Source organism: Streptomyces sp. NPDC059740 (assembly GCF_042733155.1).
Classification (GTDB): domain Bacteria; phylum Actinomycetota; class Actinomycetes; order Streptomycetales; family Streptomycetaceae; genus Streptomyces.
Genome location: NZ_JBHWGP010000006.1, coordinates 1 through 47,766, shown reverse-complemented (window position 1 = coordinate 47,766; position 47,766 = coordinate 1). Strand labels below are relative to the sequence as shown.

42 protein-coding genes and 2 tRNA genes are annotated in these 47,766 nt (G+C 69.9%); 11 read left to right on the top strand and 33 right to left on the bottom strand.

Features of this window, described 5'->3' with window-relative positions:
• Positions 1–89: 89 nt before the first annotated feature.
• From ACFV3R_RS09880 to ACFV3R_RS09815, 14 genes are all read right to left on the bottom strand, one after another.
• Complete coding sequence (locus ACFV3R_RS09880; protein ID WP_385578415.1) at positions 90–863, bottom strand: hypothetical protein; 774 nt, start codon at positions 861–863, stop codon at positions 90–92.
• 5 nt (positions 864–868) lie between these two features.
• Entirely contained in the window at positions 869–1,303 is a 435-nt protein-coding gene (locus ACFV3R_RS09875) for a hypothetical protein (protein WP_385578412.1), read from the bottom strand.
• A 56-nt stretch (positions 1,304–1,359) separates the two neighbouring features.
• Entirely contained in the window at positions 1,360–1,860 is a 501-nt protein-coding gene (locus tag ACFV3R_RS09870) for a hypothetical protein (protein ID WP_385578409.1), read from the bottom strand.
• A gap of 241 nt (positions 1,861–2,101) precedes the next feature.
• Positions 2,102–2,530 (bottom strand): hypothetical protein, encoded by a 429-nt coding sequence (locus tag ACFV3R_RS09865; protein ID WP_385578407.1) that lies wholly within the window; start codon positions 2,528–2,530, stop codon positions 2,102–2,104.
• A complete protein-coding gene (locus ACFV3R_RS09860) occupies positions 2,527–3,234 on the bottom strand; it encodes a helix-turn-helix domain-containing protein (protein WP_385578404.1) in 708 nt (235 codons plus the stop codon). The genes ACFV3R_RS09865 and ACFV3R_RS09860 overlap by 4 nt, the downstream gene beginning before the upstream one ends.
• The gene (locus tag ACFV3R_RS09855; protein WP_385578401.1) at positions 3,227–3,685 is read right to left on the bottom strand and encodes a hypothetical protein; all 459 of its coding nucleotides are present in this window, start codon (positions 3,683–3,685) and stop codon (positions 3,227–3,229) included. Before ACFV3R_RS09855 ends, ACFV3R_RS09860 begins: the two co-directional genes overlap by 8 nt.
• Positions 3,686–3,699: 14 nt before the next feature.
• Positions 3,700–5,931, bottom strand: coding sequence for a hypothetical protein (locus ACFV3R_RS09850; RefSeq protein ID WP_385578398.1), 2,232 nt, complete (start codon positions 5,929–5,931; stop codon positions 3,700–3,702).
• Positions 5,931–8,561: a hypothetical protein gene (locus ACFV3R_RS09845; protein ID WP_385578394.1), complete on the bottom strand. Its 2,631-nt coding sequence runs from the start codon at positions 8,559–8,561 to the stop codon at positions 5,931–5,933. Before ACFV3R_RS09845 ends, ACFV3R_RS09850 begins: the two co-directional genes overlap by 1 nt.
• Positions 8,561–8,968: a hypothetical protein gene (locus ACFV3R_RS09840; protein WP_385578391.1), complete on the bottom strand. Its 408-nt coding sequence runs from the start codon at positions 8,966–8,968 to the stop codon at positions 8,561–8,563. The genes ACFV3R_RS09845 and ACFV3R_RS09840 overlap by 1 nt, the downstream gene beginning before the upstream one ends.
• 80 nt (positions 8,969–9,048) lie before the next feature.
• Complete coding sequence (locus ACFV3R_RS09835) at positions 9,049–10,164, bottom strand: DUF4417 domain-containing protein (RefSeq protein ID WP_385578388.1); 1,116 nt, start codon at positions 10,162–10,164, stop codon at positions 9,049–9,051.
• Positions 10,161–11,516, bottom strand: a complete 1,356-nt coding sequence (locus ACFV3R_RS09830) for a ParB N-terminal domain-containing protein (protein WP_385578385.1) — start codon at positions 11,514–11,516, stop codon at positions 10,161–10,163. The genes ACFV3R_RS09835 and ACFV3R_RS09830 overlap by 4 nt, the downstream gene beginning before the upstream one ends.
• A gap of 35 nt (positions 11,517–11,551) precedes the next feature.
• Complete coding sequence (locus tag ACFV3R_RS09825) at positions 11,552–12,568, bottom strand: replication-relaxation family protein (RefSeq protein ID WP_385578382.1); 1,017 nt, start codon at positions 12,566–12,568, stop codon at positions 11,552–11,554.
• Positions 12,565–15,030, bottom strand: a complete 2,466-nt coding sequence (locus ACFV3R_RS09820; protein ID WP_385578379.1) for an ATP/GTP-binding protein — start codon at positions 15,028–15,030, stop codon at positions 12,565–12,567. Before ACFV3R_RS09820 ends, ACFV3R_RS09825 begins: the two co-directional genes overlap by 4 nt.
• Before the next feature lie 21 nt (positions 15,031–15,051).
• Positions 15,052–15,549: a hypothetical protein gene (locus tag ACFV3R_RS09815; RefSeq protein WP_385578376.1), complete on the bottom strand. Its 498-nt coding sequence runs from the start codon at positions 15,547–15,549 to the stop codon at positions 15,052–15,054.
• A gap of 399 nt (positions 15,550–15,948) precedes the next feature.
• On the opposite strand from ACFV3R_RS09815, the gene ACFV3R_RS09810 reads away from it, so the two are divergent.
• Positions 15,949–16,521 (top strand): hypothetical protein, encoded by a 573-nt coding sequence (locus ACFV3R_RS09810; RefSeq protein ID WP_385578373.1) that lies wholly within the window; start codon positions 15,949–15,951, stop codon positions 16,519–16,521.
• A 198-nt stretch (positions 16,522–16,719) separates the two neighbouring features.
• Here the strand turns inward: ACFV3R_RS09810 and ACFV3R_RS09805 are convergent, their stop codons facing one another.
• The 13 genes from ACFV3R_RS09805 to ACFV3R_RS09745 form a co-directional block, all read right to left on the bottom strand.
• Complete coding sequence (locus tag ACFV3R_RS09805; protein WP_385578370.1) at positions 16,720–18,177, bottom strand: peptidoglycan DD-metalloendopeptidase family protein; 1,458 nt, start codon at positions 18,175–18,177, stop codon at positions 16,720–16,722.
• Positions 18,170–18,853 carry a hypothetical protein gene (locus tag ACFV3R_RS09800; RefSeq protein WP_385578367.1) on the bottom strand — a complete coding sequence of 228 codons (684 nt, stop codon included), beginning with the start codon at positions 18,851–18,853 and terminating at the stop codon, positions 18,170–18,172. Before ACFV3R_RS09800 ends, ACFV3R_RS09805 begins: the two co-directional genes overlap by 8 nt.
• A 65-nt stretch (positions 18,854–18,918) precedes the next feature.
• Positions 18,919–21,291: a hypothetical protein gene (locus ACFV3R_RS09795; protein ID WP_385578364.1), complete on the bottom strand. Its 2,373-nt coding sequence runs from the start codon at positions 21,289–21,291 to the stop codon at positions 18,919–18,921.
• Positions 21,288–23,894 (bottom strand): ATP-binding protein, encoded by a 2,607-nt coding sequence (locus tag ACFV3R_RS09790; protein ID WP_385578357.1) that lies wholly within the window; start codon positions 23,892–23,894, stop codon positions 21,288–21,290. Before ACFV3R_RS09790 ends, ACFV3R_RS09795 begins: the two co-directional genes overlap by 4 nt.
• A 39-nt stretch (positions 23,895–23,933) precedes the next feature.
• Positions 23,934–24,512 carry a hypothetical protein gene (locus ACFV3R_RS09785; RefSeq protein WP_385578355.1) on the bottom strand — a complete coding sequence of 193 codons (579 nt, stop codon included), beginning with the start codon at positions 24,510–24,512 and terminating at the stop codon, positions 23,934–23,936.
• Entirely contained in the window at positions 24,509–24,844 is a 336-nt protein-coding gene (locus tag ACFV3R_RS09780; protein WP_364985989.1) for a hypothetical protein, read from the bottom strand. The genes ACFV3R_RS09785 and ACFV3R_RS09780 overlap by 4 nt, the downstream gene beginning before the upstream one ends.
• 20 nt (positions 24,845–24,864) lie before the next feature.
• Positions 24,865–25,983 carry a conjugal transfer protein gene (locus tag ACFV3R_RS09775; RefSeq protein ID WP_385578351.1) on the bottom strand — a complete coding sequence of 373 codons (1,119 nt, stop codon included), beginning with the start codon at positions 25,981–25,983 and terminating at the stop codon, positions 24,865–24,867.
• The gene (locus ACFV3R_RS09770; protein ID WP_385579143.1) at positions 25,980–26,246 is read right to left on the bottom strand and encodes a hypothetical protein; all 267 of its coding nucleotides are present in this window, start codon (positions 26,244–26,246) and stop codon (positions 25,980–25,982) included. The genes ACFV3R_RS09775 and ACFV3R_RS09770 overlap by 4 nt, the downstream gene beginning before the upstream one ends.
• A gap of 192 nt (positions 26,247–26,438) precedes the next feature.
• A complete protein-coding gene (locus tag ACFV3R_RS09765; RefSeq protein ID WP_385578348.1) occupies positions 26,439–27,389 on the bottom strand; it encodes a hypothetical protein in 951 nt (316 codons plus the stop codon).
• 728 nt (positions 27,390–28,117) lie between these two features.
• Positions 28,118–29,377: a group II intron reverse transcriptase/maturase gene (ltrA, locus tag ACFV3R_RS09760; protein WP_385578345.1), complete on the bottom strand. Its 1,260-nt coding sequence runs from the start codon at positions 29,375–29,377 to the stop codon at positions 28,118–28,120.
• A 1,596-nt stretch (positions 29,378–30,973) separates the two neighbouring features.
• On the bottom strand, positions 30,974–32,614 hold the full coding sequence (locus ACFV3R_RS09755; protein WP_385578342.1) for a hypothetical protein: 1,641 nt from the start codon (positions 32,612–32,614) through the stop codon (positions 30,974–30,976).
• A gap of 716 nt (positions 32,615–33,330) precedes the next feature.
• On the bottom strand, positions 33,331–33,468 hold the full coding sequence (locus ACFV3R_RS09750) for a hypothetical protein (RefSeq protein WP_385578340.1): 138 nt from the start codon (positions 33,466–33,468) through the stop codon (positions 33,331–33,333).
• 200 nt (positions 33,469–33,668) lie between these two features.
• Entirely contained in the window at positions 33,669–34,400 is a 732-nt protein-coding gene (locus ACFV3R_RS09745) for a GntR family transcriptional regulator (RefSeq protein ID WP_385579140.1), read from the bottom strand.
• 186 nt (positions 34,401–34,586) lie between these two features.
• Here ACFV3R_RS09745 and ACFV3R_RS09740 point away from each other — a divergent pair, with 186 nt between their 5' ends.
• From ACFV3R_RS09740 to ACFV3R_RS09695, 10 genes are all read left to right on the top strand, one after another.
• A complete protein-coding gene (locus ACFV3R_RS09740; protein ID WP_385579137.1) occupies positions 34,587–35,225 on the top strand; it encodes a WhiB family transcriptional regulator in 639 nt (212 codons plus the stop codon).
• On the top strand, positions 35,222–35,506 hold the full coding sequence (locus tag ACFV3R_RS09735) for a hypothetical protein (protein ID WP_385578337.1): 285 nt from the start codon (positions 35,222–35,224) through the stop codon (positions 35,504–35,506). The genes ACFV3R_RS09740 and ACFV3R_RS09735 overlap by 4 nt, the downstream gene beginning before the upstream one ends.
• Positions 35,503–37,050: a hypothetical protein gene (locus tag ACFV3R_RS09730; protein ID WP_385578334.1), complete on the top strand. Its 1,548-nt coding sequence runs from the start codon at positions 35,503–35,505 to the stop codon at positions 37,048–37,050. The genes ACFV3R_RS09735 and ACFV3R_RS09730 overlap by 4 nt, the downstream gene beginning before the upstream one ends.
• Before the next feature lie 222 nt (positions 37,051–37,272).
• Positions 37,273–38,328 carry a hypothetical protein gene (locus ACFV3R_RS09725; RefSeq protein WP_385578331.1) on the top strand — a complete coding sequence of 352 codons (1,056 nt, stop codon included), beginning with the start codon at positions 37,273–37,275 and terminating at the stop codon, positions 38,326–38,328.
• 32 nt (positions 38,329–38,360) lie between these two features.
• Positions 38,361–38,771 carry a hypothetical protein gene (locus ACFV3R_RS09720; protein WP_385578328.1) on the top strand — a complete coding sequence of 137 codons (411 nt, stop codon included), beginning with the start codon at positions 38,361–38,363 and terminating at the stop codon, positions 38,769–38,771.
• Positions 38,768–39,976, top strand: coding sequence for a hypothetical protein (locus tag ACFV3R_RS09715; protein ID WP_385578325.1), 1,209 nt, complete (start codon positions 38,768–38,770; stop codon positions 39,974–39,976). The genes ACFV3R_RS09720 and ACFV3R_RS09715 overlap by 4 nt, the downstream gene beginning before the upstream one ends.
• A gap of 215 nt (positions 39,977–40,191) precedes the next feature.
• A complete protein-coding gene (locus ACFV3R_RS09710) occupies positions 40,192–40,758 on the top strand; it encodes a hypothetical protein (protein ID WP_385578322.1) in 567 nt (188 codons plus the stop codon).
• Positions 40,759–40,793: 35 nt separating this feature from the next.
• Complete coding sequence (locus ACFV3R_RS09705; protein ID WP_385578319.1) at positions 40,794–41,438, top strand: hypothetical protein; 645 nt, start codon at positions 40,794–40,796, stop codon at positions 41,436–41,438.
• 133 nt (positions 41,439–41,571) lie between these two features.
• On the top strand, positions 41,572–42,315 hold the full coding sequence (locus tag ACFV3R_RS09700; protein ID WP_385578316.1) for a hypothetical protein: 744 nt from the start codon (positions 41,572–41,574) through the stop codon (positions 42,313–42,315).
• Between the two features lie 188 nt (positions 42,316–42,503).
• A complete protein-coding gene (locus ACFV3R_RS09695) occupies positions 42,504–43,487 on the top strand; it encodes a hypothetical protein (protein WP_385578314.1) in 984 nt (327 codons plus the stop codon).
• 902 nt (positions 43,488–44,389) lie between these two features.
• Here the strand turns inward: ACFV3R_RS09695 and ACFV3R_RS09690 are convergent.
• The 6 genes from ACFV3R_RS09690 to ACFV3R_RS09665 all read right to left on the bottom strand — a co-directional run bounded on the left by ACFV3R_RS09690 (position 44,390) and on the right by ACFV3R_RS09665 (position 46,784).
• Positions 44,390–44,554, bottom strand: a complete 165-nt coding sequence (locus ACFV3R_RS09690; RefSeq protein ID WP_385578312.1) for a hypothetical protein — start codon at positions 44,552–44,554, stop codon at positions 44,390–44,392.
• Positions 44,555–44,578: 24 nt separating this feature from the next.
• Entirely contained in the window at positions 44,579–45,112 is a 534-nt protein-coding gene (locus ACFV3R_RS09685; RefSeq protein ID WP_385578309.1) for a hypothetical protein, read from the bottom strand.
• 114 nt (positions 45,113–45,226) lie between these two features.
• Positions 45,227–45,299 (bottom strand) — tRNA-Ile (locus ACFV3R_RS09680).
• 390 nt (positions 45,300–45,689) lie between these two features.
• A tRNA-Arg gene (locus tag ACFV3R_RS09675) sits at positions 45,690–45,766 on the bottom strand.
• A gap of 54 nt (positions 45,767–45,820) precedes the next feature.
• The gene (locus ACFV3R_RS09670) at positions 45,821–46,018 is read right to left on the bottom strand and encodes a hypothetical protein (protein ID WP_385578306.1); all 198 of its coding nucleotides are present in this window, start codon (positions 46,016–46,018) and stop codon (positions 45,821–45,823) included.
• 142 nt (positions 46,019–46,160) lie between these two features.
• Entirely contained in the window at positions 46,161–46,784 is a 624-nt protein-coding gene (locus ACFV3R_RS09665; RefSeq protein ID WP_344314853.1) for a hypothetical protein, read from the bottom strand.
• Positions 46,785–47,766 lie beyond the last annotated feature (982 nt).

The window sequence follows — 47,766 nt, the reverse complement described above, 5'->3', positions numbered from 1 at the left end:
AACTTCTGGGGGGGTTGGTTTTTTTTTATATGTGAGTGGGGGGGGGGCGCTGCGTAACCCCGCCCGCCCCCCACACACGCATCCGGCGATCAGTGAACCAGCGCGAACTGCCGGTTCGCGGCCGACTTCTTCGCCGCCAGCTTCTCGTCCCGCGCACGCTGCAGACTTCCGAAGGTCTCCGTTCCCTGCCGCTTCAGAAGATGAGGGATCCGGTTGGCCGGGATTCCCACGAGCGGCGACTCCCCGAGCACGGAAAGGAGGTCGGACTCTGTCTGATCGGAGTACCCGGCAGCAATCAGAGCTTCGACGTCCGGGAACACGTCCGCATGTCGATCGGCGCCGAGGTCGAGAAGGTGGTCCTCTTTGCCGCCGAGGCTGTAGCACCACAGGAAATTGTCGGGCGCATTGTTTTCGGCGATCCGCTTGAACCGGCTGATCTCCTTGGTATAGCAGTAAAAGGAAACGCCTGGAGAGTTGCCCATGATGCGCAGCCACATCAGGAGGTACTCGTCCGAAAAAAAGTCGCCTGAATCGTGCAGTCGGATCCATTTTCCGGCGTACCGCTTGTGGCTCAGTTCGTCTGTCATCCGCTCCTCGAATTCATCCGGAGAATCCCGGCAGAGGAGGAGGTTGCGGATGTGTGCGGCCCGTACGTTCTTGAATCGATAGGTTCCGACGCGTGCGTAACACAATTGGGCGCAGACCCCGGCCTGAGGGCATACATTGAAATTGCTGCCGTCGGGAAGTTTCACCGCGAAAGCGGGAAGTGTCCAATTGAAGACGCCGATTCGGCGCAAATCCGAATTCTGCGTGAGGAGCCACTTGCGTGGGCTCTTCTTCGGTGTGCTGGTGGCCTCGACCATGGTTGTCACTTCTTCGCTTCCGGGGAGGGTTGGGGCGTGGCGTTGACCCGGCCGGGGCAGCCGGCGTGCGGATGGATGCATGCGTGGATCCCGAGCGCGGTCACGCCGCCTTCCGCCCGCGCGAGGAGCGCGAGACCTTTGGCGATGGCGGTGCGGGCACCGGACTGGTGGCTGCCGCCGTACTGGGCATCGTCGCCGTGCTCGGTGATCAGGTCCGCTGCCCCCTCGCTCATCCGGACGGCTTCCGCGTCACTGATGTGCTGCATCTGTGCGATGAACAGCGGGACCATGAACAGCAGCCAGTCCGTCCAGATGCGTGGTGCCGCGCTTCCGGGAGAGGCGACTACCAGCCCGAAAGGACCGTGTTGCTGCGAGGAGTTGAGAGATTTCATAGCGGGATCTCCGGGGTGGTGCGCGCCGGCGGCGAGTTGCGGCTTCATGCAGGGGCGCCCCCGGCTCGACAGAGCCGGGGGCGCCGCTCGGAGGGCTGACTGGGTCAGTTGCCGCGTGCGGGGCACGTAGGTTCGTGGGCGGAGGAGTAGCGGAATCGCGGGGAGCCGCCGCGGGCGTCGCGTGCCTGGAGGAGGTAGTCGCCCAGATCCTCGAAGCAGTTGATCTCCTGGGTGGGGACTGACTGCCGGCAGTGCGGGCATCGGTCGACGAGGTCGAAGACCAGGCGGCGGCGCTCGTCGTACGTGGCGAGGAAGTTGAGTGCACGGCCCTCGCTCGGGATGGTCAGTACGGCCGCGCGGTAGTACTGGCCGCCCGGTAGAAGTGGGTGGACGCGGTCGTGCTCGGTATGGATGGCGATGGGGCGTCCAAGGGAGCTGAGGCGGAGCACCCGCTCCACCCATGCGAGTACGTCGTCCGACCCGCGATGGAGGCGCGGGTCCGGCTCCACTCGGGCGGGCCTGCCGGTGCGTGCGCGGATCAACGCCGCGGTGATGGCGGCGAGTTCGAGCGGGCTGAGGGCAGGGGTGATTGTTGTGCTCGGCATGGCTTCTCCGGGTTGGGATGGGCGTGGCATCACCGGCGCGGAAGCGCCTGTTTGTGATGCCCGAGCGGGATTCAGTGACCGCTGAAGGCGGTCCTGGACTGGGCGGTGTTCCCGCCTCAGCGATAATTACAGTACATCTTGAAACTGCATCTTGCAATGTATGGGAGACGTGAATCCCGCCCGGCCGCCGCGAAGGGCGGGCCGTCGGTACAAACTTCCGATGGCCCGCCCGCTGCGGCAGCTATGCCACGACGGTCAACTGCCCTACACGGTCCATGAGCTGCTGGGCACGCGCGAACGCCGTCTTCTTGTGTCCGTACGAGGGCACGACCAAGTGCATGGTCTCGTGCGCGAGGGCGCGGTCCGCGTCCTCGCGGGTCTTGACCAGTGCCAGGTTGATGGCCATCAGCGGCACGGCCAACCGGGCACCCTCCGGGCCCAGGTAGACCTGTGCCGCGTAGTGCGCAAAAAACGGCATCCCGGTGACAGAGGCATACGCCTGAAGGTCGACCACCAGATGGAACGGCCGCTGGGAGACGTACGCGAACTGCTTGGCACGCCAGCGCAGCCAGCCCATGTCGACCGGGAGGTCCCGCTCGTGCGGGGGCAGCGGGCTGCGCAGAGCAGCGTGCCGGGCGTCCGTCACGGGGTGTCCCCGGTGCACGGTCACGGCGTCCTCCCCTCGGGCTGGTTCCGGCCGGCCTCTCTCTGCACGGAGCGAGCCAGGTCAAGCAGGGCCTGGGCAGAGACCCCGAAGTGGGCGGCGATGCCCTCCAGCACGATGCCATCGAGGACCGGTGCCGACTCGCCGGCGGCCCGGACACCTGCCGCGTGGGCCTGAACGACCTGGCCCTCATCCACCTCCCACGCGGACGCCAACTTGGCCGCGATGCCGGACTTGAGACTCCGGGTAAGGCCGTTCTCGAGCATGGCGTAGCCGCTGCGCGTCAGACCCGCGACTGCGGCCGCAGCTGCCTGATCCTGCCCGGCGCCGCACCGCAGGTCCTCCATCGTGGTGGCGTGCCCGGGGCGAAGTTCGTCAACCGTGATCGACAACGCGGTCGCGAGCACGGTCAGGGTCCTCCATTCCGGGATGCGCCGGCCGTCCTCGTAAGCGCAGACCAGGGAAGGGGGCATCGTCACGGCACGGCCGAGCTGCTCCTCGGTCATGCCACGGCTTGTGCGGGCGGCGCGGAGCGCGGCTCCGTCGAATCCGCGTACGCCGCGACGTCGTGCTGCCACGCCACTCACCTCCCTGATACGTCGGGCCGGCCCAGGAGCAGGCCGGCGTCTCGTGGTCCGCGGTATCGGAGGCCCATCATGCCAATACGGCTGCCGGCACCCCTGCCGGCGGACGTCGAGGTGCTCACGCATAGCGGCCGTGCCAGGAGTCCGCGTCCAGGCGAGCCAGCGCCGCATCCTCTTCCGGGGTGAGCCTGTTGGTGAAGTCGTCCCACCGGGCCAGCTCCGCAAGCTCGGGCCCGTCCGCAGGCTCCACCCGAGCCTTCTGCCCGTGAACGAGGTCTATCTCGACCGCGTCGTCGACGAGCCGGACGGCCTCCCACCGCAGGGAACGGCGTCGCACGATGCCGAGGTTGAACTGGTACCCGTCCGCGGTGTCCTGGCCGCCGATCAGCGGCCTGATCCATACCGTCTGCTCGTCGTCCTCGAAGCGGTGGTGCCGGGCGAGGGCGGCTCGGAAGGCTTCGCTGCCGTCGTCGAAGACGATCAGGCGCGCACCGGCGTCGATCGCGTCCCCCGTGAGGCTGTGGTGGCCGACGAGGAGGCCCGAGAACCGCTGCTGCCACTGGCTGTCCGATGTCATTGTGCAGTTCCTCATCAGTAGTCGTCGGTCAGGCACAGGACATCCTCGACCGGCTTGCCGCCGAGCTCGGTGATGCCCCGCGAGGCGAAGGACGCCAGGATCATCTTGCGTTCGCCGGCGGACTTGCACACGATCCGGCTGGGCGCCTCGGCGCCGAGGAGGTCGATGCCGTTCCTGAACATCACCTCGTTGCCGTCCCCGCCGAACTTGGCGATCTTCATCGGATCGCGGGTGATCGCGTTCTTGTTGTACTTGTAGTGGTCCGGGTTGATCGCCCCGTAGTGGTCGCTGGAGTAGCCGTAGTAGTCGCTGCGGCGCATGAGCACACTGGGGTCGTCCCAGATCAGAACGCCTCCCCCGTGGTAGGAGTCGCTGGGCTGGACCCGCAAGAACACCGAGTTCGCTCCGCCGGTCATCTTGTCGTCCTGCTCGCTCATGCCCACGCCGCTGCCGATCCCCATGACAGCCCGCTTCTCCGTGGACGCCAGCACACCGGTGCCCAGCAGACTTGCCAGATCACCGCCGCCCAGGCTGTGAGTCAGTGACCGCCCCTTGAAAGCGGACTTGACCTCTTCCTGCTTTCCGGTGACGTCGAAGCGCGACCACGACAGCCACTTCCCGGCGGTCGCGGGAGTCGGCTCGTAGCCGGGGCTCGCCGCAAGTTCGGCGCCGCTGGTGAACCCGGTGGCCTTGGCGACCGCGTCGCGCACCACCTCGACCTTCATCGGCAGAACCTTGTGGGCCGCCTCCAGGTGGATCCGCTTCATCTGCGTCTGCAAGGCGTCGCTGTCCAGCCCCATCAGGGTCTCCATGCGCTGGTGCACGATCTCCTGGACCTGGAGGTCCTGAAGGCCCTGGGCCGTCTCCATGGCCGCCTTCATGCCGGCCGCGTTGCCCAGGCCCTGCGCCTTGATGTTGTTCGACAGATAGGTCCACTCGCCCTCAGCGGCGGTCATGGGCTTGTTCATCAGGTGCAGCTGTTCCAGCCGCTCCACGAGTTCCTTGCCGTGGCCGGCACCGGGCGGCGCGTGGACCTCGAGCTGACCGCGCAGCGAGTATTCCGTGGTGGAGGGGTCGTTCTCCTTGTAGGGCCGGTAGACGGCCTTCCAGCCGTCCCCCATGTCGATCTCGTACTCGGTCCCCTGCGCGTGGCTGCGGGTCACCCCGTCCCATGAGCTCTGCCCGGTGTCCGGGTCCAAGGTGGCCTTGATCCGGCTGGCCTTGCGTACGGTCGCCGCGAGTGTGCCGGGTTCTGGCTCCCCGTCGGGCACCGGAACCTGCTTGGTGACCGTCTTGGTCCCGGTCACCTCGTACGGCGCCATCCAGGGCAGCGGCGTCCCACCGTTGTCGATCTTGTCCTTCACCAGGTCCAGCTGGTCCATGTAGTGCTGGGCCATCGTCTTCTCGTCATCGCTGACCGACGGATCGTTGAGCACCGCGGAGACGGCGTCGACGGCCGCCTGGTGCTTGGCGATCGATGCCTCGGACATGGGCAGGTCGTGCTTCAGCTTGTGCTGCACCGAGCTGACCGCCTTCGCGGTCAGCTCGCCCAGCTTCTTGTCCTTGTCGAGGGCGAGGCGCTCCTTGACCTCTTCCTCGACCTCCACCTCCTCCATGTGTGTGCCGGGAATGCTGAGCGCGTCGAGCAGCTTCTCCTCCGCCTCCTCGGAGACGTGCGTCAGGAGAACCTCCCGCGGACCGTCCGCGGAGTCGTATGCGACGAGCGCGGCCTCGGAGCTGATGAAGTCGTCTCCGCCGACCAGGATCGGTGTGCCCGTCGGCTGCCCGACCGGAGGCTCCGCGGGCACAGGCGTCAGTGGCGGATCGGTCTCCTCCTCGTCCTCCTCCACCTCCTCGGTGAGCAGCTGGGCTTCGTCACCGGGCAGCTCCTCGTTGTTGGTCTGCTCGTCCTGCTCGGGCGCAGGGAGCTCGAGTTCCTCCACCGTGGCCGGTACGTCTTCCTTGGGTGGAGCCTCAGGTCCGAGTACCTGGCCGGCCTCGGTTTCCTTGAGGAGCGTGTCCGCGACGTCCAGGTCCACGCCGTCGGCTGGCTCCGCGGGGGGCTCCGGTGCAGGGATCGGCAGCTCCGGCATCTCGATCTCCGCGCCGCCCGTAGCGCCCGTGAGTCCGGCACCCTCGCCTGCGGCTGGTGCACCGCCGAGCTCGACCGGAGCGGGCGGGCTCTCTGCGAGCGCAGTCGGGCTGACCGCGTAGCTCTGGTGGCTGGACTTCGACCCGGTGCCCATCAGCTACCTCCGTGCTTGAGCGAGGCGCCGGAGGGCAACTTGAGCTGCTTGACGAAGAAGTCGGCGAAGTTCTGACGCAAGGAGTTCTTCCTCTCGACGGCGTGGTCCAGGAACGCGTTGGCGATCTGCTCGTGCGTGACCTGGGACTGGGGGATCTTCAGGGCCTTGGCAGCCCGGCTGCGCATATGCGGGACCCAGGCGACGCCGGACTTGGCCCCTTCGTGCGCGGTGGAGTGCAGGACCGAGCGCAGCTGTGCATCCGGCATGGACTCGAACTTCTTGATCACCGGGTGTGCCGCGGCGGGGTTGATCTTGACGCCCTTGGCGAGGCCGCCGCTGAGGGCGGCCTGGTACAGCTTCTGGTGAACGGGCGTGAAGCCGCCTCCGCCGCTGGGGGCGTAGTCGATCGACAGCTTGTCCTGCCCGAAGTGCTTCCACGCCTGGCCGCGGTCGATCTGCACCAGGCCCCCGGACGGAGTCTCCAGCCAGTTTTCCTGGTGACCGTCGTGCTCGCTGATGTACCAGGAGCCGACGTGGGAGCGGACGATCGCGTCGACTTGGCTCTGCGTCCACTGGCTCGGGCTGGAGGTGAACGGCTTCGCGCCCTGCAGCAGCGGCTGAATGCTGCCGGCCGTCCCGTCCGCCTGCTTGTGGTGGTACACCGGGACCGACGGGACGCCCCCCAGCGACAGCACGTGGGACGCGGCGGCCTCAGTGTGGCCCAAGGCGCCGCCGTGGTTGTGATCGGCCTTGAACAGCCACTTCGAGCCGTCGGGCGCCTCATGCACGGTCTTGGCGTACGTGCCGCCGAGGTTCGACGCCTTGGTGCCGGGCCCGAAGGTCCACCCGGCGACCTCCTTGGCGTCGATGCGCGCCGGCACGTCCTGGCTGGTTGCCTTCGCATGCTGGACCTCGGCCATGAGCGCCTGGATGTTGGCGTTGAACGACCCCGGCTTGGCCGGCTTCGGGGCCTTGGCCGGCTTCGGGGCGGGGGGTGCCGTGGCCTTCCCGGAGGTGGCCGGTCCGCCTGCGGTGCTGCTGGCCGGCAGCTTGCTCGCCAGGGCCTGCACCGCCTCGTCGGAGGCCAACTCGCCGCCAGACTTGGCCTCCGGGGCCGAAGTGGCCGCGGCCTTCGCGGCCTCCTTCTTCGCGGCGCCGGCTGAGACCTTCTCCTTGATCGCCTCCTGGTCGTACTTCGGGTTGAAACTCGCCGCGATGTAGTTCTGCACCTGGGCGCGTGTGGCCTTGTCGGCGTTGTCCATCCCGAGCTCGCCGGCGACGGTGCGCAGATCGGAGAGCTTCTGGCCCTTGGCCCATGCCTTGAAGTCGTTGGTCAGGCCCTCGGGGTTCACGTACTTCGCCGCATCGACGCCCGGGTGCTCAGCGAAGGACTCCTCGCCCGTGAACTGCTGGCTCTTGGCGTACCAGCTGTGGGCGGCGTGCTGCATGTCTTTGAGCTCGCCGGCGTTCTTCGCCCACGCGGCAATCGTCTGCGGCGCCCCGGGTTCGCCCGCGGGCGGAAGGTTCAGCGGCTCTCCGTCACCGGGGGCGAGGGCGGAGTGCGTGGCATAGGCGGCGTCGAGATCCGCCAGCTGCTGCTGCCGTTTGACCGCCAGGTCCTTCAGTCCGGTCGCCTCGCCTTCCGGCGTCGTCGGTCGCATGAGCGTGACGAGCTGGTGCGGAGTGAGGTGCTTCGCCTCTGTCTCGGTCAGGTTCCCGGAAGCGACGGCCTCCTCGACCAGGGGCTTTACGTCGCTGGGCAGCAATTTGTTGTGGGCGAGCGCCTGGTCGACCATGAGCTTGGCGTGGGCCTTCGCCTTGTCGAGGTCCTCGCCGAGCTCGGGGCAGTCCACCGTCGCCACCTTGTGCTCGGCCGCCAGCATGGACTGAAGTGCTTCGCCCTGCTGCCCGCCGGCCGTGTACTTCGCGGCGTGGTTGTAGGTGCCGATGGCACTGGTGAGAGCCGCGCCGGCGGCCTTTGCCTCTTCGGGCGTCGCCGACCACGAACCTCCGCTCGCGGGCGGTTCCGTGCCTTCGAGCTGGTGCAGGTCGGCCAGGGTCATTCCACCGACCGTCTCGCCGGCGAGGAGCTGCTGGTACCGGTCGAGCGCGGCGGCTTGGATCTTCTGCTTGGACGGGATGTCGCCGGGGTACGCCGGGTCGAGCCAGTGGACCAGGGGGTGCTGGCCCTTGCCCGACAGCCCTACCAGAGCCGGGTGTTCGAACCCCTTGGCCTCGGCGATTGTCCGCAGGTCGTCCTCGTCGAGCGAGTTCAGGTAGGCGAGGGTCTGGGCCTTGAGCGCCTTGGTATGCGCCTCGATCTCCTCGTCGGAGGCGCCTGCCTCCTTCAGCTTCTCAATGGCCTCCTGGGCCTGCTCCACCTGGCCGACGAATGCGTCGTACCGCTCCACCGGGTCCTCGGGAACGGCATCTTCGATGTCGATCGCGAAGGGCGGATCGGCGATCTCGCCCATGTTGTTCATGGCCATGAGCAGGTCGGCCTTGGCCTGGATCTCCTCGCCGGACATGGGCTGCTCCGGCGCCTCGGCCACGGCCTGCTCCGGTGCCTCGGCCGTCGCTGTGGGCCCCACCGCGTAGGAGGCGTGGCTGGACTTGCTGCCGGTACCCATCAGGCATCACCCCGGGGCGGCAGCGCGGGGACGACTTCGGCCAGCAGCTCGTCCAGCACGAGGTCGGCGGCGTGGGCCAAGTCGAGTGCGCCGTCGGGGACGGCGGCGGGCTCGACGGCACAGGTGCCGGAGTGCGCGATCCAGCGCTCGACGTCCTGAGCCGTGGTGCTCTCACCTAGACGCTCCCGCCACGGATCGGCAGTGTCGTAGACGAGCGGGACCCAGCGCACGACGTGTGCCGCCGGTTCCTGGCTGTGATCGAGGGCCAGCACGGCGACGGGGTCGACCGGTAGTCCCAGGGCGGGATGCCAGACGAGCAGGATCCACAGCTGCCAGGAGGAGGCGGCCGGCGACGCCGCGGGGACGTCGTCCGTCGTGGCGTCGGGCTGGGTGGGATCGGTGGACATCGAGGGCTCCTCCCATCAGGGGTTTCACCTGCTACAGGTGTGGGAGGAGCCGCCGGTGTGACAGTCCGGGCAGGGAAACTTCAGCGGGGAGGCAGCAGCGAGGACATGTACCGGACGGTCGCGGCGAAGGCGTCCTCGGATCGGGCATGGACGTCCTCGCGGCCGTTCGCGGTCATGACGGCGCCGTGCAGGGCGTACTGGTGTGGGTTCTGGGAGACCAGCGTGAGTCGGGTGCCGAAGAGCTCGACCATTTCCGCGATCCGATTGGTGCGCGAGAGGCCTGTGAGGATGATCGGCATGTCGTCGGGAAGATTCGCGGCCAGCCAGTGCAGACCGGGCCGCTCCCAGGTGTCCCAGGTGGAGTTGTCGCGGACCGTCTGCACGTTCACTGCGATTGCTGCTGGCCGGGTGTCCTCGACCCAGGCCAGGTAGCGCTCCAGGTCCTCCAGCCGGAACCAGTAGACGTTCGGCACGACCGGCACACCGGCCTCGGCGAACTCCTGCGCGAGCATCAGGCTACGGCGCATGTTCAGCAGGTGCTCGGTCCTGGGCCAGTCCCCGTAGATCGAGTAGTTGCAGGAGAGCACCAGGTCCCACTGCTGCTCCGCGATCCGTTCGACGAGATTGTCACGCTGGCGGCGGGTCCAGAACGCCTCGACGAGCGGGTCCTCTCCGTAGCCGACGAGCACCGCCTTCTGGTGAGGCTTGAGGTCGAGGGCCTGGCGCGCGGACTGCTCGGTGAAGCGCCGGTACAGCGTGTAGGTGTCGGGAGAGAAGACCCGTCGCAGGCCGACGCCGTAGGCCGGCCAGTTCAGGCTGGCGTCGAGCTTGGTGACGGAGCTGCCGTCGGTCATGGGGATGAAGGGCGGCAGACCGTCCGGGAGCGCGGTGTCGACGCTGATGTCGTCGAAGGTAAGAGTGCCGCCGACGTCGGCCATCCATTGGGCGATGTCGGTCCGGCTGCCACAGCGGATCGGGCAGCTCCGGGTCACGCAAGCGTTCGCAGGAGCGTCGGCCTCTGCCGCGGCACACCCGCAGAACCGGCAGTCGGAGTTGGTGCCCGAGCACAAGGGTTCGACGGTGGCAGGTCCGCCGCGGCCGTCGGGCCCGGCGTAGAAGGCGCAGGCGTTGCAGTCGCAGCCGCGGCCCGGGAGGGGCACGCCGACGGTCGGGATGGGCAGGGAAACGCTGGTCATGCTGCTTCTGTTCCTTCGTGCTCGTGTGGGGTGGTGTCGCGGTCCGGATGGGCGGGTGCTTCGCGTTCGTCGAGGTGGTCGCTGAGCTCCTGAAGGACGAGCCGCAGGGAGCCGCGGTCGTAGCGGGAGATCTCCTTGCCGGCCCGCACCTCGAGCAGCAAGCCGCGGACTCCGTCCAGAGCGGTGCGGACGACGTCCGCCTCCACGGCCGGCTTCGGCTCCTTGGGCTCGGCGTTCGCCCCGGGCTGCCGGTCCGCTCCCGGGCCGGGCGGCGGGAGCGGGGCAACCGGTGAGCCCTCGGTGTCAGCGACTTCTTCACAGCGGGGGCCGGGCGATGTGACCGGCGTCGGGTCTTCTTCGGCCGTGTCGTGCGTCTGAGCGGGGTCAGGAACGCGTGCCAGCGTTGCGCGTCGGCTGGCGTTCGCCGCGTCCTGGCGGTCCTCCGCTGCCGTGATGATCTCGTCCGGGCCGAGCTCAGGCTCTTCCAGGCCGACGTTCACCGCGGTCGGCAGGAGGTGGAGCCGCTTGGAGCTCTTCAGCGCCGCCCAGATCCCCTCGGCCGCCTCGGCCCGCCCGTTGCGGAGCTCGGCGAAGCGAATCCGGGTGTTCAGCCGGATCGCCGCCTCGTCCATCTCCTCGGTGAGCTCGCGGGGCAGCGCGCGGAATGCGCGCACCAGTTCACCGGCCTTGCGCTCGTTGAGCTGCAGACCCAGGCGGCTGAGGACTTCGGCCCACGGGGCGGCGCAGCTGTGGTCGGTGCCGCGGATCTTCTCCAGAGCCTGGAAGCGCTCTGCTGGGTCGGGGATGGCGTAGACGTCCTGGGGGACGGGCTTGCCGGCCTTCAGCAGCTTGCCCACGAGGATGGCGCACCGCTGGTACAGCAGGGCGGCGGCCTGCTCGCCGGGGCGGAGCGGCTCTCGGGCGAAGTTCTCCACGAATCGCCACATATGCCGTTCCTCGTCGGACAACGGCCCCGGGCAGACCACGGCGGGCAGGGCCTGGAAGTGCGGGTTGTCCGGGCGGTTGGTCGCGCCCCAGCGCATGGCACGCAGCCGCCGTTCGCCGGTGACCAGCCGGATCGTCGGCGCCTTGCCGTCGACGACGATCTCCTCGGCCAGCACCGGCTCCAGGAGACCGACGACGGACATGGACGAGATGAGGTCCGCGAGCTCCGACGGCGGCAGCGAGTCGGAGGGGTTGCGCGCCTGGGCCTCGGTGAAGGGGGCGCCCGCGCCGCGCAGCGGCAGCATCTCGAAGCGACGCTGCCGCAGCTTGACGCTGCGGTGCAGGATCTCGGTGAGCCGGATCATGCTCCCGCCGTCGGGCGGAGCCTCGAGCGAGGTACTGGTCATCGGGCTGCTTCCTTCAAGGCCGTCTCAGCGGCGGGTCACTTCGTGGAGAGGTAGAAGTCGGTGGCGGCGGGCCGGGCGGACGGGGTGCCCCGCAGCAGGGGCGTGAAGATCGGGGCGCAGGGCCCGTGCTGCTGGAGCTGCTGCAAGGTGGTGACCCCGATCGCGATGTCGCCCTTGAGCCGGCTGAGGCGGACGTCCGCGGACGTGCGCGTGTAGAGGTCCTCCGTCCTCGCCGCCAGCCGTTCTGGCCGGCGGTCCGGCTGCCCCTCCCGGGGCGGGGCAGCGTCCAGGACCACCAGCACCCGGGGGAAGACCGGGTAGTTGTACATCCAGGCCGGCCGGGTGGCGTTCGGCGAGCGCCGCGCACGGTCCTGCCCCTGCGGGACGTACTCGTACAGCCGGCCGTACGCCTGGAGCTTCGCGGCGAGCCGTGCGGAGGTCATCGTGGCCCGGTCCAGCTCGACGAAGAAGCTGAGCATGGTGCGCCGTCCGTTCTCCACGTGGACGTAGTTGAGTACGGCGTCGCTGATGACGTGGTCGTCCTCGAAGCGTCGCTGTCCGTCGCGGATGCGGTTGGCGACCTCGGGGGTCCAGTCCAGCGGTCCGCACTCGTGCCCGAGCCGGCGCGCGTGTTCGACGAAGGCGACTCCGACGTCGTTGAGCGCGAGGGTGTGCGCCTGACGCGCGCCGGCGACCGACTCGGGCGTCACTCGGTAGGGACGGATGGGCAGTTCGCCAGCTTCCTCGACGGAGTCGGCGCCCAGCTCGGTCAGGAACCACAGGAACGGCTTGGTGCGGATCCGACCAGGCCCCGCACCGCCCCCCTGCGCCCGGACCCGGCTCACCAGGCCTGCCTTGTGGAGCTCGGCCAGCTGCTTGCGCAGGTAGTAGGGGCGCTCGGCCCGCCGCTCGGGCGGGCTGAGCAGCACGTGCAGCTGCTGGGTCGACAGAACCCGGTGCTGGTAGAGCAGTTCCAGGGCCTGGCGCCCGATCGTGTGGAAGCTGCGCGTACGGGCGGGCGCCGCGGGAGCTTCCAGAAGGTGCAGGGTCATCCGAACCTCGACTCGTTGGGCTTGGGGTTGAGCTGCCGGACGTTGTCCGGGGTGCCGTCGGGCTGCCCGCCGCTGACGACGGTGCCCGCGCTGTCGTGGACGCGCGGCTTGTCCGCGCTGGCGGAGCCCGGCCCGGTGCTCGGACCGTCGGAGCCGCCGGGGTCGGGCGGGGCCGTTTCGTCGCCGTCCGGCTCTTCGGGAGGCGCGTCGTCCACGGGGTCGTCATCGTCCGGCGGCACGTCGAGGGTCACGATGAACTGGCGCAGCCGCATGTCCAGGCGACGCAGGTCGGTGAGGATGTCGCGGACCGGCCGGCGCTGAAGGTTCTCGTCGATGGCCCGGCTCAGCCGCTCCTCGTTCTGGGGCCGGTAGTAGTCGGCGTAGAGGTCCTCGACCGAGGCGCCGCGCACGCGGAAGGGATCGGTCTGGCCCTCGCCGAGCGTCACCGACATCACGTAGTGGTAGCGGTTGAGCTGGGCGATGGTGTCGGGCGACACCTTCTTGCCCCAGCGGCGGGTGACCAGGGTGGCCTCGTCGACGTCGGACGCCGTGGTGGAGAGGATCGAAAGGTTCTGCAGCAGGCCCTGGCGCGTGGTCGGGCTCAAGCGCTGTGCCATCTGCGTCATCGCGAGGAGCTTGACGTTGAACTTCCGCAGCTGCTCGGTGATCTGGGCCAAGGTGCCCTTCGACGCGCCATCCACGCTGGTCAGCTCGTCGATGAAGGAGAAGAAGTCGCGGCGCTGATCGGCAGGGGTGTCGCGCCGGGACAGGCCGGCCCGGAACAGGTCGTAGATCAGCAGGGAGCTGATGATCCGGTCGACGTCGCCCGTGCCCGCCGGACACACGAAGACGATCTTGCCGGTGTCCATGGCGTGCCGGATGTCGTACGTCGAACGGCTCGATCCCAGGAACGCCTTGATCGCGTTGCTCGATGACAGCCGCTCGATGATGTTCGTGACGACCGGCACGGCCTCCTTGGAGTAGGAGGGGAAGATGTTCTCCCAGTAGTCCCGCACGTCCTTGGGCAGGTAGGGCAGCACCTTGGTGCGCCAGACGGCGTCGGTGAGGATGGTCCTGATCTGGAACACGGTGGGTGCCAGGTCGGGCCGGCCGGCGCGGCAGACGTGCCACGACAGGTACACCAGGGACTCGACCGCGCGGGTCAGGATGGTCTTGGCGCGGCCGGCGGAGTCGGACCAGTTCAGCGCTGCCGCGAAGCCGGTGACGATGTACTGGACGATGTCGGGGATCTCGGCCTCGCGCCGGCGCTCCATGGACAGGGGGTTCCAGGAGCCGACCATCTTGTCGAGCTCGGGGGAGGTCAGGTCGATCTCCCAGATGCGGTCGGCCAGTTCCTGGTGGGCGAGGTAGGGCCGGGCTCGCGCCCATCCGTCGCCGTGCGGGTCGAGGAAGAGGACACCGAAGCCGTTGTGTGCCAAGGCGATCGCTTGAACGAGGCTCATCTCGGTCTTTCCGAAGCCGGACTTGCCGAGGAACAGCGCGAACAGGAGGTACTTCAGCGGCACTCCGGCCAGGCGCTCCCCGCCGCCGGACTTGGCCACCCAGCCCAGAGGCAGCAGGCCCTGCTGCCCCGTCCACGTGGGCAAAGCGGCGGGTGGCGGGGGGACGACACCGCCCGAGCGGGCGATGTTGGCCGCGCTGTTGTGCTTGGTCGGCGGCTTGAGGAGGCCAGCGATCTCCTGGGCGGTGACCCAGGAGTTGCGGCGCGGGGTGAACAGGCCCGTCTCGAAGCGGCGGTCGAACCGGCTCCGGTACATCCAGTGGTCGGCTCGTACGCGGGTGATGCCCAGGTGCAGGCCGACGGGGCGGAGGTAGTTGTCGCCGGACCACGGCTCCAGCGCGGCGAGGACCTGGTCGAGCAGGACCCGGGCCCGGTCGGCGTCGCGGGCGCAGGTACGGACGAGGAGCTGCAGGGAGAAGACCGGCTCGGCTCCGGGAGCGAGCTTGCCCATGGCGGCCTTCATGTCGGTCATGCGATGGGCGCGCTGTGTGTGGTTCTGCGGTCGGGGTCGCGCCGCGCCGCCCTGATTGCCCTTCATCTCGGAGGCGATCTCGGACATCACCGCGCCCAGATCGAATCCGAAGCGGTTGGTGCGCTGCGGCATGCCCGGGATCGCCGGGCCGTCGGCGGGGTTGCGGCGGGCCTTCGCCAGCAGCCGACGGCGACGGCTTCCGACGCGGGACTTGGCGACAGGGACGAGGTCCAGGACGACGTCGGCGCTCTCGCCGAGATCCTCGCGGACGTCGGCGACCGCGTTGGCCAGGGCCTCGAGCGGGTCGGGGTCTAGGGGCACTTCGCGCAGGGCGAGGTGGTCGGGGAGGGCCAGGGCGAGTTCGGCCCGGGCGTAGTGCATCTCCTGGGCGGGCTGCTCGCGGGGGCCCGCCTCGGGCTTGGTCAGGTCGACCGGTGTCGTGTCTATCAGGTCGGGAGCGGTGGTCATGATCTTCCGTTCTGCGGTGCGTCAGGAGGCGGACTGGGTGCCGAGCCGGATCTGGGGACGGTCGCGGGGTCCGGCTCCGCCGGCCTGGACGGGCCGCATCTCGACCTGGGCGTAGCCCTGGTGGCGCAGCACCGACATCGCCTTCGCCGGGCCCTCGACCCTCATGGACAGAGCCCCGCCGGCGCAGGTGAAGCGGACACGGACGGCGGTGCCGCGGGGCGAGGAGAACAGCCAGCGCGAGACGCTCTTGTGGGCGCGGGCCACCTGATGGCCGAAGCGCACCACCTCTTCGATCTTGGGATCGAAGCCGGTCGTCGGCAGGACTTCCAGCGCAGTCCGCTCGGCCATCGGGCCTCGCGAGAGCAGCCAGCGGGCGGCGGCGACGGCCCCGCCGATGCCTACGGCGAGCAGCGCGATCCACCAGGCATTGCTCAGGCCCCAGTTCGCCACCTGTTCGGCGTGGCCGGGGAGGTCCTGAAGGACTCCGATCGTGCCGTCGATGAGGTCGGTCGTGGTCATCGCACACCATCCGCGCGCGGGCCGGCAGGCGTCCGGCCGCAGGGCGCGGCGCGGTGGGGGGACAAGGGGAGCACGGGCGGCACCTCCGAGGCAGACGAGTCTTTCGCCTGCTACAGGTGCCGGGAGATCGCTCGGTGTGACACTGGTGCCGGAAAATCTTCGCCCGGCTCCACAGCGCGATGCCGTGGCTGATCCCCCAGGCGTTGTCGGCACCGACCGCTATGCTCGACGCAGCGCACCTCGCTTGTGCGCGCCGGCCCGGGCCCACCCCCGGGAGACCGGCGAACCGTGCTGCCGCGCGGGTGCGAGCGACGACCGGTGCCCTCTTCCGAACCGCGCACCCTGGCCATGCTCGTGGTGGGACGAACCGCAACGCCAGGACGCGACGAAGGAGAAGCGATGGCCCCGTCCTCCCGCAACACCACCAACCAAGAGCGGATCGCCCGCGCGCTGAACCGCGCGACCGGCTGCGGATACCAGAAGGCCCTGCAGCGGGTAAAGGCCGCGGCCGACGCGGGCACGCTGCCCGCCAAGCTCGACCAGGCCGGCCGCGAAGAAGCCGTGCGGATGCTCACCGAGCGCCACACCCAGCCCGCCCCCGCCCCGCTCGCCGGGGCGAGCGGCCCGGCCTCCCACACAAATCCCCCCGTAGTGACGCGCGGGCTGGTCCGCGGAGGCCCGGACAAGACCGTGGCCGCGATCGATACCAGCGCCCTGGCCCAGCCGGGCTACCGGGTGCTTCCGGTCGACCTGCCCGAGTCGCTCACCGGATTGATGGTCGAGACGCACCAGGCGATGGAGGCGCACCGGAACTTGCGGCACAAGGAGCGCGTCGTCGACGAAATGCGGGCGCAGCGGGACCAGGATCTGAAGCCGTACCTCCTCCCCGCTGTGCCGCAGGAGCTGGTGAAGCAGGTGGAACTGCTGCTGGAGCGAACCCGTCGGCTGCCGCGGGGCGACGAGCCGCAGTGAACCGCCGCCGGTCGGCCACGCTCAGGCCATCGGCAGGCGCTCGGGTCCGAGGCTGGTGGGGATCTCGTCCAGCGCCTCTCTCAGCACTCCCGAGATGAGACGGACTGCGCTCCTTCAACCTTCGGCGCGATTCGCTCAAGGAATCGGTGCGACCGGACACCACCGTCCCGTGGGGGAAGGCGGTGTCCGAGGCACCGTTCAGATCTTGATGCCGTGACTGCGGAGGTACTTCAGCGGGTCGATGTCCGACCCGTACTCGGGACCGGTGCGGATCTCGAAGTGCAGGTGGGGCCCGCTGACGTTACCCGTGGCGCCGGAGTAGCCGATGCGCTGGCCCCCGCTCACCTTCTCGCCCGCGGAGACAGCGAGCTTGGACTGGTGCGCGTACTGCGAGTACTTGCCGTCCGCGTGCTTGATCACGACCTGGTAGCCGTAGGCGTTGGACCAGCCGGCGGTGACCACGGTGCCCGGGCCGACGGCGCGGATCGGAGTGCCGGTCGGCACGGGGAAGTCGACGCCGGTGTGGTAGCCGCTGGACCACATAGAGCCCGATGCGTGGTACGGCGTGCCCATGGTGGTGTCGGCGACCGGGGCCACCCACTTGCCGGACGTGCCGCTCGTCGACGGGTCGGTGTAGGGCGGGCGCCTCATCACCAGGATCTGTGACGTCCAGTAGGACAGGGGCTTGATCCGGACGGTGGCGCCGGTGTGCGGGGCGTCGATGGCCTGGCTGCTCCCGATATACATGGCCACGTGCTCGGGGGACGAGGCGCTGCCGCCGGAGAAGAGCAGGTCACCGGGGCGCAGGTCCTTCACTGACTTCACCTTGCTGCCGACGTTCACCTGGTCGTAGGTGGAGCGGGGCAGGTTCACCCCGACCGTGCTCCAGGCGTACTTGACCAGGCTGGAGCAGTCGCAGCGGTTCGTCCCCGTGAAGGGCGGCTTGCACTCGCCGCCGAACAGGTAGGGGGTGTCCAGGGCCTTCTTCGCCGAGGCGACGACCTTGTCGAGGCCGCCGGAGACCTTGCCGTCCGTGGGCGCGGCCCACTTCTCGGCCCGCTCGCGGATCTCGCGGACGTACTTGCGGGTCTCCTCGTACGGAGGGATCCCGGAGTACTTCTGCACGGCGTAGGCGCCCGCGTTGTACGCGGCGAGCATGTTGTCCACCACGTCGCCCGGGACCTTGCGCACGGCGTTGGCGAGCTTGCAGTCGTAGGACACCATCGCCGGGACGGCGTCTTCCGGCTCCAGCGGGTCCTTCTTGTCGTCGTGGTTGCCGTCGATGCCCTCGTCTGCCCAGGTGTCAGGGATGAACTGCGCGATGCCCAGGGCTCCGGCCCCACCGTCGGGCGGGTTCTTGCGGAAGCCCGATTCCTGAAAGAGCTGGGCGGCGATGAGTGATGGGGTGACCTCGGTGCATCCGTACTTCGCGACGGCGTTGAGGATGATGGGCCGCAGCCAGTCGGGCACGTCCGCGGTGTCCGAGATGCCGCCTCCGAACCCCGCGTCCTCCATGGCGCTGCTGGTGTTGTCCTCGCCGATGGCGGAGGAGAGCGAGAGCACCGCGGTCATGATGAGGCCGAAGACGAGCAGTAGGGCGAGCAGGAAGGCGATCACCAGCCGCCTGCCGAGTTTCGACTCCTTCTCCTCAGACATCGGGCAGCCCGACCACGCGCCAGGTGCCGTCGCTGCCCCGGCGGAGCTTGAGCGCGACGTGCTGCTCCGACTTGGTCGGTGAGCCGGCCGCCGGCTTCTGCGTCACCGTGTAGAGGACCTGCGCGAACCCGGAGTCCTGGGTCGGATCGGGCGCGCCGTCCGGCAGTGACACCCGCTGGACCGATGCGGTCACCTGGACCCGGTCGGACTTCCAGCTCTGCCACTGCTGGGTGCCGGCGCTGCCGCTCGTGCGTGTGCGCAAGTCCTGCGCGAGGTCGCCCGCGGCGTGGTCGGCGGCGCGCCGGGACGCGTCGTCGTACGAGGTGTCCTTGCCGGGGCGGGCGTCGTGGCTTGCCCAGGCGACCACGAAGGCGCGTGCCGCGTCCTGCATCGGCTGCGGCACCGGCCGCGGCTCGGCGGGCGTGACGGAAGGCGCGGACGAGGGCGAGGACGACGGGGCCGAGGGGGCGGGTGACGGCGCGTGCCGCGCGGGAGAGCCGCGGCCCGGCGTTCCGGGGGTTGAGGTGGCCGTGGTGGGAGCCGGAGCGCTGGTGGCCGGGCGCTCACTGCCGTCCGTGCCCAGCAGCAGGGTGGCGCCGACGACGGCCAGCACCGCCGAGGCGGCGAAGAGCGCGATCGTGCCGCGTCGGGCGCGCTTGTCGTCGGTTTCGGGCATGGGGGTCCCCCGTCGGGTGGTTCGGATGCAGTGATCTGGGCGGCCGGGGCCCCGGCCGCGGGTGACTACGGCCGTCGCTTGGGCGGGCCGGCCGGGCGGGTGGCGCGTCGCACCGTCTTGGGCGGGGCCGGCGGCGCAGGGGTGGGCGGGGTGGGCATTGCCGGCACCGTGGTGGGCCCGGCCGGCGGCGACTTGGGGGCGGGCGGCGGCGTGGTGCCGGGGACCTTCGCTGCGATCGCGCCGGCCCGGGTCCCGGGCGGAGCCGAGGACTTGGGGTTCGGCTGGATCGGGGCCAGACCGAGATTCACCTGGGCTTTGGTCCCGGTCTGCGCGACGAACCGGCCGGCCGTGGCGACGTTGCGCTTGTACTCGGCGCCGAAGTCCTTGGCCTCCTGGACCTTCTTGTCGACCGTGCGTGCCTTGACAGCCTTGAGCTGCCCGCGCACCTCGTCGGCACGGGCCTTCGCCGCGACGGCGCCCCGCTTGGTCGCGGCGACGCCGCGCGGAATGCCCACCGGCGCGCCGACGGTGGCCATGAAGGCGAACTTGCCTGCCTTCGCCCCGTACTTCGCGGTGGCAGCGGCGGCCTTGCCGGTGGCCATGGTGGCGCGGCCGCCCCTCGTCTGGGACATCTTGTTGGCGGCGGCCGTCGCCAGGCGCTTCTTCAGCGTCTGCTTGGCTGCCTGCTGGGCCGCGACCTTCGCCGCCGCGCTCGCGCCGCCGGTACCCACGGCGGCCGCCGCGTTGGTGGCGAGCCGCGCCGCCGCCCGCACACGGCCGGCCTTCCGGTTGGCCTGGGGCGAACCCACCCAGGCGTTGCGTGCGGTCTTCAGTCCCTTGCCCACCGGCTGGGACACACGCCGGGCCTCGCCTCGCGCCTCGCCCCACATCTGCTTGAGGCCCGGCGCGGTCTCCGCGTAGCGGCCCGGACTCGCGAACACGCTGCGGCGGCTGCCGCCGACGCGGGCGTTGGCAAGGCGGCGGTTCAGGTTGACCGCGATGCTCTGGGCCGTCTGCTTGATGCGCTTGTGACCGGCAAGCCCGGCCACGGCCGTGACGTCGATGACGATGAACTTCACGGCCAGGACGTCGCCGGTGTCCGCGTCGATGAGCGCCAGGACGATCAGGATGAAGATGGCCAGGAACAAGATGGCCAGGACAATGCCGAGAACCGCCTTGGTGATCGCGGAGAACCAGCGCCACAAGGTGGCGCGCCCGCCGCCCGGCAGGATGCCGGCGGCCAGAGCCCAGTGGCCGCGGATTGCCTCGAACGCCAGCCAGCCCTGCGCGGTGAGGAACCCGCCGGTGACCAGGACCATGAGGATCGCCACGATGATGGCGGCGATCGCGACGAACAGAGCGGAGAAGGCCAGGTCCGCGGAGGCCCGCTTAGCCTTCGGCTTGAGGTCGCCACAGGAGTTCTCGAACTTGTCCGACGCCTTGTTGAGGGAGTCGATGAAGTGCGTGTCGTAGATCGAGTCCATCATCGCGGCGTTCCAGTAGTTCCCGCCGACCTCGTTGAGGTTGAACTCGGCGAGCTTGAACTCGCGGAACGCCTTGTCGCAGGACCCGTCGAAGGTCTGCCCGTAGACCATGAGCTCGTTGGGCTTGACCACGAAAGCGTCGACGAGCGCGTCGGTGATCGGCTTCGCCACGTTGTTCGGGTCCGAGCTGCCCTTGGCGCTCGCCGGGTCGTCGGACAGCACGATGGAGGCGACTTCGAGAGTGAAGTCCTTGGCCTTGCCCAGCAGGCCCCCGTCCGACAGAAGCATCGTGGAGCCCTGCGGCTGCGGCTGGTTGTGCTGGCCGAGCAGGACTTGAGCGGGCGAGACCAGCACGGTGGTGGTCACCGCGGCGACGACCAGGGAGACGCCGATCTCCGCGAAGCCGCGCGAGCGCTCCTTGAACAGGATCAGCCAGCCGGAGTAGAAGCCGGCGAACAGCAAGAACAGGCCGGGCAGGCCGAGCCGGTCGATGACCTGGGTCTTGATCGTGGTGGAGATGTTGTCGACCGGTCCGACCAAGACGTCGGCCAGACCGAAGTTGAGCGCCCACCGGATCAGCCAGCAGGTGAAGCCGACAACCCACTTCGAGACGCCGAACAGGCCCTGGGCGATAATGTTCCAAATCTTCAGGTCGATGTCTTTCCATCCACCTGTGTCCGTTTTGACGGTGTAGGCGGAGATCGGGACGCCGTCCCGGTCGGTGACGTTGAAGGGCTGGAGGATCCCGTCACTGCCGTCCTTCGGCTTCTTCGTCAGGTCCTTGGCCTTGGGACCGCCGTCGGCGGACTTCCCCGGATCGGGGGAGGCCGACGTCCCCGGTGCGGGCGTGGGATCGGCGGACGCGGTGGACGCCGGGACCAGGGTGAACAGGACCAGGAGGAGCGCGACCAGACCCAGACTCCGCCGTCCGGCGAGCTTTCGTGCGCGCCTCATACCAGCGCTCCGTCCGCCACCGCGGCGAACTCCGACACCTCGTCGTCCTCGTCCTGGTCCTGACCGGGAGTGGTGGTGATCGCGGCCGCGGCGTCCTCGTCCGCCGGGATCAGCACCTTGATCCCGCCGATGCGCTTTCGGAGGTCTCGGTACAGGCCCTCGCCGGCCCGCAGGGCGCGCTCGGTCTCGCTGACGTTGAGCGGGCTGAGGTTCTCCGTGATGACCTTGAGCATCTCGGCGTCCGTCGGGTCCAGGTCGATGAACTCCAGGCAGCGCGCGGCCAGCGCCTTGCTGCGGTGACGGAAGACGAAGATGTGGGACAGCAGCGCCCGGATCTTGTCGCCGATCTCGGACTTGGGGCCGATGTCGTACGGGTCGTGGCTGCCTGCGAAAGCACCGGCGTTGTGCTTGCGGCCGTCGGCGATGAGCTCGAGCAGCAAGTTGGAGCCCTCAGCGGACGAGGTGAGCCACCAGCACTCGTCGAGGAAGACGCCGGCGAACTCGTGAGGGTCGGCGAACGCAATCTCCCTGCACAACGCCGTCATGAGGTACATCAGCCGCCAGCCGAACCGCTTCTCGACCTCCAGGCTCGGGAGGCGGTGCTCGGAGAGCTCCTCCTTGGTGGGCAGGCCCAGCCGGTCGACGGCGAAGACGATGCTGTCGGCGTCCGTGATCCGCACGACCGGCAGCGAGGGGTCGAAGATGACCCGGCCCAAGTCCTTCTTCGCCAGCGACCGCAGCTTGCGGACCAGCTCTGAGGCGGCGGCCCGGACCGCGGCGTCGTTCGGCTCGTCCGGGTCGGGCGTGCGAGCCCGGTCGGCCAGCGTGTCGATCAGCGCGGTCATGCTCGGCTGCGGCCCGAGCCGGGTGGCCTCGATCGCCTCGGCGAGGGTGATGCCCTCAATGCTCATCGAGCCGATGTCCAGCAGCGGGGTGAGGAAGGACTCGGTGTAGCGGGCGGCGCGCGGACCGCGGAAGACCCGCAGGGGGTCCAGGGATACGCCGGCGTTCTCGTCGACGTTGATGATTTGCGTGGCGCCCGGGCAGGCGCTCGCGAAGCGAGACCACTCCTGCTGCGGGGTCCGGTCGATGACCAGGGCGCGGCCGCGGGAGTTCCTCTGGCCTGCGCGATGGCCGGTGGTCAGGATGCTGTACATCGCGCACTTCATCGCCACCGACTTGCCGGAGCCGAGCTCGCCGACGAACGCGGCGGACGCGGAGGCGTTGACCCGCGGGCCGTGGGAGAAGTCGACCAGCACCGGGCGTACGCCGCCGCCGTTGAGCTGGAGGCCGAAGAGGCTGCCGGCGTCGTCGCCGAGGCCGGCGCCGCAGAACGGCATCGACATGGCGAAGTCGCGGGCGAGCAGGAACTGGGTGTAGTCGAGCATCGGCCGGGGCGTCTTGGTGCCGGGCAGCATGCCGTGGAAGAGCGCGACCTGGTCGCCGGTGGGCCGCACCAGCGTGTAGTCGTTGCCGCCGAAGTGGTTGGCGAGCGAGGTGGCCTTCTCGTCGGCCTCCTCGGCGGTGGTGCCCCACACGCAGGTCGCGACGGTTGCCCGGATCTCCACCTCGGTTGAGGAGGCGGTGAGCCGGTCCCTGTACTCGTCCAGGGCGAAGCTCGCCTTGTCGAGGGAGGCCGGCACACCGGAGGTCTCACCGTCGTACTCGCCACGCTGGTGGGCGAGTTCGCGCTGCTGGCGCCGGCTCTTTGGCTCGGCTTTGGCGCCGGTCTCCACGTGGAGGCGCACAGCCCAGTCCACGGGGAAGTTGAAGTCGTCGAGCGCGGCCAGGTACTCGCTGCCGGGGAAGCGGAAGGCCTCCGGCATCTCGGAGAGCACGCAGAACGCCTGGTAGGAGTCGCCGTGTTCGGAGGTGGCGCGCAGGTAGCGGCGCTTGAAGGGGTTGGTCGGGCCCTTGGAGGGGCGGTTGCCGCGGCCGCCCTCGTCGAGGATGACCTGGGTGTGGGCGGTCACCGTGTGGCCGCGGCCGCGCAGGCCTCGCGGTGCGCCGTCCTCGGGAAGCAGCGGCTCGCTCAGGCCGCGGCGGGCGCTGTGCCCGTAGATCCACAGGATCTCGGCCTCGGTGGCGGGCCGCATCTTGATGCCGGAGGGCCAGCCGGCGGCCAGGCGGGTCGCCTGCTCCAGGCGCTGGCGCTCCTCCGAGACGGATATCGGTGCGACGGGCAGGCCGAGGGTGTTCATCACCTCTGCCTGCAGGGAGGAGAGGACGGCGCGGGTGCTCTGCTTGAGGTCGAGGTGGGGCAGGGGGATGGCGAGAAAGTCGACGCGGCCGGTCAGCTCGAGGTCCTGGAGCTGGTCCAAGACCTTGAGTGACAGGTCGACGTACTCGGGGGACTGGTCGAGGTCGACGCCGGCGGTCATGCGGGTGACGACCGACGCGGCGTCGACGCTCGGGCACAGGCTGAGCAGCAGGGCCTCGCCCCGCAGGCTCTTGAACAAGGACTCCAGCGCGTCCAGTCGCTCGCGCTTCGTCGACTTCGAGGCGTGGGTGTAGTTCTCGGTGTCGACGCCCCACACCGCCCACACGGTGGCGGCGGTGGTCCAGATCAGGTGGCCGCTGATGTGCCGGACGGGGAGACGCATGGCGTTCTGCTTTCTGTGCTGGGGCGGCGAGCGGGCTGATCAGTGCTCGTCGAGGGAGGCGAGGAGGGCCTGCAGCCCGGTCTTGGGCGCCGGACGTCCGGCTGCGGCGGGCGCTGCGGCGGGGGCCGGACGTGTCTTCCGCTTCGGGGTGGACACGGCCTTCGTGACCGCGGGCTTCGGAACGGCCGCCGGCGCTGTCACGGCCGCCGGCGGCTCGGCGGACCGGATGCGCACCGTGCAGGTGGCGGAGGCAAGCCGCGTACGAACAACCCGCTGCGGCTTGCCGGCCAGGCGGCCCTGGGCCGGGGTGGAGGAGTAGATGAGCAGGCTCCGCACCGCCCGGGCCGGATCTCGGCCGTCCAGCCGCGCGTACCGCAGCACCCAGGCCAGTCCCCACGGCACCAGGACCATCAGCACGAAGTTCATGGCGCCGAAGTGGGCCCACAGGTCCCGGGTCATCACGAGGAGCCCGAAGGTGACGACCATCGTCATGACCTGGGTGATCGTGTACGGCCCTCCCGGGAGCCGGCCGGCTCCCGGGAGCTTGCCGATGACCAAGGGGTGCTTGCGGGCCCTCGTGTACGAGCGCCCGATCAGCTCTTCCTCCGAGGCGCTCACGAGACCCGCCAGCCCTCACCGGTCAGCGCGGGAGCATCACCGGCAACGTGGACGACGGAGACCGAGGCGGCGGTGTCGTCGATCTCGGAGCCGACCTTGGTCTTGAGGACCGAGAGGTTGCTGATGCCCCACAGCACCAGGGCGGCCAGAACGAAGGCCACGAGGGTGCCGACGAAGGACCGGGTCTTCCACCAGGCCATGAGCACGGCGATGATCGCCATGAGGCCGGCCACTGTCAGGACGAGCGTGCGGACCTGCCCGGTCTTGGTGTTGGCCCAGTCGAGGACGTCGCCGGCCAGGACGACGTGGTCGGGGTTGGCCACTGCGTGCATGAACGTTTCCTCTTTCTCTTTCAGGAGCCCGACGGCGAGGGAGCGGCGCTCCCGGCGTCGGCGTCGGTGGGGGTGTGCGGCGCCGCGGACGGCGCGCTGCTCTCGCGGATGGCCGGGGCGTCGTCGACGGACGCGACCTCCCAGCGGCCGGCGCGGGACTTGAGGGTGAGCGCGTAGCTCAGCGAGACCGGGCTTCCGGCCTGGTCGGTGGCGTCGACCTGGACGAGCTGGTGAAGCACCGTGCCGTCGGCCGGCACCTTCTGCTGTCCGGCGCTGGTGGAGTCGTCCTGGACGCCGGTGACCTTGACCTCGGCGTACGGCGCCGGGCTGATGGCCTTCAGGCGCGTGCCGGGTGAGGTGTAGCGGTCGAGCTCGGACGTGCCGGTCAGATACGCCGCCAGGAATCCCTTCGCGGTGTCGACTGCCGGGTCCGTGCTGCTCGATCCGCGGTCGGACTCGTATGCCAGGGCACCGGGCTTGAGTGCCGCGGGCGCGGCCACCTGCGCCGGCAGCGACGTCGCCGTGTAGCCCGCCGTCGCGGAAGCCGACTTCGCGGTGCCGCCGGCGCCTTCCGGTCCGGCCGCCTGGATGCCGACGCGGAAGTACTGGACACCCAGGTGCCTGGACTTGCCCTTGTCGTCCTGGGCGGTGACGTCCGCGGCCACGGTGATGGACCAGTAGCCGGGCTGTACTTCCCGGGAGGCGATCACCGTCGACTGCGTGACCGTCCGGCTGCCGGGCTTCACGGACAGCGCGACGGAGCCGGAGTAGTACGGCGCCAGATCGCGTTCGGTGCCCTGCCCGGCCTGCAGGTAGGCCGAGACGAACAGCTCCGCGAAGCCGGCCGGCCCAACCGATGAGGCCTGCGTCGGGGCAGCAGTCGGCTTGGCGACACCCTGGGCCGGCCCCGAGGATTCGACGAAGGCCATCAGGCCGAGGACCGGACCGGACGCCACGAGCGCCCAGACACCGAGGCGGACCAGGCGAGTGATCCCGGACAGATGCGCCGTGCTCGTCTGCCAGCCGATGTCATCCGACCCCGACTCCGCCTCCGGTGCCTCCTGCACCTCCTCGTCCCAGGCCTCTGCCTCGACGAGTTGCTTCTTGTCGGCCTTCCGCTGCTGGCGCGCCCGCTTCACGAGGCCCTCCGGAGGGCCTGGGCGGTCAGGACGGTGGAGATCCGCTCCTTGAGCTCGTCAGGGGTGCGGGCGAGCAGGACTTCCCACGAGGCCAGGGCAGGCTCCGACTCCCGTGCGAGGAAGCCGCGCATCTGCTCGTGCAGGTCGCGGTCCATCGGCCGGCTCACCATGGCGGCGGCGATCTTGGTCAGCTCGCGCGAGGCGCGCGCCACACGGGCCTCGTCAGCGTCGAGGAGCTGCCGGCCAGTGCCGGCCGGGGACATCGTGGTCACGTCGGTTCTCCTGGAGTCGAGAAGGGTGGAGGCGGGGGTTCAGGTGGGGCAGCGCCGCGGTGGCGGGGTTCTCGCGTGCTACAGGTGTCGAGGTGGCGCGCGGTGTGACAGCGCGGACGAGGTTTTTTCGGGTGACTTTTGCGGCCGCTCGCGCGGTGGGCAGACGTGCCGCTGGCGGCGGGCTCAGGCGGCGGCGCGGTACTGGGTGAGGTCCGTCTTCGCGCGCAGCCGGCGCACGGCCCGGCTGGCGTGCTGGCGCAGCAGGGCGCCCTCCTGGCCCATGGACCGGGTGGTCATGTGCTGCTGCTCCGGACGGTGCGAGGCCGACAGGTAGTACCGGGCGATGCGCTGCGCCTCGGTCTCCTTCAGCGCCCCGATCTCCACCGCCCACAGCAGCAGGTCGAGGACCTCCGTCCGCGCCTCGTGACGCGACAGCGCCGGCTCGTCGCCTTCGACGAGCTCCATCTGCGCCGCGCGCATCAGCAGGTCGGCGAGCTCGACCGTGTCGTGGGGCGTGCCCGGGTCGTGGCTGGAGACGATGTGCGAGAACCGGGTGTGTCCCTCGGCCAGCGCGAGCGGCGCGACACCGGCGGCGAATTCCTGGATCTCCTCCGCCTCATCGGCGTAGGCGGCCAGCGTGCGCCGGGCGAGCTGCAGGGTGTCGAGGGCGATGTTGTTGAAGATGCGCCGCGGCCGCCGCTCGAGGGGGTAGGTACGCACGATCTCGAAGGCAGCCCCGAGGACCGCTGCGCAGACGTCGTCCCACGACAGTCCGGTCCGCCGCTGGGTCTTGGCCATCAGCACCGCCTTGGGCAGCAGGATGCGCACCGCGATGCGCCAGGCGAGGTGCCCGTCGAAGCCCTCGTCGCCGGCCCGCTCGACCAGCAGGTGCATCACCTGGTCGTGGCAGTCGTACTGGCCCCGGCGGTAGTACTCGGAGATCTTGTCGACGATGTCCTGGGGGCTGGCGGCGCCGGCGAGAACCGGGTGCTGCCCGGCCCAGTCGGCCACACGGTCGGCGGCGCGCAGGTCGCGGCACAGCACGTCCCAGTCGCGGTTCATCAGGGTGATCGTGTTGTAGCGGGTTACGGACTCGGAGGAGTCGAATGCCGGGGTGAGCTGGGTGGTGGCCACGTCCGTGTCCGTCCTTTCGCGCCATCTGATCTCGATGGCGCCGACACTTCCGAGGCCCCCCTTGTCCGCGGTCTGACGGCGATGCCGACGAGCCGCGGTCAAGGGGAAACCGGACACCGCTGCTCGGCGGACGACTCCGGTCAAGGGGGGGGAGGTCAAGGGGTGGCGGGTGGGTCAAGGGGTCCGTGCATCGCCTATGCCGAGGGGGCGATGCACTGGCATCGGCTCGCGTGGCTGCATCCGCGCGCGGCTCCGATGCACTGAGGCGTCGGCCGATGCGCCGCATCCGGCATCGCTGGCTGTCGCGTGCACCGACATCGGGTGCGGCAGAGTGCGCCGGCCGGCACCCAGGAGCGAGCGGATGCACGCATCGCATCGAGAGCTCCCACCCGGCGAAGCCCTGGCCGCGCTGGCCGACGGCATCTTGACCGGCGCCCTCTGGCCGCGATCAGACGTGCGCCCGGCATGGGGGCAGCGCTCGCCGTGCCCCGAGCAATGCTGTCGGGTCGGTCCCTCGGGTCCCTTGTCTCGCGGTCGGGCCGTTCCCGGTACGTGCAGTCCCGCCGCGCGCCCGCGCGGAGAAGCCCGGCTCCGCCGGCTTGCCCGCGGGCGGCGTGTTTCCCCTTGACCACGTGTCTGATCGAGTAGCCGAGGGGGGTCTCACCCCTCGGCCCTCACAGAACCGTGCGTAAAAGTCTCCCGTTACACGGCTCTTGTCGTTCTGATCATCAGATCTCGCATGCAGCGGTGGTGAGGCGCCAGTGCGCGAACATCCGCGGGTACCGCTGGGCGATCTCCACGAGCTTCGCGTGGGCCTTCCGTCTGCTTGCGAGCCGCTTGTACTTCTTGCGGATCCAACGCACCAGGTAGGCGTTGATGCGCATCACGAAGGGGAACAGCTCCCACGGCCGGAAACGCCCGTAGTAGTTGATCCACCCCCCGACCACACGGTTGATCGTGCGGGCGAGGTCCCCGAAGGAGGTGTGGCTACGAAGGTGCAGTTGCCAGGAACGCACCTCGCGACCGATCCGGGTCAGGGCCTGTCTGCTGATGGCCGGCTCGAACGACAGGAACTGCTTGCCGTGCCGATTCCGGTTCTTCCTGGGGCGGAACGTGTACCCGAGGAACGTGAACGACGTGTGCTCGTAGGAGCCACGCCGGTACGAGTCCTTGCAGTAGACGATCCGGGTCTTGTCCGGGTGCAGCTGCAACCCGACTTCGACCAGCCTGTCCCTGAGCGCGGCCAGCACATGGCGGGCCTGGCGCTCGGTGATGCAGTGCAGCACCGCATCGTCCGCATAGCGTTCGAACCAGACGCTCGGAAACTCCCGAGCCATCCAGGCGTCGAACGCGTAGTGCAGGAACAGGTTCGCCAGGACGGGAGATACCGGGGCCCCTTGCGGGGTGCCGCGTTCCCGTACCAGCAGGGAGCCGTCGGGCAGGACGAGCGGGGCGGCGAGCCACCGCCGCACGTACAAGTTCACCCATACGGCGTCGGTGTGAGCCTCCACCGCCTTGACCAGCAGGTCCCAGGGCACGCTGTCGTAGAACTTGGCGATGTCGAACTCCACCACCCAGTCCCGCTTCCAACAGCGCTTCCGGCACCTTTCCACCGCGTCCAAGGCGGACCGTCCAGGCCGGTATCCGTAGCTGTCCGGGTGGAATACAGGGTCCACCCTTCGCATCAGATGCCGGGCCACGACGGTCTGGGCCACGCGATCGGCGACAGCGGGAATGCCGAGCATCCTCGTGCCGCCCCCGTTTGGCTTGGGGATCTCCACCGCGCGCACCGGTGGTGGGAAGTATGAGCCCGATGACATACGGTTCCAGACCTTGTAGAGGTTGCCCTTCAGGTCCTTCTCGAAGTCCTCGATGCTCTGCCCGTCCACGCCGGGTGCGCCCCTATGTGACCTGACTTCCTCCCACGCCTCCTTGACTTCCCACTTCGAAATATCAAACGGCTTGATCTGAGACTTCAACTGGCCCATCGCACTCCTCCCGGGCTGCTGCCCGGTTGATGTGATCAACTCAGTCACGAACGACCCGGCCCCTTCGCTCCACCCCCGTTACAGGGGCTTCGTCACTACTACGGGCCGGTCTGCCAGCAGGGTCCGCATCGGTACTCGACCCCTTACGGTGTCCTCCGCTTGGGGCACTCCCTCTCCCCCGACCAAGGTCAGGGCGTATCGGACCTGCCTTCTCCTGTTCCATGCGAGAGCCGCAGACCGGACTCACGTCGCCTACATGCCGGACACCACCTGGCCAATAGACGGGCACCCGCCAGGCTCATCCCGGAGTTCTTGACACACCCCGGTTTTGATGTCGTCTGGTTTCCTTACGACACGTCAGCAGCGATTCACTCGCGTTCGTCTTTCCGGTCCCCACCTGACGCCTCTTACGACGCCTTTTCCTCATCGCTCACCACGACAGTCTTCAGCTAACGCAGCATGAGGCGGTTTGAAGCCTCCCCCCGCAGGGCGGCTCCGAAGGGCCACGAAACCTTCATCTCTCGCACAGCATCACTTCTGGAAATCGCTCCTACAGGCAACTTCCTTTCATGTTCAGGACACACGTCAAGGGGAAACACGCTCCTGGCGGGGCCCTGGTCAAGGGGTGGACGCCAGCCTGGTCAAGGGGGGAGCCGGGCCGCGGCCGCGCCAGGCGGCTTGTGGTCAAGGGGGGCCGACGGCGGCGTCGGCCGAGCTGAGCAACATGCCGATGACGACATCGGCTCACGTGCGAGGGCGGGACCGGCAGCGGATGCGATGGTGGCGGGAGAAGGCGCCGCGCGCACCCGGCAGCATCTGGACCGAGTGCCTCGGACTAGGCCGTGCCGTGTGCCGGCGGACGCGATGCATTGCATCGAGGAACGGATGCGGCATCCGCCGGTGCATCGCATCGAGTGCCGTGCATCGCATCGGATCAACGGCGGAGGCATCGGATGTCGTGCATCCGATGCACGAGCCGGATGCCGTGCATCGGATGCACGAGGCGGTCCGTGCCGCATGCTGCACCGTGTCCACCCTCGATGCCGGGCACTCGTTCCTCGCTGGCATCGGCATCGGACGTGCACCGCGTCCGCCCCGGCCCGGCCGCGCCGGGGGCTGGCAGCTCTGGAGTCAGGCGGCGCACCGGCGCGTCCGCCTGGCACCGGACAACCTGAGGCGTCGAAAGCGCGCGCCGTGTGACCGATCGAGGGTGGGACTGCCTCCTGGCGCCCCTGGGGGCACGAAGGCTCCGGGCTGTTTCCCCTTGACCAGACGCGCGGTCAAGGGGAAACAGCCCGGCTGCGAGACCTGGTCAAGGGGTGCGGTCGGTCGAGTCGAGGCGCGGTCTGCATTCGAGATGATCGATGGCGCCCCGGGCACTCAGCCCCGGGCAACCGCCGGAGGTCGGTGCGTCTGCCGGGGCGACAGGGGAGCGGCGGGTGGCAGCCGCACTTCGAGCACAGCGCCGCGTCGGACGACGCGATGCACGGGGTTCCGCCGGGCCGGTGCCGTGCATCGCCGCGGGGTGCAGTGCATCGCATCCACGATGCTGCCGGTGCCCGTGGTGCGGGTCCGGGCACCCGGGGCAGGCTGCGGTCACGATGCGGCGCACTCGAGTTGGCGGCTGCGACACCGCACACACAGGCCGGCGTTGCCGAGTGCAGGCCGGGTGCACCGGGCACCGCCCCACCCGATGCAGAGCTCTGGCACCCCAGGGGACATCGGCACCGGCGGTGTGCAGGACGCCGTTTGTTCCTCCCTGCAGAGTCGGCACAGCCCGTCTTCGGCCGCACGGTTGATCCGGAAGATCAGGCACCCGCACTCCCGGCACTGGCTGCGAGGAGCGCCTGGTGCTGCCGGGTGGGCCGCGACCTCGGCGCCGAGGGCAGGGACGGGACGTGGTGCGGTCTCTGGTGGCGGTGCGTCGGCTCGGCGCCGATCCTGGAAGATCTCTTCACAGACCGAGCACCGGCGGCCGCTGGTCCACAGGACGCCTGCCTCGCAGTCGAAGATTCCGCAGCCCCAGTGCGGCAGAGCAACGCCGAGGAGCCACCGGCCGGGATCCTTGATCTCGTGGCTCATGGTGCGGGCATACCGGCTGCTGAGCCGGTGCCGGAGACGGGCGTCGTCGATGCCCGAGCGCAACTGGCGGCCGACTTCGCGAGCGATCCGCCGCTGGACGTAGACGCTGGTCTGGCGGAAGAGCCAGTGCACGGGCTCCAGGACGGCGTGGATGCGGGCGCTGATGGTCAGCTCCGGTCCGGCGTACCGGGACGGGCTGGTCAAGGGGGGCATCAAGGGGCTGGTCAAGGGGGGTTGGTTGTCATCCGCGCGCAGCGCGAGCCCGTCCTTGCCCGCTGTCTCCGGCGGCTGCAGCACCAGGTTTTCCACACCTTTACCCACCTGTACTTCGCCTACGGCGGGTGAGGAGGGGGCGCGCTCGTCATCAGGTCGGTCAGTTCTAGGTTCTTCCATAGTCGCGAGCGATCCCGCATCAGCCGACGAACCCGATCCCTCACCAGACCCAGAGGTCGAGGGAGCTCCAGCGGTGTCCGAAGCCGGCTGTCCACAGGCCGGTGCCGCCGAGACGGCGGGCGGGATGTCGTGGGCGATGAAGCGGTGTCGGCCGCGCGCCCCGGCCCGCCGCTCCACGGTGACCCAGCCCGTGGCCTCCAGCTCGTCGACGATCTCGCCCGCGGCCGCCGTGGTCAGCGGCTGGCCGGCCCGACGCCCGCTGTGGTGGTGCAGCGCTCCTGCGATCTCCGACTCCGTCAGCGGGATCCGCTGGACCTGGGCGTAGGCGATGAGGGCGTACGCGCGCAGCTGCCGCGGGGTGAGGTCCTCGGCGGCGGCCACCGGGATCCAGACGAACCGCTCGGTCGCCGTCAACGGCCGGGTGCGGCGCACGGCTGAGGTGCCGCACCCGCCGGGCAAGGAGCGACGGGTCGAGGACAGCTCGACGACGCCGTCGGGTCCGGGCCGCCTCAGCTGCGTCATGCCGCGTTCGACGGAGGCTTTCGACAGGCCGAGGTACTCCGCGATGGTTGCGGTCGCGGCCGTGCAGCCTTCGGGGCGGGAGCCCAGCGCGGCGATCTTGACGTACACGCTCACCGCGACATCGGCGTACTGCGGGGTGGTGATCAGGCGCAGGGGCACCTTGACCCGCTGGCGGCGCGGCGGGCGCGCGACAGCGCCCGCTGGGGGCGGGGCGGTGAGTACTGCTGCTGTGCGGGGCACGCTTCTCCTGGCACACCGGTGCCGCGAAGGCGGCGACCTGGGCGCGCTGGGTCTCGACGGCGTCCTCGGAGGACGCGCGGTCTGGGGTCTGGCCAAAGGCACTCGGACGGAAGCTGAAGGAGCGAGGCCTTCAGCTGCTACGGGTGTCGAAAAGCCCGGCGGTGTGACAGCCGGCTTGAGGAATTCCCCGAAGGCCCTGTGACCTGCAGGTCAAGGGGGTGCTCAAGACCGCGGCCGGCCCCCTTGACCAGAGCTGGGAACGGCCGCCTTCCCGGGCCCGCAGCCGAGGAGGCGGCACCCCTGGTCAAGGGGTGCCGACCAGACCTGGTCAAGGGGGGAGGGACGAGTGCGCCGCGCGCCAGGGTTCCCGATGCCGTGCGAGCCGGCCAGGCGGACACAACATGTGGCGGTGTCGTCACGGATGGGCGAAATATCGCCGCGGACGCCGGGCAATGGGGGCGTCCGAGCTGACAAAGGGCATGGCTGTACTGCAAGATGGACCCCGTTCTCCCGGGTCGCCCCGGGAAACGACGAACCCCTTCGGGGGGATTGCTGCTGGAGGGCAGTGATTGCCGGACCATTTCGGTCTGGCCTTCGCTCGGACTGGGCCGCTAACCCGGGACTGAGCGGTGACGGCCGGCAGAGGAGTTGCTAGCTCCGAAGCCGGCGGAGAGGGCGAGGAGCGGCCTTTGCTAGAGGCGCCCGCCCGGCGGTTGCTACGACATGATCGACTCCCCCTTCCCGGGGGACTGCTCCATGCGCTCGGATCGGACCGCACCGGGAGAGATCCGCAGCAGTGTCACGCACGCCGCGCGAAACTCGCCCGGGGTGCGGAACTGCACGGTGCTGGTCATCAGAGAACCGCCTTCTCGGTTCACCGGGGCCCTGACTGGGCGCTGCGCGCCTGGGCCCCGGGGTGAGGCGTAGTGGATCAAGCGGAAGCCACCCTATCCCCTGTAAGGGGCCGCGCACACGCATCCGGACCGTTGTCGTTGGGCCGTATCCGGAGCGTGGAAATAGTGCGACAGAAAGGGTGAGTTGGGCGAGGAAGTGCTCAACTGCCGCTTTCGGTGACGATTGTCATCCGATCTGCCCTAACTACCGTCAGAAGGTAGGAATTAGGGCGTTCGTCGATGAAGCCCACTCTCCGGACTTCCAGGACTGTGAGGCCGTGTCCCCTGAGCAGTCTGTTCTCCTCGGCTGTCGCGGGCCGCGCGGACCAGCGGCTGCTGTGTGCCGTCTCCTGTCCCGTGGCGCTGGTGACGAAGGGTTCCATGGCGGCGGCGTCCCCGCCGTCGGGCGCGTCGATCGCGGTCGGGGTGAGGAGTGTCTGCAGGGCCCAGGGCGTCCCGGCGTGGAGCAGGGTGGCCCGGTGGACGAAGAGCCGCGCACCAGGCGGGAGGTGGAGCGCTTCGGCTGCCCGCTCGTCGACGGCCCTGGCGCCGGCCTGCAGGTCGGCGTGGCCGAGGCTGTCCGCGTCGACGGGGTGGAGGTGGCCGTCGCCGGACAGGCGGACCTCCAGATGGGGAAAGGGCTGTAGGACCCGCGTTCTGCGCCGGGGGGCCATCTCGACCAGCCCCTCGGCCTCGAGGAGCCGCAGTGCCTGACCCAGTGTGTTCTGTGCGACGCCGTACCTGTCGGCCAACTCCCGCTGCCCCGGCAAGGCTTCTCCGGGTGCAAACGTGCCCGCCGTGATGTCGGCTCGTAGTGCCGCCGCGGCGCGTTCGTGCGGGTGATGGGACGTCATGCCCACATCTTGCCGCACCAGCCACTGCTCCCTGGCCATGTGATCCACGGGCTCCTCCTTGCTTGACGTGATCGGCAACGCCATGCATTATCTGACTCATCTGACGCAGTCAGTTAAGTCAGATGGGGCGTGGAAAAGCAAGCGGCCCCCGGGGCTGGTACCCCCGGGAGGCCGCAGCGCCTCATCTCGCACATCCGTCACAGGAGATGAGAACGCGTGAACACCATGATGGCAGCCCACGAGCTGCCCCCGAGCCCGACTGGTGAACCGGCCGAAGCCGATATCGCTCGATACATCGCCGGAACCGAGCCGATCGACAGCCTCGTCGCCGGCGGATACCTCGCCGGCGACGACGGCGACCTTGTCACCCAGCAGTTCCGTGCTCCTCAGCTGCGCCGCGCGCTCACCCACTCGGTGTGCCACGCGGTCCGTCCGGACGTCAACGACTTCTACCAGGAGGACGGCGAGCCGGACGACGAGTGGAAGCAGCGCCGCGCCCGCACGGTCCGCGACCACTGCACCGTGTGCCCGGTACGTGCGGCATGCGCCGAGCTCGCGCTGCGCGACGACGACACCGTCGGGATCCGCGGCGGCCTCGTGCCGGAAGAGCTCGAGCGGCGCCTGGCGGCGGAGTCGGACCGTGTCGCCGCGGCCCGCGCCGAGGACGAGCACGCTGCCTCCTCGCAGCAGGCCCGGATTGCCGCGGCGGCCGAGGTACAGCGGCTCGCCGGCCAGTACCTCGGCGGATCGGTGCCCGCCGACAAGCGCGAGAAGAACCGCCTCGCGGTCACCAAGGCCCTCCAGCGCCGCGACGAGCTCGTCGCCGCCCACCGCCGCAACGCCGGCTGGACGGAGGCCGCATGAGCCCCGCCGCCGACGGCCGCGCCCTCACCCGCGCCCTGGTCAGTTCCCTCGCCCGCCGCGACGACGCCGTCTTACTGCCCGTCCTCGTCCCGGCCGGCGCGCAGGCACCGAGCATCCACCCCCTCACCATGCTGCTCCTGGCCCAGCTCCGCCAGGTGACCCTCGAGCGCGACGCCTACCGGGCGTGGATCACCCAGGACCCGGCGCCGCCCGGCGGCGAGCAGCTGCACCCCCGTGCCGCCGACGCGGCCGACTTCCTCGCCAGGAGGGATTCCCCGTGATCTACGACCTCGTCCCCCGCGGCGGGGCGGCAGCCGAGCTCCTGGGTAGCTGGCAGTTCGTCCTGGGGGCGCTCGTCCTCACCATCGGCCCGGCCATCGCCGTCCGCCGGCACCGGGTCGCCATGGCCACGCTCAGCGACGACGAACGCGCCGCGGCCGCCGATCGTCGCGGCCGCCGCATCGAGGACGTCCTCACCGTCGTCATCGCCGCAGCCGCGGCCGCGCTGTCGGCCACCGGGCTACGCAGGGTCGGCCGCCACCAGATGGGCCTGACCGATCCCTTCGACCTCCTGCCCTTCGTCGCCCTGGACGTCGCCGCCATGGTCTGCGGACGTCGAGCGCGCCGCCGCGCCCGCGCCGGCGAAGGCCCGGGCCTGTCCGGAACACTCTTCTGGGTCCTCGCCGGCATCAGCGCCGTCTTCTCCGCCGCCGAGGCCGCCTCCCCGCTCGGCTCCGCCGTCCGCGCCGTATGGCCGGTGCTGGCCGCCGTGCTCTGGGAAATCGGCTCGCTTGAGGAACGCCGCGCAGCCCGCGCCGGGCGCGGCCGCCCCGACCGCCGCATCGCCCTGGTGCGCCTGTTCCATCCCGTCGAAGCCTTCCGCGTCGCGCTGCTGCTCGCCGCACGCCAGGACCTGTCGCAGGAAGAAGCCACCGCCGACGTCCGCGTCGGCAGAGCCGCCTACCGCTGGTACCGGCTTCGCCGCGCACAAGAGGCGGTCAAGCACGCCGGCGGGATGACCCGCTGGGCATACCGTCTGGCCGAGATCCATGCCGACACCCGTGCCCAGCGTGCCAGCGAACGGGCGGGATGCTCCGACACCCATGTCCTGGAGCGGGTCGTCGCCCGGCTGCAGATGCGTGTCCTTCAGACGGACATGGCGGGGATGAACCTGCGCACCACCAAGGCCTTCGACCAGCTCCGCGCCACCCTGATCGGCACCATCCCGGCCATCCCCCCACAGCATGCCGCGCCTCATCCTCCCGGCCCATCCCACCCGGGCGGCGAAGAGAACCCCCAGCTCACAGCGGGGATGGGTGAGGACGAGGACGTGTCGGACGCCGGTGACGAGGCAGATGCGACCGGGCCCCACCCGTCTGAGGACACACCGAGGGATGAGTCGGCACTGACCGACCACAAGACCGACGACGAGGTCATGGCCGCGTTCATTGCGACCGTGCCACGCGGGGATGACGGTGCCTTCGCCTGGGGCATCAACAAGTGCGCCAGTGCCCTCGGCATCGGCAACAAGCGGGCGAAGCGGTTCCTGAGGACACAGCGTGAGTGGCTGCCCGAGGCGCTCAAGGCCCATGCCGCGCCCGACGGTGAGGCCGCCGAGGACCGGCTCGACCACTTCGACGTAGCGGTCGCGGTCGGCAACGGCCTCCAGCCGGCCGAAGCCGTCCGCCCCCTCCTGCTCCCCGCCCGCACCTTCGCCGCGGAGCAGCTGCTGGACGAAGGCCTCGACCAGGCCGCAGGCGACGGTTACGCGCAACTCGGCAATGGCCTCCTCGTCCCCGCCGGCGCCGGCGCCCGGCAGCCCTGACGCGACGCTCCGCAGGGCGCCGTGATGCTGCCCGCGAGCACGACCATGAGGACCGCACCCCATGACCACCTTCGATGAGCACGTCAACGAAGCTCTCGCCCTTATCGCCCGGGACCGACGGACATCGGCCCGTCCGCGCCCCGCACAGCCCGCTCGCGCAACGCGGAGGAGCCGGCACCTGGCTCTTGTGCCGCGCCCCGACGCTGAGCGGAGGACCGCTCGATGAGCGACACCCCCTTCACACGGGTCCGGAGCCGCACACGGCGTGCCCGCCGCGCCTCGGCGGGCCATGTGCCCACCGCTGCCGAACATGGGCACCACCGTGTCGGAGCGGACGAGAAGCTGATCCGCCGCATGCTGGCCAAGGTCGGCGCGCGCCCGGTCGGCTACGCCGAGCCCCTTGCCGACGACATCCGTCCCGCAGACCCGGGCCCGGGCGCACCGCAGTCCACGGTGACCGCGGCGCCAGGCCGGCCACCTGCCGACGAGCGACCCTCGGACCGGCAACCGGCCGCGAGCACCGCCTCCCAGCTCGGCGCCGCCCGCCTGCCGGACTGGCGCCTGCCCGACAAGCCCGAACTCACCATCCCGGACGAGGCCGACGAGCCGGCAGAGCCGGAGCACGAGCAGGAAAGGGAGCCGGAGGACGACGTGGTCCAGGAGGACCCCGTCGCCGGCCGCCCGCGGCTGCGCGACCGCGTACGCACGTGGGTGGGCAACGCCGCGAACGACGCAGGCGAAGCCGGTGCCGGGGAGACGCCGGGAGACGAAGCCCCCGAACCTGGCGAGGAGTCCGAGGAGAACGGCGACGAGCCGGCTGCCCCGAGCCGGCGGCGCAGGGCCGAGGCACTGAAGAAGACGGCACAGCAGCGCCACCGCCCCTGGCGGGCCGGCCGCCCGCCGTTTGCCGCCCCCGGCATCGCGCAGATCATCCGGCCGGCGCCGGATCGCCGCTCGTTGATCGAGGCGATCCGGTCCACACCGCCCCAGGTCACCTGGCTGCTCTACTCCGGGAGCGCACTGGGCGTGGGGTTCTGGCGCGGCTGGCCCCAGTGGGTCCGCGACGGCGTCGCCTTCCTGGTCAGGGAACACCCCACCCTCAACGACTTCTACAGCTGGACCTGCTACGGCATCGCGGCAGGCGTCCTGCTCCTGGACTACCGGGCACGGAAGTGGATCTGGCCCCTGGCCTGGGCGGCCCGGATCCCGTCCGCCTGCCTCGTCGCCGGTGTGGCGATGTACGGCGACCCCACCCCCATCTCCCAGATGACGTTCTGACGTCGCCGCACCGTAAGGAACGGAAACACCCCATGAGCTTCCTCACCGGCGTCGGCGTCTTCGGAGTCGCCGCCATCCTCACCGTCGTGCTGTGGTTCGGCACGAAGGACAACGAGAACGGGAAGGCCGGCCCCCTGCCGTGGTGGGCGTGCGTCCTGCTCCCGCCCATCGCCGGCGCGGCGTTCGTGGCCGCAGGATTCCCCTTCGACACCGTCTCCTCGCTCGTCAACGACATCATCAGCCTGATCGGGAAAGCCTTCCCGAAGCTCACGATGCCGGCGCTGGCCGGCGTCCTTGTGGCGCTCGCCCTGTTCAAGAAGCTCAGCCGCCGGGGCTTCTCGATGCTCTTCCTCTTCCTCTTCTATGTGGCCTCCGGCGCCGCCGGCCCATGGGGACAGCTGGCCGACCGCATCTCGGCGATCGCACAGAGCATCGGCTCATGACCGCCCTGCCACACCTGCGCCCGATCCCGGACGACGACTCGGCCTCCGGGACGATCCCGCAGGGGGACGACGCCAGCACGACGAGCTCTCCCACGGCCGGGACGATCGACGACGTCCTTCCTCAGGAACAGGACACCGACAGCGCGGAAGAGCAGGGGCAGGACGACGCTCCCCGTCGCGCGCTGGCGATGCCGGACCTTCGCCCGTACGTCGTTGTGGACCGCAGCACGGCAGCGGAGTTCGGCTCGCTGGTTGCCGAGGTCACCAGCACGGCCGGCCGCCGCATCGCGCGGCGCCTGGCCGGCGTCCCGCGCTTCCTGTGGACGCCCCTGCGCACCGGGACACGCGTTCTCCTGACAGTCGGGAGGGCGTGGTTCACCGGTGACGTCGCGCCGAAGGTCTCGCCGGTGACCCGCCTGCTGGTGATCCCCGGCCTGGTCGTCTACACCGCGGCGCACACCGCGGCCGTCTACCCCTTGGTGCCGCTCGCCCTGCTCCCGGCCTGGCCGGCGGCGGCCGTGATCGCGGAGAGATGGGCCACCCAGGTCCTGCGCACCCGCCCGGCCAAGGGCGCCACCAAGCCGTCGGCCAAGCAGGCCAGGGCAGCAGCGCGCTCCTTGACGGACCGCCTGGCCGATGTGCTGAAGCCGCCCGCCCACGCTCCGGCGGCCGACCCGGCGGGCCCTTCGGCCGTCGCCCCGGCCGACGGCGGGACGGCCACGGCCCAGGCCGCACGGGAGACCGCCGAGGAGGACGTCGAGCCTCCTGCGGAAGGGCCCGTGGAAGACCCTCTCACCGCCCTGCTCCGGGAGCTGATCGGAACGGACAACGGAGTCCACCTGCAGGACCTCCGGCCGGCCATGCGAGAGCGGCTCCCCGGTCTCCAGGACGCCAGCGATGAGGAGCTGCGCGGGCAGCTGCTCCAGGCCGGCTACGACCCGTCCCGTAAGTTCCGCGCCAGGGGCAAGGCAGGGCGGGCCGGTGTGCACCGGGACGAGCTGCCTCCCTTGCCCTCCTCCGCCGAATCCCCATCCACGGTCTCCGGGCCGCTCTCCGCACGCGGAGAGCGTCGCCGACCTGCGGACTCTCCGCACCGCTCTCCGCTGCTCTCCGGGGGCGGAGACCCGGCGAAGAGCGGGGTGCGCATCGTGCCGGACCCGGAAAGAGGGCCATCGGCATGGCGGGTTGAGCACCTTGGGAAGTGAGCCGACCCGGCGGGAGACACACCCGCGCGCCACGGTTGCCGTCCCGGGGCGGCCATCCGGTCGGCGGGGGCCGAACTCCCGCTAGGTGTTGCATATTCGAGTCTCAAAATGTAATTTGATGTTGCCGGGGTGATCTTCCGCCCCGTGTCACACGCCGCTCGCGCTCGACACCTGTAGCAGACGAGCACACCCACACACGCCCAGGAGACACCGTCGTGCCCACCGCCCGTTCCCTCGCCCTCACCTCGACGGCCGCCGCTGCTCTCCTCCTTCTGACGGGCTGCTCCCAAGAACCCCTCCGGCACGGCGAGGTCATCGACAAGGAAGGCCACGCCGGTTACTGGGTCCAGGAGTACAAGAACATCTACCGGGACAAGTGCACCGACATCCACACCAGCGCCTTCACCATGTCCCTCTCCGGCCGCACGGTGGGCGGCACCGGCGGCAGGAGCACCACCACCGGCGGCGGTGGCAGCAAGAGCCTCACCTCAGGCGGAACCGGGAAGAGCAGCTCCGGCAAGACGAGCGGTTCGACGACAGGCGGCGGCACGCTCAACAAGCCGCGCGCGACCGGCGGCACCACCTCCAACTCGTCAGGCTCCTCCAGCGGCGGCACCCAGCCGACGAAGCAGTGCCAGCAGGAGTACGTCGGCCGCAAGAAGACCGGCAAGCGATGGGAACCCGGCCAGTACAAGCTCAAGCTCCGCGACGACGACCGCACGGGCTGGATCAAGGTCTCCAAGCACACCTACGACACAACCGACCTTCACGACCACGTCTGATCTGGACGCACCACAACCCCAAGGAGACCGAGCCCGTGCCGCCGCTGCCGACCGACGAGGTCGACCCCTACCCGCACTTCACCCAGCCCCAGCTCCACCCCGTCCCCGACTCCCCCTGGCTCGGCCGGACCGTCTGCGGCCCCTACCGCGCCCGATCCACGGTCGTGCGCGTCTACGCCACACCCTTCGGCGGGGACGTAGCCCTCTGCCTCCACCGGGCGGACGTCTTCGACACCCTCCGCCTGGAGGCGACCGACATGCTCTCCACGCCCGAGCACCCCGCTGCCCAACGCACGACGTACCTCCGCAACTACCGCCGACTCCTCAGCCTCCACGGCACCCTCGCCGAGGGCAGAGCAACGCGGCAGACACACCTCGCCATCCAACGCCGGTCCGCTTTCTACGCACGGTTTCGCAACGCCAAGATCTACGTAGAAGCCGCCCTCCTCGAACGCGTCCAAGCCGGCGACCCCGTCGTCAGCAACCTCGGCGTCCAGATGACCGTGACCGACCCGGACATCAGAAGAGACCGGCTCTGGGGCTGGCGCACCCACATGCAGGTCGAACTCACCCCCCAGTTCCACCACTTCACCACGGCCTGGAACTGGCCCAACGGCCAGAGCACCTGGCACCTCCCCCACGAAGGGTGGGGGCTGCTGCCCACCCTCGACCTCATCTGACCCACACCACGACAGGACCACGAGCCATGGCCCGACGTTGCGCCCTTCACCCCGGCGACCCGCTGCCACGCGACCAGTTACCCACGCCACCCCGACCCCGCAACCACACCCCCCCGCGAACCGGAGCCAGACCATGACTGCCCCCGATGCCACCTCCGACCCGGCCCCCTTCCCCATGCTCCTCGGCGCCCAGGTCGAGGCGCACGCACTCATCGTGCGCCGCGAGACCTGCGACGAACTCGCCGCGATGCTCCGCGACAACGGCCACACCCTCGCCGCCAACCTCGTGGACGAAGACCGCGACTTCACCGAGCTGTCCCGCTCCCTGGCCGCCATCCGCAGCACACCGAAGCCCCAACACCGGCAGCACTGCCGTCCGTTCGACTGCCGATGCGGCTGCGACCGGGCACAGGACTGCCTCGACTGCCACCGGTGCACGTGCTGGCGCGCACAGTGCTGCGCCCAGGCCGCCGTCGTCCACGCCCGCGCGCGGACCCGCAGGGCCGCACTGCGCCGGCTCCTGGACAGCGTGGACCTGGAGATGCTGACCGAGCTGCGTGAGACCGTCGCCGAAGCCGAGGAAAACGCCCTGCGCAACACGATCGCCCGCCGGCTCCACCTCCTGGCGCCGGCCACCGGCCGCCGCTACACCCACGCCGTCTTCGACGCCAGCCGCTCCAAGCTGGGCATGAGCCACGCCGACTACCGTCTCCGCGACGTAGAGCTGTACGACGAAGAACACGACACCCCCACGGCCGTCGACCTGAACGACGAGGTGCTATCCGCCGCGCTCGGCACCCTCGCCACGCTGCTGCGCCCCGACGACGACGCGGAACTCACCGTCGATCTCGCCTGCACGGTCACCACCACCGGCTGACCGAACTGCGCCCCAGCCGAGGGCCGTACGCCCGCTCCCGACCGGATCTCCCGATCGCCCCGCCGACGAGACACCGGCCCGGGAGCGAAGCGTCCGGCGTACACCCCTGCGCGAACCGGGGAAGCCAACGACCCGGCGGCAGCGCCCTGGCCACCGCGGATCAACGAACCACCACCCAGGAGACAGAGATGCCCACCACCCTGCAGCCCGAGCACATCATTCGCGCCTACCGCCGAGAGCGCCCGTCCATCACCCGCCTGCTCCTCGAAGCGCGCTGGGCGCACTACCAGCTCGCCTACACCCTGGAGCACACCCCCGACAGCAGCTTCGTCCCCACACTGCGCCGCCACCGGTTCCTCCACCTCGGCGCGCTGTGCGACGTACTCGCCCTGCGCACTCAGGACCCCGACCTGTACGAAGCCGCCCGCGACTACGGGGAACTGCTCCGGGCTGCCGACGGCCTGGACCTCCACGACCACCCTCGCAACGGCCTCGACCACCTCCGCACACAACACGGCCTCGCACACGGCCACACCAACGGCGCCGCCGCCCTCACCCAGACGTCCACCACCCCTGCACAGAAGAGCCCGCTGCCGAGCCACCGCGCCGCGCCCTGGCTGGTTCACCAGATGTGCGACACCTACACCTGGGCCGCCCTGGGACGCTCGCCCCAGTTCCCCCACATCGACGTGACGGACGACAGGCGCCGACACCTGATCACCCGGGGCATCCTCCTCGACTGGGCCTCATCGGCAGCCCCGGCGGACACCGCGACCGCCGCCGCGGCCGCTCAGGCCGGCCACACCCTGCGGACCTTCGACGGTCGGCCCACCCTCAACGACCATGACGCTCGCGCCTACCTCCTGGACGCCCTCCACGACCTCGACGACCACGACGAAGACGAAGACCCCCACCCTCAGGACTGCGCAGGCGGGTGCGCCGGCGACGGAGAGATCCTCACCGTACTCACCTGGGAACACCACGGTGACGGCATCTACACGCCTGTCCACCAAGAACCGATCGCTTGCCTCGGCACCACCACCGGACATGCCGCCGACTGCGCCACCTGCGACGGCCACGGCTACACCTACACCCGTGGATACCGTGACCTCTGCCTCGACGGCCGAACCCCGGACGACGACCGCGAACTCTCGCCGCCCCGGGGCGACTGATCCCGGCAGCTCCGACCACGCGCCGCCACCGATCCCCCTGCACCCCAGGGCCCTACAACCAGCTTGACGCCCGACCGTAGGCCCAGTGATTTCTCCCCCCTCGGTGGGGGAGAAATCTCCCCCACCGTCACAGAGAATTCTCTCCCCCCGGTCGGCACCCCGAGGCGAGGCAAAGGGAGGAGACTTCTCCCCCACCTGGGAGAAGGGGAGAAATCACCCCTCCCGGTGGCCGAAGCGAACACGCCGGGAGGGGAGATTTCTCAGCCCTGCGCCGTGTCAAGGAGGGGGGGAGAAATCACCCCCCACGTCGCACAGCCCGGAACGCAGGCCGTGGAGGCCCCGCAACGGAGGCGCCCTACGAGGCGCCTTACGAGGCGCTCTACGAGGCGTCCCACGAGGCGCCTTACGAGGCGCTCTACGAGGCGCCTCATCAATCCGAGCCGGGCGGGAGAAGCCGCACGTCACAGGCCCGGTCAAGGGGGGCCAGCCGCGCCGACTACTTCTCTACGAGACCCCCAAGGGCATTGAGGACCCAGCGAAGAACAACAGACCAACAACGGAAGGGCGACAGCCGGCGGGCACACAAGATCGGCGACAGCAACCAACACGGACGCAGGGAACAGGGACGGGCCGAACCGAGGAAAACGAAGAGCACACCAACACGATCAAGCCGAAGAGCCGAAGCAGAAGAACAGAAGAACAAACCGAAGCACCACACACACCGAAGCAACAAGCCGAACAGATGAGACGACAGGCAGGACAGCGACGAAGGACCGGACACAGACCACGAACCAGGCGGAGACCGAGCAGACAGACAGCGGCGGACCCGGGAACGCCTGCGGCCCCGCCCAGCGGATCGCTGAGCGGGGCGCAGAGGAGAGGCGGAGGGGGGAGGGGCAGGATCACTCACTCGCGCGGATCATCCGCCACGCTGCGGCCCGCCCGCTGGCACGGAAGCGCTCGCCCGCGTCTACACGGGCCGCTCGTGCCCGCTGGAACGCGGCGGCGGCCGTCATGTCGCCGCTCGCTGCGCGGGCCAGAAGAGCGGCCATCTTGTCGTCGTCCATCGGATGTCCCTTCAGTGCCATAGCTCAGACGTGCCGGTTGTTGTCGTAGGTCAGTTCAAAGTCGGACCCGTCGTCGGTGAAGCGGAACCCGGCGTGCAACAACGCTGCGGCCACCTCGACCCGGACGCCGCCGTTGTTCTCCTCGATCCAGGGGGCCGGGGCGGTGCGCTGCTCCTTCTCGGTGGCGTGCCACCAGAACACCTTCACCCAACTGCCCCCGGTGTGGACGTAGACACCGCTCCCCCCGGGCCGCATCCACCGGGCCATCTGGACCCCGGCGGCCCGGAGCGCGGCCGACACAGCCTTCCCCAAGCGGTCGTTGCCGTCGATCTTGGCGCGGTTCGCATCCATGATCGCGGTCACGTCGTCCGGGGTGGCCGGGTAGTACGTGACCGTGCGTCCGGTCCGCTCGAAGGTGATCGTGCGTGAGCCGTCAGCGTGGTGCTCGGTGGGGTTGTGAGCGGCTTGGGCATCGACGATGCGGGCTTCTGTGAGGCCCTGCCCGGTGGCGCCGGTGTACTTGAACCAGTCGGTCGCGATAGCAGCAGAGTGCGTCATGGAAGGCCCTTCGGCGCGGAGTGGGAAGTAGGGCGGCCTGAGCCGCTGGGCGAGGCGGACGATTCCCGCCCTCGCAATGACTACATTACCGGCTGATACTCGAATAAGCAACGGTTGCGCCGACGGGGCTCGAACCCGTGACATCGCCCTTATAGGAGGCGCGCTCTGCCAACTGAGCTACGGCGCATTGTGACCCGTCCGCGCCACCCGTACCCACCCGGAGCCCGTTGGACGGGCGCGGACGGCACAGACGGAGTCAGTGTGCCCTGGGGCCGTATGACGCGCCCCAGGGAGCCGCCCCCCAAGGGCGCGGCCAACTCCCCGTCGCCGGGGAGAGTCTGGCGGGGTCGCAGGGCATTTCTACCGGCAGCGGCCATCCTGCGAGACGACCACGACCGACGCGTTCCGGAGACCCCCGGCCACCTCGCCGGGCAGGGTCAGGAGAGCCGCAACGGGAACCGCGAGCGCCACGACACCGAGCAGCAGCCCCAGCACGACCCCAGTCCTACGGCCGATCACCGGCTCATTCATCAGATCTCCCGTTCGCGTGTGAAGTGGTGCATAGAGGTTGGGTGGTTGGTGGTGCCGACGGGAATCGAACCCATGGCCTCGCCCTCCGCAGGGGCGCGCTCTGTCCATCTGAGCTACGGCACCGAACCCGGCCCGGGGCTGGGGGGGGTGGACCCCGGACCGGGAGTATGTGGAAGTTCAGGCAGTGAATCCGGAAGAAAGGGCACGCTCCCGCGCGTCCTCCAAGTCGTTCATGGCGAAGATCCAGGCCAGCCGCTCATTCGACCCGGGCTCGCCGTACGGAAGCCCGGTCTCCGGGCAGAGCACGACCTGTTCGGCAGTCTTTGCGGGGGAGGGCGCAACAGCCTTCGCGGAGCGGCGGAACAGGGCGAACATGGAGGCTCCCAGGGGTGGACTGATGCCGGCCCCGACGGCCCGGCTGATATGACTACAGTACACGATGGAAAACGGATGTGCAACGCGCCGGGAGGGCGGGCCCCTGGAGGGGGTGCGGGGGCCCGCCCTGCCCTGGCGGGAGTTACGCGGTCTTGTAGCCGTTGAGCTTGTCGGTGAGTTCGGCCTTGGCGAGCTGGAGGGCCTGGATCTTGGCGTTGATCTTGTCGATGTCGTGCTGGACGGCTTCGGCGCGCTTGGCGTCGAGGAACTTGGCGTAGGCGGCCTCGCGGGCGGGGGTGTTCTTGTCGTTCTGGTAGGTGGTGACCAGGGCGGTGATGAGGTCCTGGACCTTGGTGAAGGTCTCCTTGGTGGCGCGCTCGGAGGGGGCGTTGGTGGGGTAGGCCGCCGCGAGCAGGACCCGGCGGAAGTTGATCAGGGGCGTGGTGTCGGTGTCCGTCTCGGTGGTCAGGTCGGCCGGGTTGACCAGGTGGTGACCGACCACGTAGGGCTGGTTGCCGTCGCCCAGCATCGGGACGTCGGTGCGCTCGTGGCGGTCGATGCTGCCCTTGCCGAACTGGATGTTCAGCAGGCCCGGGACGGCCGGGTCCAGCTCGTAGTTCGGGTGGACCACGACCGTGCCGATCGGGAACACCGCGTCCTGGAAGACGCGGGACAGGTCGTAGACCGCCTCGCCGTTCTCGCCCGTCTCGACGGTGTACGAGTAGGTGGCACCGGCCGGGGTGGTGAACGTCTGGGTACCGGACATGAAGATCCCCTCCATCAGGGTCAGCGGGTTGGTTTCTCGGCCGGCTCGTTCTCCCGACCTCGTGATAACTACAGTACACGATGAACAGAGAACGTGCAACGCCAGAGGGGGAGTCCCCTTCTACGCTTCTACGAACCGCGCTCCGTTTAGGAACTTCACCCAGCCCTGACGTCCGCCCCGGCCTCCGGTCGCGAGCCGCCCGCCCCCGCGCCCCGACGGTCCCGCCGCCCCGAGCTGTCCGGCGCGGACGCCCGCGAAAGCGCCCTCGCGCGCTCGGCCCGCATCGAATCACGCGCGAATCTAACGCCCCGGAATCGGCACCCCGGAACCCGTGCGGGACCGGCGCGCGAATCTAACGCCACCCGCGCGCGGGCGCGTTGAAAGCCTCGCGAATCTAACGGTGACGCCCCGCCGCCCCCGCCCGGAAGTTGCCGATTCTAACGCCCCGCCAATCCGGGGCCGGTGAATCTAACGCCCCCGGGATGCGCCCCCGAATGCCCCTGGTGCCGTTCTCCCGCCCGTACCCGCCGCCGCCCTTCCCTGACTGCCAACTGCCCCGTAAACTGGGGCCTGTGGCGCACAGCGGGCCGCACGGCCCCCACCGTCCGCCCGGCGGGCATGCCCGGGGCCGACGTCCCGTCAATTCCCCGTTGCATAACTTGCTTTCACCCGCATCGGGTGCCTATACTGGACTCGCACGGCAGGAAAGCAGGAAACCGGCAGTCAACACACCAGCCGGACACCGGAAAACCCGCCGAGAAACCCCACGAAAACCGGCAGGAAAAGACAGGGCCAGACCCCTCACCCCCTAGCCAGCCATTCAGTAACCCCAACCCCCGGAAACCGGAACCGGATTCACGGCCGCACCACCCACCGGCCCCCGGCCCGCCCCGCGGGCCGGCTCCACGGCCGGCCTTTGGCCGGCCGGTCAGCGCTCCGCGCTGACGGTCTGTCAGAGGGCGCCCCGCGCCCTCTGTACCCG

What these genes read in the sequence shown, in the direction of transcription:
- ACFV3R_RS09880 (WP_385578415.1), bottom strand. Translation starts at nt 863, where the DNA reads ATGGTCGAGGCCACCAGCACACCGAAGAAGAGCCCACGCAAGTGGCTC.
- ACFV3R_RS09875 (WP_385578412.1), bottom strand. Translation starts at nt 1,303, where the DNA reads ATGAAGCCGCAACTCGCCGCCGGCGCGCACCACCCCGGAGATCCCGCT.
- ACFV3R_RS09870 (WP_385578409.1), bottom strand. Translation starts at nt 1,860, where the DNA reads ATGCCGAGCACAACAATCACCCCTGCCCTCAGCCCGCTCGAACTCGCC.
- ACFV3R_RS09860 (WP_385578404.1), bottom strand. Translation starts at nt 3,234, where the DNA reads ATGCGTGAGCACCTCGACGTCCGCCGGCAGGGGTGCCGGCAGCCGTAT.
- ACFV3R_RS09855 (WP_385578401.1), bottom strand. Translation starts at nt 3,685, where the DNA reads ATGACATCGGACAGCCAGTGGCAGCAGCGGTTCTCGGGCCTCCTCGTC.
- ACFV3R_RS09850 (WP_385578398.1), bottom strand. Translation starts at nt 5,931, where the DNA reads ATGGGCACCGGGTCGAAGTCCAGCCACCAGAGCTACGCGGTCAGCCCG.
- ACFV3R_RS09845 (WP_385578394.1), bottom strand. Translation starts at nt 8,561, where the DNA reads ATGGGTACCGGCAGCAAGTCCAGCCACGCCTCCTACGCGGTGGGGCCC.
- ACFV3R_RS09840 (WP_385578391.1), bottom strand. Translation starts at nt 8,968, where the DNA reads ATGTCCACCGATCCCACCCAGCCCGACGCCACGACGGACGACGTCCCC.
- ACFV3R_RS09835 (WP_385578388.1), bottom strand. Translation starts at nt 10,164, where the DNA reads ATGACCAGCGTTTCCCTGCCCATCCCGACCGTCGGCGTGCCCCTCCCG.
- ACFV3R_RS09830 (WP_385578385.1), bottom strand. Translation starts at nt 11,516, where the DNA reads ATGACCAGTACCTCGCTCGAGGCTCCGCCCGACGGCGGGAGCATGATC.
- ACFV3R_RS09825 (WP_385578382.1), bottom strand. Translation starts at nt 12,568, where the DNA reads ATGACCCTGCACCTTCTGGAAGCTCCCGCGGCGCCCGCCCGTACGCGC.
- ACFV3R_RS09820 (WP_385578379.1), bottom strand. Translation starts at nt 15,030, where the DNA reads ATGACCACCGCTCCCGACCTGATAGACACGACACCGGTCGACCTGACC.
- ACFV3R_RS09815 (WP_385578376.1), bottom strand. Translation starts at nt 15,549, where the DNA reads ATGACCACGACCGACCTCATCGACGGCACGATCGGAGTCCTTCAGGAC.
- ACFV3R_RS09810 (WP_385578373.1), top strand. Translation starts at nt 15,949, where the DNA reads ATGGCCCCGTCCTCCCGCAACACCACCAACCAAGAGCGGATCGCCCGC.
- ACFV3R_RS09805 (WP_385578370.1), bottom strand. Translation starts at nt 18,177, where the DNA reads ATGTCTGAGGAGAAGGAGTCGAAACTCGGCAGGCGGCTGGTGATCGCC.
- ACFV3R_RS09800 (WP_385578367.1), bottom strand. Translation starts at nt 18,853, where the DNA reads ATGCCCGAAACCGACGACAAGCGCGCCCGACGCGGCACGATCGCGCTC.
- ACFV3R_RS09795 (WP_385578364.1), bottom strand. Translation starts at nt 21,291, where the DNA reads ATGAGGCGCGCACGAAAGCTCGCCGGACGGCGGAGTCTGGGTCTGGTC.
- ACFV3R_RS09790 (WP_385578357.1), bottom strand. Translation starts at nt 23,894, where the DNA reads ATGCGTCTCCCCGTCCGGCACATCAGCGGCCACCTGATCTGGACCACC.
- ACFV3R_RS09780 (WP_364985989.1), bottom strand. Translation starts at nt 24,844, where the DNA reads ATGCACGCAGTGGCCAACCCCGACCACGTCGTCCTGGCCGGCGACGTC.
- ACFV3R_RS09770 (WP_385579143.1), bottom strand. Translation starts at nt 26,246, where the DNA reads ATGTCCCCGGCCGGCACTGGCCGGCAGCTCCTCGACGCTGACGAGGCC.
- ltrA (WP_385578345.1), bottom strand. Translation starts at nt 29,377, where the DNA reads ATGGGCCAGTTGAAGTCTCAGATCAAGCCGTTTGATATTTCGAAGTGG.
- ACFV3R_RS09750 (WP_385578340.1), bottom strand. Translation starts at nt 33,468, where the DNA reads ATGACCAGCACCGTGCAGTTCCGCACCCCGGGCGAGTTTCGCGCGGCG.
- ACFV3R_RS09745 (WP_385579140.1), bottom strand. Translation starts at nt 34,400, where the DNA reads ATGGCCAGGGAGCAGTGGCTGGTGCGGCAAGATGTGGGCATGACGTCC.
- ACFV3R_RS09740 (WP_385579137.1), top strand. Translation starts at nt 34,587, where the DNA reads ATGATGGCAGCCCACGAGCTGCCCCCGAGCCCGACTGGTGAACCGGCC.
- ACFV3R_RS09735 (WP_385578337.1), top strand. Translation starts at nt 35,222, where the DNA reads ATGAGCCCCGCCGCCGACGGCCGCGCCCTCACCCGCGCCCTGGTCAGT.
- ACFV3R_RS09725 (WP_385578331.1), top strand. Translation starts at nt 37,273, where the DNA reads ATGAGCGACACCCCCTTCACACGGGTCCGGAGCCGCACACGGCGTGCC.
- ACFV3R_RS09720 (WP_385578328.1), top strand. Translation starts at nt 38,361, where the DNA reads ATGAGCTTCCTCACCGGCGTCGGCGTCTTCGGAGTCGCCGCCATCCTC.
- ACFV3R_RS09715 (WP_385578325.1), top strand. Translation starts at nt 38,768, where the DNA reads ATGACCGCCCTGCCACACCTGCGCCCGATCCCGGACGACGACTCGGCC.
- ACFV3R_RS09700 (WP_385578316.1), top strand. Translation starts at nt 41,572, where the DNA reads ATGACTGCCCCCGATGCCACCTCCGACCCGGCCCCCTTCCCCATGCTC.
- ACFV3R_RS09695 (WP_385578314.1), top strand. Translation starts at nt 42,504, where the DNA reads ATGCCCACCACCCTGCAGCCCGAGCACATCATTCGCGCCTACCGCCGA.
- ACFV3R_RS09690 (WP_385578312.1), bottom strand. Translation starts at nt 44,554, where the DNA reads ATGGACGACGACAAGATGGCCGCTCTTCTGGCCCGCGCAGCGAGCGGC.
- ACFV3R_RS09685 (WP_385578309.1), bottom strand. Translation starts at nt 45,112, where the DNA reads ATGACGCACTCTGCTGCTATCGCGACCGACTGGTTCAAGTACACCGGC.
- ACFV3R_RS09670 (WP_385578306.1), bottom strand. Translation starts at nt 46,018, where the DNA reads ATGTTCGCCCTGTTCCGCCGCTCCGCGAAGGCTGTTGCGCCCTCCCCC.
- ACFV3R_RS09665 (WP_344314853.1), bottom strand. Translation starts at nt 46,784, where the DNA reads ATGTCCGGTACCCAGACGTTCACCACCCCGGCCGGTGCCACCTACTCG.